The organism is Brachybacterium sp. UMB0905, assembly GCF_002871795.1.
In the GTDB taxonomy this organism is placed as follows: Bacteria; Actinomycetota; Actinomycetes; order Actinomycetales; family Dermabacteraceae; genus Brachybacterium.
Genome location: NZ_PNHL01000014.1, coordinates 1 through 56,377 on the forward strand (window position 1 = coordinate 1; position 56,377 = coordinate 56,377).

General features: G+C 69.2%; 55 protein-coding genes, 1 tRNA gene and 4 pseudogenes (1 of these 60 cut by a window edge). 24 read left to right on the forward strand and 36 right to left on the reverse strand.

Annotation, left to right across the window (positions count from 1 at the left end):
• Together CJ197_RS12270 and CJ197_RS12275 are read left to right on the forward strand one after the other, a co-directional pair.
• The coding region (locus CJ197_RS12270) for a transposase (protein ID WP_146007774.1) at positions 1–269 on the forward strand (269 nt) is incomplete at its 5' end.
• A 2-nt stretch (positions 270–271) separates the two neighbouring features.
• Positions 272–472: pseudogene (locus tag CJ197_RS12275) on the forward strand (integrase core domain-containing protein); the annotation flags it as partial.
• Between the two features lie 321 nt (positions 473–793).
• On the opposite strand, the gene CJ197_RS12285 reads toward CJ197_RS12275, so the two are convergent.
• The gene (locus CJ197_RS12285) at positions 794–2,518 is read right to left on the reverse strand and encodes an ABC transporter ATP-binding protein (protein WP_146007775.1); all 1,725 of its coding nucleotides are present in this window, start codon (positions 2,516–2,518) and stop codon (positions 794–796) included.
• A 707-nt stretch (positions 2,519–3,225) separates the two neighbouring features.
• Here CJ197_RS12285 and CJ197_RS12290 point away from each other — a divergent pair.
• The 4 genes and pseudogenes from CJ197_RS12290 to CJ197_RS15770 all read left to right on the forward strand — a co-directional run.
• Positions 3,226–4,613: pseudogene (locus CJ197_RS12290) on the forward strand (IS1380 family transposase).
• 468 nt (positions 4,614–5,081) lie between these two features.
• Positions 5,082–5,303 (forward strand): AlpA family transcriptional regulator, encoded by a 222-nt coding sequence (locus CJ197_RS12295; RefSeq protein WP_102237040.1) that lies wholly within the window; start codon positions 5,082–5,084, stop codon positions 5,301–5,303.
• Positions 5,304–5,806: 503 nt separating this feature from the next.
• Positions 5,807–6,271 carry a tyrosine-type recombinase/integrase gene (locus CJ197_RS12305; RefSeq protein WP_158239492.1) on the forward strand — a complete coding sequence of 155 codons (465 nt, stop codon included), beginning with the start codon at positions 5,807–5,809 and terminating at the stop codon, positions 6,269–6,271.
• Between the two features lie 111 nt (positions 6,272–6,382).
• Positions 6,383–6,622, forward strand: a pseudogene (locus CJ197_RS15770) (tyrosine-type recombinase/integrase); the annotation flags it as partial.
• Between the two features lie 97 nt (positions 6,623–6,719).
• Here CJ197_RS15770 and CJ197_RS12315 read toward each other — a convergent pair.
• The 7 genes from CJ197_RS12315 to CJ197_RS12340 form a co-directional block, all read right to left on the reverse strand.
• Positions 6,720–6,792, reverse strand: a tRNA-Ala gene (locus CJ197_RS12315).
• Between the two features lie 87 nt (positions 6,793–6,879).
• A complete protein-coding gene (locus CJ197_RS12320) occupies positions 6,880–7,560 on the reverse strand; it encodes an inositol monophosphatase (protein ID WP_233190933.1) in 681 nt (226 codons plus the stop codon).
• Positions 7,508–7,795: an inositol monophosphatase family protein gene (locus CJ197_RS15630; protein WP_233190926.1), complete on the reverse strand. Its 288-nt coding sequence runs from the start codon at positions 7,793–7,795 to the stop codon at positions 7,508–7,510. Before CJ197_RS15630 ends, CJ197_RS12320 begins: the two co-directional genes overlap by 53 nt.
• Positions 7,796–7,852: 57 nt before the next feature.
• The gene (locus CJ197_RS12325) at positions 7,853–9,166 is read right to left on the reverse strand and encodes a D-arabinono-1,4-lactone oxidase (protein WP_102237044.1); all 1,314 of its coding nucleotides are present in this window, start codon (positions 9,164–9,166) and stop codon (positions 7,853–7,855) included.
• Between the two features lie 29 nt (positions 9,167–9,195).
• The gene (locus CJ197_RS12330) at positions 9,196–10,401 is read right to left on the reverse strand and encodes an alanine racemase (RefSeq protein ID WP_102237045.1); all 1,206 of its coding nucleotides are present in this window, start codon (positions 10,399–10,401) and stop codon (positions 9,196–9,198) included.
• A gap of 25 nt (positions 10,402–10,426) precedes the next feature.
• A complete protein-coding gene (locus CJ197_RS12335; RefSeq protein WP_102237046.1) occupies positions 10,427–11,311 on the reverse strand; it encodes a hypothetical protein in 885 nt (294 codons plus the stop codon).
• A 36-nt stretch (positions 11,312–11,347) separates the two neighbouring features.
• Positions 11,348–12,052 carry a GNAT family N-acetyltransferase gene (locus CJ197_RS12340; RefSeq protein ID WP_102237047.1) on the reverse strand — a complete coding sequence of 235 codons (705 nt, stop codon included), beginning with the start codon at positions 12,050–12,052 and terminating at the stop codon, positions 11,348–11,350.
• 74 nt (positions 12,053–12,126) lie between these two features.
• Between CJ197_RS12340 and CJ197_RS12345 the strand changes: the two genes are divergently transcribed.
• Entirely contained in the window at positions 12,127–12,816 is a 690-nt protein-coding gene (locus tag CJ197_RS12345) for a 5-formyltetrahydrofolate cyclo-ligase (RefSeq protein WP_102237048.1), read from the forward strand.
• A 101-nt stretch (positions 12,817–12,917) separates the two neighbouring features.
• A pseudogene (locus CJ197_RS15920) lies at positions 12,918–13,061 on the forward strand (FmdB family zinc ribbon protein); the annotation flags it as partial.
• A gap of 14 nt (positions 13,062–13,075) precedes the next feature.
• On the opposite strand, the gene CJ197_RS15925 reads toward CJ197_RS15920, so the two are convergent.
• Positions 13,076–13,249: a hypothetical protein gene (locus CJ197_RS15925; protein ID WP_369801547.1), complete on the reverse strand. Its 174-nt coding sequence runs from the start codon at positions 13,247–13,249 to the stop codon at positions 13,076–13,078.
• A 106-nt stretch (positions 13,250–13,355) separates the two neighbouring features.
• On the opposite strand from CJ197_RS15925, the gene CJ197_RS12355 reads away from it, so the two are divergent.
• From CJ197_RS12355 to CJ197_RS12365, 3 genes are all read left to right on the forward strand, one after another.
• Positions 13,356–13,988, forward strand: a complete 633-nt coding sequence (locus tag CJ197_RS12355) for an SAF domain-containing protein (RefSeq protein WP_102237050.1) — start codon at positions 13,356–13,358, stop codon at positions 13,986–13,988.
• 58 nt (positions 13,989–14,046) lie between these two features.
• On the forward strand, positions 14,047–14,493 hold the full coding sequence (gene mscL / locus CJ197_RS12360; protein WP_102237051.1) for a large conductance mechanosensitive channel protein MscL: 447 nt from the start codon (positions 14,047–14,049) through the stop codon (positions 14,491–14,493).
• 77 nt (positions 14,494–14,570) lie between these two features.
• Positions 14,571–15,449 carry an A/G-specific adenine glycosylase gene (locus CJ197_RS12365; RefSeq protein ID WP_199173930.1) on the forward strand — a complete coding sequence of 293 codons (879 nt, stop codon included), beginning with the start codon at positions 14,571–14,573 and terminating at the stop codon, positions 15,447–15,449.
• 23 nt (positions 15,450–15,472) lie between these two features.
• Here CJ197_RS12365 and CJ197_RS12370 read toward each other — a convergent pair whose 3' ends face one another.
• The 3 genes from CJ197_RS12370 to CJ197_RS12380 form a co-directional block, all read right to left on the reverse strand.
• Entirely contained in the window at positions 15,473–16,009 is a 537-nt protein-coding gene (locus CJ197_RS12370; RefSeq protein ID WP_199173929.1) for an amino-acid N-acetyltransferase, read from the reverse strand.
• Positions 16,006–16,743 carry a DedA family protein gene (locus CJ197_RS12375; RefSeq protein ID WP_102237052.1) on the reverse strand — a complete coding sequence of 246 codons (738 nt, stop codon included), beginning with the start codon at positions 16,741–16,743 and terminating at the stop codon, positions 16,006–16,008. Before CJ197_RS12375 ends, CJ197_RS12370 begins: the two co-directional genes overlap by 4 nt.
• Before the next feature lie 89 nt (positions 16,744–16,832).
• Positions 16,833–19,424, reverse strand: a complete 2,592-nt coding sequence (locus CJ197_RS12380) for an ATP-dependent Clp protease ATP-binding subunit (RefSeq protein ID WP_102237053.1) — start codon at positions 19,422–19,424, stop codon at positions 16,833–16,835.
• Between the two features lie 215 nt (positions 19,425–19,639).
• Between CJ197_RS12380 and CJ197_RS12385 the strand changes: the two genes are divergently transcribed.
• Positions 19,640–20,335 (forward strand): FadR/GntR family transcriptional regulator, encoded by a 696-nt coding sequence (locus CJ197_RS12385; RefSeq protein ID WP_102237102.1) that lies wholly within the window; start codon positions 19,640–19,642, stop codon positions 20,333–20,335.
• A 44-nt stretch (positions 20,336–20,379) separates the two neighbouring features.
• Here CJ197_RS12385 and CJ197_RS12390 read toward each other — a convergent pair whose 3' ends face one another.
• The 4 genes from CJ197_RS12390 to CJ197_RS12405 are packed head-to-tail and all read right to left on the reverse strand — an operon-like array spanning position 20,380 to position 23,933.
• Positions 20,380–21,279: an amidohydrolase gene (locus CJ197_RS12390; protein ID WP_102237054.1), complete on the reverse strand. Its 900-nt coding sequence runs from the start codon at positions 21,277–21,279 to the stop codon at positions 20,380–20,382.
• A complete protein-coding gene (locus tag CJ197_RS12395; protein ID WP_102237055.1) occupies positions 21,272–22,207 on the reverse strand; it encodes an aldo/keto reductase in 936 nt (311 codons plus the stop codon). Before CJ197_RS12395 ends, CJ197_RS12390 begins: the two co-directional genes overlap by 8 nt.
• Positions 22,204–22,554: an L-rhamnose mutarotase gene (locus tag CJ197_RS12400; RefSeq protein WP_102237056.1), complete on the reverse strand. Its 351-nt coding sequence runs from the start codon at positions 22,552–22,554 to the stop codon at positions 22,204–22,206. The genes CJ197_RS12395 and CJ197_RS12400 overlap by 4 nt, the downstream gene beginning before the upstream one ends.
• 56 nt (positions 22,555–22,610) lie before the next feature.
• Complete coding sequence (locus CJ197_RS12405) at positions 22,611–23,933, reverse strand: enolase C-terminal domain-like protein (protein ID WP_233190928.1); 1,323 nt, start codon at positions 23,931–23,933, stop codon at positions 22,611–22,613.
• 351 nt (positions 23,934–24,284) lie between these two features.
• On the opposite strand from CJ197_RS12405, the gene CJ197_RS12410 reads away from it, so the two are divergent.
• Genes CJ197_RS12410 through CJ197_RS14940 form a run of 3 tightly spaced genes read left to right on the forward strand, consistent with a single transcriptional unit; the run spans position 24,285 to position 28,083 of the window.
• On the forward strand, positions 24,285–25,247 hold the full coding sequence (locus CJ197_RS12410; RefSeq protein ID WP_102237058.1) for a carbohydrate ABC transporter permease: 963 nt from the start codon (positions 24,285–24,287) through the stop codon (positions 25,245–25,247).
• A 4-nt stretch (positions 25,248–25,251) separates the two neighbouring features.
• Positions 25,252–26,262, forward strand: a complete 1,011-nt coding sequence (locus CJ197_RS12415) for a sugar ABC transporter permease (protein WP_102237059.1) — start codon at positions 25,252–25,254, stop codon at positions 26,260–26,262.
• Positions 26,263–26,319: 57 nt separating this feature from the next.
• Complete coding sequence (locus tag CJ197_RS14940) at positions 26,320–28,083, forward strand: twin-arginine translocation signal domain-containing protein (protein ID WP_146007777.1); 1,764 nt, start codon at positions 26,320–26,322, stop codon at positions 28,081–28,083.
• A 460-nt stretch (positions 28,084–28,543) separates the two neighbouring features.
• Here the strand turns inward: CJ197_RS14940 and CJ197_RS15225 are convergent, their stop codons facing one another.
• Positions 28,544–28,714 (reverse strand): hypothetical protein, encoded by a 171-nt coding sequence (locus CJ197_RS15225; protein WP_158239494.1) that lies wholly within the window; start codon positions 28,712–28,714, stop codon positions 28,544–28,546.
• A gap of 48 nt (positions 28,715–28,762) precedes the next feature.
• Positions 28,763–29,953 carry an alpha-L-fucosidase gene (locus tag CJ197_RS12425; protein ID WP_233190929.1) on the reverse strand — a complete coding sequence of 397 codons (1,191 nt, stop codon included), beginning with the start codon at positions 29,951–29,953 and terminating at the stop codon, positions 28,763–28,765.
• 172 nt (positions 29,954–30,125) lie between these two features.
• Between CJ197_RS12425 and CJ197_RS12430 the strand changes: the two genes are divergently transcribed.
• From CJ197_RS12430 to CJ197_RS12455, 6 genes are all read left to right on the forward strand, one after another.
• The gene (locus tag CJ197_RS12430) at positions 30,126–30,815 is read left to right on the forward strand and encodes a DUF624 domain-containing protein (protein WP_102237061.1); all 690 of its coding nucleotides are present in this window, start codon (positions 30,126–30,128) and stop codon (positions 30,813–30,815) included.
• Positions 30,816–30,929: 114 nt separating this feature from the next.
• On the forward strand, positions 30,930–32,411 hold the full coding sequence (locus CJ197_RS12435) for a malate:quinone oxidoreductase (RefSeq protein WP_102237062.1): 1,482 nt from the start codon (positions 30,930–30,932) through the stop codon (positions 32,409–32,411).
• A 53-nt stretch (positions 32,412–32,464) separates the two neighbouring features.
• The gene (locus CJ197_RS12440; protein WP_102237063.1) at positions 32,465–33,259 is read left to right on the forward strand and encodes a (Fe-S)-binding protein; all 795 of its coding nucleotides are present in this window, start codon (positions 32,465–32,467) and stop codon (positions 33,257–33,259) included.
• On the forward strand, positions 33,256–34,863 hold the full coding sequence (locus tag CJ197_RS12445; RefSeq protein ID WP_102237064.1) for a lactate utilization protein B: 1,608 nt from the start codon (positions 33,256–33,258) through the stop codon (positions 34,861–34,863). Before CJ197_RS12440 ends, CJ197_RS12445 begins: the two co-directional genes overlap by 4 nt.
• Entirely contained in the window at positions 34,860–35,675 is an 816-nt protein-coding gene (locus tag CJ197_RS12450; protein ID WP_102237065.1) for an LUD domain-containing protein, read from the forward strand. The genes CJ197_RS12445 and CJ197_RS12450 overlap by 4 nt, the downstream gene beginning before the upstream one ends.
• On the forward strand, positions 35,672–36,610 hold the full coding sequence (locus CJ197_RS12455) for an aldose 1-epimerase family protein (protein WP_102237066.1): 939 nt from the start codon (positions 35,672–35,674) through the stop codon (positions 36,608–36,610). The genes CJ197_RS12450 and CJ197_RS12455 overlap by 4 nt, the downstream gene beginning before the upstream one ends.
• 163 nt (positions 36,611–36,773) lie before the next feature.
• Here the strand turns inward: CJ197_RS12455 and CJ197_RS12460 are convergent, their stop codons facing one another.
• From CJ197_RS12460 to CJ197_RS12530, 15 genes are all read right to left on the reverse strand, one after another.
• Positions 36,774–37,097, reverse strand: coding sequence for an Lsr2 family protein (locus CJ197_RS12460; RefSeq protein ID WP_102237067.1), 324 nt, complete (start codon positions 37,095–37,097; stop codon positions 36,774–36,776).
• 112 nt (positions 37,098–37,209) lie between these two features.
• Positions 37,210–37,395 carry a hypothetical protein gene (locus CJ197_RS12465; RefSeq protein WP_102237068.1) on the reverse strand — a complete coding sequence of 62 codons (186 nt, stop codon included), beginning with the start codon at positions 37,393–37,395 and terminating at the stop codon, positions 37,210–37,212.
• Between the two features lies 1 nt (position 37,396).
• Positions 37,397–38,905, reverse strand: a complete 1,509-nt coding sequence (gene lysS, locus CJ197_RS12470) for a lysine--tRNA ligase (protein ID WP_102237069.1) — start codon at positions 38,903–38,905, stop codon at positions 37,397–37,399.
• 44 nt (positions 38,906–38,949) lie between these two features.
• On the reverse strand, positions 38,950–39,798 hold the full coding sequence (gene panC, locus CJ197_RS12475; RefSeq protein ID WP_102237070.1) for a pantoate--beta-alanine ligase: 849 nt from the start codon (positions 39,796–39,798) through the stop codon (positions 38,950–38,952).
• Complete coding sequence (locus tag CJ197_RS12480) at positions 39,795–40,706, reverse strand: Rossmann-like and DUF2520 domain-containing protein (protein WP_102237071.1); 912 nt, start codon at positions 40,704–40,706, stop codon at positions 39,795–39,797. Before CJ197_RS12480 ends, panC begins: the two co-directional genes overlap by 4 nt.
• Positions 40,703–42,310 (reverse strand): PH domain-containing protein, encoded by a 1,608-nt coding sequence (locus CJ197_RS12485; RefSeq protein WP_102237072.1) that lies wholly within the window; start codon positions 42,308–42,310, stop codon positions 40,703–40,705. The genes CJ197_RS12480 and CJ197_RS12485 overlap by 4 nt, the downstream gene beginning before the upstream one ends.
• Positions 42,307–42,912: a PH domain-containing protein gene (locus tag CJ197_RS12490; protein WP_102237103.1), complete on the reverse strand. Its 606-nt coding sequence runs from the start codon at positions 42,910–42,912 to the stop codon at positions 42,307–42,309. The genes CJ197_RS12485 and CJ197_RS12490 overlap by 4 nt, the downstream gene beginning before the upstream one ends.
• A 136-nt stretch (positions 42,913–43,048) precedes the next feature.
• On the reverse strand, positions 43,049–43,561 hold the full coding sequence (locus CJ197_RS12495) for a DUF3180 domain-containing protein (RefSeq protein WP_102237073.1): 513 nt from the start codon (positions 43,559–43,561) through the stop codon (positions 43,049–43,051).
• Entirely contained in the window at positions 43,558–44,454 is an 897-nt protein-coding gene (folK, locus tag CJ197_RS12500) for a 2-amino-4-hydroxy-6-hydroxymethyldihydropteridine diphosphokinase (protein ID WP_102237074.1), read from the reverse strand. The genes CJ197_RS12495 and folK overlap by 4 nt, the downstream gene beginning before the upstream one ends.
• Positions 44,451–45,305 (reverse strand): dihydropteroate synthase, encoded by an 855-nt coding sequence (gene folP / locus CJ197_RS12505; RefSeq protein WP_102237075.1) that lies wholly within the window; start codon positions 45,303–45,305, stop codon positions 44,451–44,453. Before folP ends, folK begins: the two co-directional genes overlap by 4 nt.
• Positions 45,306–45,328: 23 nt before the next feature.
• Positions 45,329–45,934, reverse strand: coding sequence for a GTP cyclohydrolase I FolE (gene folE, locus CJ197_RS12510; RefSeq protein WP_158239496.1), 606 nt, complete (start codon positions 45,932–45,934; stop codon positions 45,329–45,331).
• Entirely contained in the window at positions 45,931–47,988 is a 2,058-nt protein-coding gene (gene ftsH, locus CJ197_RS12515; RefSeq protein WP_102237077.1) for an ATP-dependent zinc metalloprotease FtsH, read from the reverse strand. Before ftsH ends, folE begins: the two co-directional genes overlap by 4 nt.
• Positions 47,989–47,992: 4 nt before the next feature.
• Positions 47,993–48,547, reverse strand: a complete 555-nt coding sequence (hpt, locus tag CJ197_RS12520; protein WP_102237104.1) for a hypoxanthine phosphoribosyltransferase — start codon at positions 48,545–48,547, stop codon at positions 47,993–47,995.
• A gap of 80 nt (positions 48,548–48,627) precedes the next feature.
• Entirely contained in the window at positions 48,628–49,722 is a 1,095-nt protein-coding gene (gene tilS, locus CJ197_RS12525) for a tRNA lysidine(34) synthetase TilS (protein ID WP_102237078.1), read from the reverse strand.
• The gene (locus CJ197_RS12530) at positions 49,722–51,131 is read right to left on the reverse strand and encodes a D-alanyl-D-alanine carboxypeptidase/D-alanyl-D-alanine-endopeptidase (RefSeq protein ID WP_102237079.1); all 1,410 of its coding nucleotides are present in this window, start codon (positions 51,129–51,131) and stop codon (positions 49,722–49,724) included. Before CJ197_RS12530 ends, tilS begins: the two co-directional genes overlap by 1 nt.
• Positions 51,132–51,198: 67 nt before the next feature.
• Here CJ197_RS12530 and CJ197_RS12535 point away from each other — a divergent pair, with 67 nt between their 5' ends.
• Entirely contained in the window at positions 51,199–51,711 is a 513-nt protein-coding gene (locus CJ197_RS12535) for an inorganic diphosphatase (RefSeq protein ID WP_102237080.1), read from the forward strand.
• Here CJ197_RS12535 and CJ197_RS12540 read toward each other — a convergent pair.
• Positions 51,695–52,438, reverse strand: a complete 744-nt coding sequence (locus CJ197_RS12540) for a hypothetical protein (RefSeq protein ID WP_102237081.1) — start codon at positions 52,436–52,438, stop codon at positions 51,695–51,697. The genes CJ197_RS12535 and CJ197_RS12540 overlap by 17 nt on opposite strands.
• A 142-nt stretch (positions 52,439–52,580) precedes the next feature.
• Complete coding sequence (locus CJ197_RS12545) at positions 52,581–53,261, reverse strand: peptide deformylase (RefSeq protein ID WP_158239497.1); 681 nt, start codon at positions 53,259–53,261, stop codon at positions 52,581–52,583.
• Between the two features lie 313 nt (positions 53,262–53,574).
• Here CJ197_RS12545 and CJ197_RS12550 point away from each other — a divergent pair, with 313 nt between their 5' ends.
• The gene (locus CJ197_RS12550) at positions 53,575–54,660 is read left to right on the forward strand and encodes an ABC transporter ATP-binding protein (RefSeq protein WP_102237083.1); all 1,086 of its coding nucleotides are present in this window, start codon (positions 53,575–53,577) and stop codon (positions 54,658–54,660) included.
• 106 nt (positions 54,661–54,766) lie between these two features.
• Positions 54,767–56,008, forward strand: coding sequence for a DUF4032 domain-containing protein (locus CJ197_RS12555; RefSeq protein ID WP_102237084.1), 1,242 nt, complete (start codon positions 54,767–54,769; stop codon positions 56,006–56,008).
• A gap of 56 nt (positions 56,009–56,064) precedes the next feature.
• Here CJ197_RS12555 and rlmB read toward each other — a convergent pair whose 3' ends face one another.
• Positions 56,065–56,377, reverse strand: the 3' portion of a protein-coding gene (rlmB, locus tag CJ197_RS12560) for a 23S rRNA (guanosine(2251)-2'-O)-methyltransferase RlmB (RefSeq protein ID WP_102237085.1). Its footprint extends 635 nt past the window's final position; only the last 313 of its 948 coding nucleotides appear in the window; its start codon lies off the right edge, out of view; the stop codon is at positions 56,065–56,067.

Genomic DNA, 56,377 nt, shown 5'->3' on the forward strand with positions numbered 1-56,377 from the left:
TGCAGGCAGTGATCGACGACCTCACCGAGGAAGTACCCAAGCAGCTCAAAGAGCTGATCACCCTTGGTTGGACCCTGAAACACCGGGCCGGGGACATGCTGGCCTACTTCGACCACCCCGGCACCAGCAACGGCCCCACGGAGGCGATCAACAGCCGGCTCGAGCACCTCCGCGGCACCGCGCTGGGCTTCCGCAACCTCGCCCACTACGTCATCCGATCGCTGCTGGACACCGGAGGATTCAGAACCGAACTACACCGTCATCTGTGAAGAGCCTGAAAACTTCGGTCGGCACGGTCGGCGATAGCTACGATAACGCGCTGGCCGAGACCGTAAATGGCCTCTACAAGACGGATCTGATCTACTCCAAGCGGATCTGGCGGTCGGTCAGCGAAGTTGAGCTCGCCACGATGGGCTGGGTCCACTGGTGGAACACGTCCCGGCTCCACGAAGCTCTCGGCTACCGAACCCCGCAACCGTCGAAGCGACCTACACTCACCCCACGACGGCCGTGCCCGCGACCGTGTAACCACGGAACGAAACCCAGGACGCTTCATGCTGTTGCGCTCGCGCTCACCGACCTCGAGCCCCTGCTCCAGCGTACAGGCGCAGATGTGCTTCAAATCGCAGGCGCTCCGCGCCGCAGTGCCGCGGCGAGCGAGTCCGCCGATGCGCCGGCAAGGCTCGATCCCCGCAGCCAGGTCCTCGCGCCGCTTCGAGGCGTTCTCCTCGTTGAGGTCGATTTCGTACGCAACCGTCGGGGGAGGCGACCATAGACTGATTATGCTTGAGCGTCACGCAAACTGCTGGCGGAACAGTTCCTTGAACCGCCCCGGAGACGTAACGAGGTCATCGTAGTGCCCCTCTTGGACGAGCCGTCCCTCATGGAGGACATAGATTCTGTCAACTTGCTTCAAGGTCCAAGCCCGATGCGAAACCACACAGGTGATCCTCTCCTTCTTCGACCGAGTCAGTAGCGAGAAGATTTCCTCCTCCGCCTCCGCATCGATCGCCGAAGTGGGCTCATCCAGGATCCAGATCCCAGCGTCGCGTACGACAATGCGGGCGAGCGCGAGCCGCTGCCACTGGCCGCCCGACAGACCGCGCCCACCCCACTGGACGCCGAGCTGGGCATCGAGCCCGCCACTCATCTCCCGGACAAGATCGGCGATCCCCACGAACTCGAGCGCCTCCCATATGCGCGTATCCGGGACATCCTGCTCCGGCGTCCCCAGGAGCACGGAGTCACGAACGGACAGTTGGAACCTTCCGAACTCCTGCGAAAGCGTGCCGATCATCGCGAACCGCTCCGTCTCCGACCTCACCGCCTGATCGACACCGTCGATCAAGACGGAGCCGCTCTGGGCTTGGACTAAACCACAGATAGCCGATACAAGGGTCGTCTTCCCCGCGCCATTAGCTCCGACGATACCGATCATCTCACCCGCCTCGACCTTTACGCTCACGCGATCGAGGGCGGGCTTCGTCGCCCCTGGATAGGTCACCTCGAGATCCCGCACTTCGACAGAACCGATGTCCCGCACTATTCGCTGAGTCTTCGGCTCCCGCTGCTCCTCCGTGAACAGCCGGTAGCCCGCCACCCTCGTGTTAGCTGCCAACACGCGGCCCGCCGCGTTACCCGCATTGCTGGTGGATGCTATCCCGCTGACGATAGCAAGCACGCCGACAGACGCTCCGGCACTCCCGCTGCCAGAAACCGTCAGCATCGCCAAAGCCAGCAGTAGGCAGAGAGCAGTCACGACGCCTGCTGGGAGCTCCACTCCTACGGAACGGAGCCGCAAGCGGCGGAGTACATCCCCCACTGACTCCCATCTGAGCCCGGCATGCTCCGCGACCCGAGTCGACGTGCCAAGCATCGCAAGTTCAACCCCGGTCGCCTCGTACCTAAGTTGGTCGAAGTGGTACTCGGCAATACGCTCATCCTCGCCCACCACACTCCAGACCGGACGCGCGATCTTCGAGACTTTCATGAAAGCCACGATGGAAGGAAACAACGCCAAGACGACGAAAAGCGCCGCGCCCCAGTTGTAGTGCCAGATTGCCAAGCACAGCGACACCGCGGTAATCACAGCTCCGGCAACAGTCATCACGGACTGAGGCATCATCGCGAGAAGAGGGATGGCATTCTTCGCTTCCTGAAGCCTGCGCCCACTCCCCGGGTCCTGTACGTCACCTGCGGTGCGCCATGCGGCCGCCCTCGCAAGCTCACGTTTCGCACCGTATTCTAGGTCGGAATTCAGAATCATCCTCACCGAAGCCCCGACAGAGGAGAGTGCCTGCGCGAGTCCGACAATCCCGGCCGTCGCCGCTAAGTTCCCTATCAAATCTGACCCAGCGCACTCCCGGTTGAGACAATCGACCAGCGAACCGAAAGCGATAGCCTGCATGGCGGGAAGTAGCGCGACAACAACCTCGATTGCCGCACAGCACAACAAGGTTAACGGCGTCACCCGGAGCGACCACGCCATAACCCAAAACGACAGCCCAAACGGTGACACCTCCCGAATATTACGAACGACGCGCCGGAATCGAGCCACGTAGAGCCTCCATCGCTTCCAAGTAGAATCCGCTTGCTGAGAACTTCTTCGCCCAACTAGCGCGTGAACGCATCTCGCCTACTCTCTGCCCCCAGGAGACCGGCCATGTGCGGAAGACGCCGTTCGGCACCTGCTCAGCGTACCAAGCCATCTCAACTCCGTGACGAACGTGGCTGCTACCTCCCCTCACATTATACCTATACCACCCGCCCTCAAGAAAACCCCACCGAGCGCACGTGTTAAGTAGCCGGATGTGCAGATCGTAGTCTTCGCACAAGAATGCCTCTCGCCTCCAACCTCCGATGGAAGTCAATAGTTCGCGGAGAACCATTATCGCTCCTGCGCAAAACGGATTTCCAGAGCCATTAACACGTAAGGGCCTACTATAGTGCCTCTCGAGAACTTCCTCAGGTACTGCCACCTCATATCCCGTCCAGCCAAAATCTACATCATGACGAATCAGGTGCTCGTACTGGCGGTCAAACCTCCCAATCGTCGCCAGGTCATCCGAATCCTGGCGTGCGATATACCGACCCCGAGCATTAGCCTCGGGCTTTCATCGGTGTGGTGTCCGTGGGGTGGGTCGTGATGCGGGAAGGTGCTCCTGACCTGGAAGAATAGGGCTTGTCAAGAGTCCACGTCTTCAAGGTCAAAGGAGCACCTTCACGGTGAAGAGTACCGGGTTGTATCCGCGTGTGCAGGTTGATGTCGCGAGAGTGTCCGCGGTGGGTAGCGCGGGCGGGGTGCTGCTGACCGAGACCGTGCGCGCCACCGGCCTGGATGGGCAGCTTTCCAGAGCGCTGGCGCCATGGCGGCGGCCGCTGGCCAGGCATGACCCCGGGAAGATCCTGCTGGATCTCGCGCTGATGCTCGTGTTGGGTGGTGACTGCCTGGCTGATGTTTCCACGCTGCGGGCAGAGCCCGAGGTGTATGGTCCCGTGGCCTCTGATCCGACGATCTCCCGCCTGCTGAGCGTCCTGGCTGGGGACGTGGATACGGCCGTGCGGGCGATCGGCGCGGCCCGCCGGGCAGCACGGAAGACGGCCTGGGACCTGGCGGGGGAGCACGCCCCGTCCCACGGGGCGTGTGCAGCGGATCCGCTGGTCATCGATCTGGATGCGACGCTGGTGACGGCTCACAGCGACAAAGAGCACGCGGCACCGACGTTCAAGAAGGGCTTCGGGTTCATCCGCTGCTGGCCTTTGCCGACCACGGTCGTGCCGGGGGTGGAGAGATGCTCACCTGCCTGCTGCGGCCCGGCAGTGCCGGCTCCAACACTGCCGCTGACCACGCCACGGTGATCCGCTCGGCCCTGGAGCAGGCCGGAGTCGGTCCCCGACCGGGCAAGAAGGTGCTGATCAGGATCGATGGTGCCGGATCCACGAAGGCCACGCTCCAGGAGCTGACCCGCCGCCGGGTGTCGTACTCGGTGGGATACACCCTGCCGACAAACACTCCGGAGCTCTACCGGGTGATCCCCGAGCACGTGTGGGAGCCCGCCTATGATCCCGATGGCACGCCGTGTGAGGGAGCGGACGTCGCGGAGCTGACCGGCCTGCTGGACCTGACAGGCTGGCCGGAGGGGATGCGGGTGATCGTGCGCCGGGAGCGTCCTCATCCGGGAGTGCAGCTGCGGTTCGATGACGTCGATGGGTATCGGCTGACCGCGTTTGCGACGAACACTACGCGCGGGCAGCTTGCTGATCTCGAGGTCCGGCACCGCCGCCGTGCACGCTGCGAGGACAGGATCCGGATCGCCAAGGACACAGGCCTTGAGAACCTGCCGCTGAGGACTTTCGCGCAAAACCGTATCTGGTGCCAGATCGTGGCACTGGCCAGCGAGATCACGGCCTGGATGGGGCTTTTGGGCCACCCTGATCAGCCAGCCAGGAGGTGGGAGCCCAAACGCCTGCGCCACCGGCTGTTCCAGATCCCGGCGGCATTCGCCCGCCATGCCCGCGCCCGGATCGTGCGCCTGTCACAGCGGACGGCCTGGTCCGGGATTGTCCAGGCCGCCCACGCTCGACTGCGCGCATTGCCCGCCCCCAGCGGATAGACCACCGCGACCCTTGACCGCCCACGACCACAAGGACCCGGCCCCTGGAACCCCGACCACCGCGACGACACGCGGCAAGCCGTCACACCCCCACGCCAGAATCCCCCGATGAACACCGGCAACGACGCCGACCACCCCCGCTCACGAACCCGATGAAACATCGAGGTTAGACCGCTGACGGTAGTCCCAAGCGCCATCGAGCGCGAACGGGATGCTGCGTCGGACAGCGTTCGCTCCGGGGGTCAACTTCACGTCGGCGTCGTGCGCGCGCTGGGTCCTCTCCAGGCGGCCGATGGGCGGACGGGAGTATCGCGGGGCTAAGAGGCCTGCCCTCATATCGGGTCTGATCGCACTGTGGAGTATCTCCCGCCCACTGAAGGAAGTGACGGCGTTCCACTGCGATCGGGCGTCCGTCCGCGAGTTCCGGCCGGAGCCCGCGTTCTGGAAGGACACGGAGGGATCTGCATCATGGATCGCACGACATCTCAGCGGGCGTCGCTGCGCCTGCTCACCACGAACGAGGCCGCCTACGCTCTGGCGCTGTCCCGTCGGACGCTCGAGACGTACCGGCTCCGCGGTACCGGACCCGCCTTCGTGCGCACCGGCAAGTCGCCCCGCGGGGCGGTCCGCTACCGCGAAGCCGACCTCATCGAATGGACTGAGGCTCAGCTCGTGGTGTCGGCGCGGTGACGGCCCACTTTTCGGCATCCGCGCACTCGATGCGTGGCCTGTGGCATCGGTCGCAGTCGACGCCCTGTGACCGCAGGCGAGGGGCGGGATGTCATGTCTGATGTCAGGGAGCGGAAGACCCGTTATCCGGGGATCTACGAGTACGACACCCGCCTGGGAGTGACCCGATACCTATTCCGCATACGGGACAGGGAAGGCAAGTCCATCAAGCGTCGCGGGTTCACGTCTATGGCCCGCGCGCGGGAGGCCCGTTCCGAACTGGAGGCGGAGATTCGATCCGGCAGTTACGCCTCCATGTCCTCTGGGAGGGTGACGGTCGCGTTGTGCTGGGAGCACTATCGAGACTCGAAGTCGACCCGCCTGAAGCCCTCCTCGTTATCTTCGCTGGAGCGATCCTGGGCCTCCTACGTCGAACCGCGATGGGAGGGGTCCAGGTCGCTCAGGTGACGCGACGTGGGATCCAGCGCTGGGTGACCTCTCTGGCGGCGGGTGAGGATGTTCCGATGAGTGAGATGGCGCGCTCCAGGCAGCGGGGCACCCGGTCCGCCACGGTTGTGATCCGTGCGGTCGAGGTCCTTCGAGGGGCTCTCGAGGTGGCCGTCGAGGACCGCCGCATCGCCGCCAACCCGGCGAAAGGTATCGAGCTTCCACGGAAGGGCAGGGGGAAGCGGGGTGCCAATCGGCGCTACCTTTCCCGGGCGGATGTTCGCGCTGCCGCAGGCGTGTGCAGAACCCCTGCCGATCGCTGCTTGTTCCTGGTGCTCGCGCTCGGCGGCCTTCGCTGGGGTGAGGCAGTCGGCCTGCGTGTCGAGGACGTCGACACGGCTCGTGGTCGGCTGCACGTACGCCGGTCCGCGACCTTGGTCGACGGCGTGTGGCACGTGACGGACCCGAAAACGTGGGAGCGGCGTAGCGTCCCGATCCCACGCCATCTCGCAACGGAGCTCGACGCGCTCATCGCTGGCTGATCGGGGGACTCGCTCGCGCTCCCCTCTCCGCGCGATCCTGATGCGTTCCGCACTCTCCCGAGCCATGTTGCTGAAGACGCGCCGGGGAATCCCAGCCGGCTCCAGGCGGCACTCGGACGTGCGGGGATCACGTACCTGTCTCCTCACGATCTTCGGCATACGGCCGCGTCGCTTGCGGTGCAGTCGGGCGCATCAGTCAAGGCAGTCCAGAGGATGCTCGGTCACGAGAGCGCGGCAATGACGCTCGACGTCTACAGCGACCTTTTCGACAGCGATCTGGACGACGTCGCCGCCCGTGCCGACGCCGCGTGGGAGGAGCTGGAGGCGTCACTCGCGGACACGTACACCTGAGCCGTGTGTGTCCACCGCGTGTCCACGGCGTAAACGAAACGACCCCTGATCCGGTGGAACACCAGGTCAGGGGCCATACTCAAAGCGTGATACTCGGTGGAGCTAGGGGGATTCGAACCCCCGACCTTCTCATTGCGAACGAGACGCGCTACCAACTGCGCCATAGCCCCATGTCGCCGGGCGACCTGGCAAGACTAGCACCCGATCAGGGGTGTCGTCGCCTCGCCCGGGCGGTCTTGACGAAGGTCACAGCCTCCTCAGTGCCCGGCTCCCAGCTGCTCACCCTGCCCGCTGGTGCGCAGCTGCTGCAGCTGCTCCATCAGCGCATCGAAGGTCTCCAGGCGCTCCGCGCCGGTGCAGGCCACATAGGCCGGCTGCAGGTAGTCGGGCCGCTCGGCGACCTCCCGTCCGGGCCAGGTACGGATCGACCCGCCGGCCTGGCGCACCAGGTGGAAGCCGGCGGCGACATCCCAGGCGTTGATGTGCCCCAGGCCGGTCGCATCGGCCCAGCCTGCAGCGACATAGGCAAGCTCGAGCGCGGCGCTGCCGTAGTGGCGCACCGCGGAGACGGAGCGCGCGAGTTCCACGGAGGCGGGGCCCGCGAAGTCCGGGGCTTCTCGGCCGATCGACTGGCCGGGGAAGCCGGAGAGGATCATGGCGTCACGCGCCGGGCGGGTGGGCCGCGGCTCGAGCACGCGGCCGTTAAGCATCGCGGGCCCATCGGCCGCGGTAAACACCTGACCCAGGATCGGGGCGTCGATCACCCCGGCCACAAGCTCCTCCCCCACCGTCACGCCGATCGAAATGCAGAACAGCGGCAGACCGGCCGCGAAATTGCTGGTCCCATCGATCGGGTCGACGTAGAAGGAGACCTGCTGGGCGGCGTCACCGGCCTCTGCCGCCGCCTCCCCGGCGGTGTCCTGGGGGGGCCTCGGCAGGGCGCTCCCCGCCTTCCTCGCCGACGATCCGGGCGCTGGGCAGCATGTCCCGCAGCGCGGCGACGATGATGTCCTCCGCAGCCCGGTCATGCTCGGTGGCGATGTCGTGGCTGCTGGTCTTGTATTCGCGGGCGATGTGGTCGCGGTCCAGGGCGCGCAGATACTGGGCGGCCTCATGCGCCGCGGCGGTCGCGATCTCGAGCAGGCGGGTGGGGGCAGGCGCGGTGGTGTTCATCGCGGCCAGGCTATCCCGTGCCCTCACCGTCCGGGGAGGGTGCCTGCGCCTCGGACATCAGCCCAGCAGATGCCGCAGATACGGGGTCATCAGCACCCCGTCGGGGTCTGCCGCCTCCCGCACTGCCCGGAAGTCCTCGAACCGCGGGTACAGCTCCCGCAGCTCCCGTGCCCCCAGCCAGTGCTGCTTGCCCCAGTGGGGGCGGGCAGCGAACGGTGCCAGAGCGCCCTGGACCAGCAGGAGGTACGGCGCAGCCTCTTCCCAGCAGTAGCGGTGGGCGGCGATGTACACGCTCTCGCGCTCGTAGGCGGTGGACAGCCACGCATCATCGGCGGCGACCCGGCGGATCTCCAGCGGGAAGGTGACCCGCACGTTCTCGTCCTCGAAGCGGCGGCGCAGGGCGCCAAAGGCCTCCTCGAAACGGTGCGCGGGGATCGCCCATTCCGATTCGTGGAATCGCACCCGACGGGACGCGGCATACACGCGCGGCGAATCATCCACCACCGTGTCGGTGGAGGCGAAGGCCCGGGAGGCGATCTCAGCGACCGGGCGGCTGAGCGGTGGCAGCAGCGCAGCGCTGCGGCACATCAGCTCGAACACCCCGTTGCCGAGCACCTCGGACTTCATCGTCTCGGCGAGCTTCGACGGGCGCTGCCGCGGTGCCTCCATCCCCCGGCGGCGCATCGTGCGCACCGTTGCCCGCCCGGTGCGGGGGAACCAGAAGAACTCGTGGTGGTCGGCGATCTCGCAGTCCGCCAGGAACGATGCGGCCGTGGCGTCCACCCCCTCGGTGCCCTCCACGAGTTCCAGCCGGTAGGCGGGCACCGCCTGCAGCGTCACCTCGAGGATCACGCCCACCGCGCCGAGGCCCAACCGCGCGGCCTGGAACAGGTCCGGGTCCTGCGTCGGAGACGTGTCCACGATCGACCCGTCGGCCAGGGCCAGCCGCAGCGCCCGCACCATCCCGGCGAAGCCCGTGTAGTAGGCGCCGGTGCCGTGGGTGCCGGTCTGGATGGCCCCGGAGATCGACTGCCGGTCGATATCCCCCATCACCGCGAGCGCGAGACCGTGCGGGGCCAGCAGGTCCCCGATCGCCCACAGGCGCGTGCCACCGCGCAGGGTCACCAGGCCCGTGCTCGGATCGGCGCTGACCAGTCCCTGATAGCCGTCCAGGCTCATGAGCACCCCGTCGGTGCGCACGAGCGGGGAGAAAGAGTGGCCGCCGCCGATCACGCGCAGCGGCACCCCGAGCGCGCGGGCGCGAGCGAGCGCTGCAGTGACCTCGTCCTCGCTGGTGGGGGCGAGGATTTCCTGCGGGGTGAAGCGAGCCGATCCGCTCCAGTTGCGGTGGCTGTGGGTGGTGATGCTCACCGGTACTCCTTCGGGCCGGCGGCGTGATGTCAGAGGAAGAGCTCCCCTTCGCCGCGATACGTGGGGATGGTGCCGAGCAGCTCGTCGCCGTCGACGAGGTGGTAGTGCGTGAAGTGCTCTGCGGGCTCGCCGGCTTTGGCGTGCCGCAGCCACACGGTATCGCCCACCCGCAGGTCTGCGGCTGCCGGTCCCATGACGGGGGTCTGCACCTCCCCGGCGGCCTCCTGCGGGGCGAAGGCGAGTCCGACCGGGTGGGCGATTGTGGGCAGACGGTCCTCCCCCGGCACGCCGGAGGCGATCCAGCCGCCGCCGAGCAGGGTTGCGACCTCGGGGGCGGGGCGCCGTACCACGCTGAGGGCCAGCAGCAGCGCGGGCTGCGGCGTGAAGTCCACGTAGCGGTCGAACAGGCCCGGGCCGATGAGGCCCGATCCGGCGGCGATTTCGGTGACCGCGGCTTCGGCGCGGGTGGATTCGATCGAGCCGGTGCCGCCGCCGTTGATGAATTCGAGGTCCGTCAGCTCCCGCACCGCGGCGACCGCCTCAGCGCGGCGCGCGGCGATATCAGGCCGTGACAGGGCCTTCATGCCGCGCACCGCCATGCCGTAGGGCGTGCGGGCGTTGTCGGTGACCCCGGCGATGTGGCCCTCGTAGGCCATCATTCCCACCAGGAGCAGCTGGGGCCGGGCCACGATCTCGCGGGCCAGCGCAGCGGCCTGCGCGGGTGTGCGCACCGGGGAGCGGAAGGCGCCGAAGCGCACCCCGGGCAGCGGCGCGTAGGACACATCCAGCTCGATGGCCACGCGGATCCGGGAGCCGCCCGGCAGTGGCGCCAGGTCCGCGATCGCCGCGCTGATCAGCTCGAGCTGGGCGACCTCGTCGACCATGAGGGTGATGGCATCCAGCGCAGCGGGGCGGGCGGCGAGCTCGCGCAGGGCGGCGCGCTCCGCCGTCGGGTAGGCGACGACGACGTCATCCATGCCGTGCTCGACGAGCCACAGCGCCTCGGGGAGGCTGTAGGAGAGGATCCCCTGGAACTCGGGGCGGCGCAGCACGCGTTCCAGCAGGCCGCGCACCCGCAGTGACTTGGAGGCCACGCGGATGGGCATGCCCTGTGCGCGGCGCGCGAGGTCCTCGGCGTTGGCGTCGAAGGCATCGAGATCCAGCACTGCCAGAGGCCGCTGGTCTGCGCCCGCCCGGGCGAGCAGACGCTCGATGGTGGCGATGCGGTCGGTCATGGCGGCTTCTTCCGGGCGGTGCTGGTCAAGCGCGACGGCGCTCGAGGATCTCGTCCAGGCGCAGGTCCAGCGCGGCCGGGAGGGACTCGGAGGTGGCTTCGAGCTCCTCGACGTTCTCCGCCTCCAACGGGACGCCGGAGCGGAGCATCGACTGGCGGTGGGCGGCGTGGCGGCTGGCGAGGTCATCGACCTCGCCGCGCAGTGCATAGGTGGGCCGCGGCACGGGGCGCGGAGTCCACTCCCCAGGCCGCTCCACCTGGGCCCGGGCGCGTTCGGCGGTCTGCTCCAGATCAACGCGCTCAGTCGGGGTGTCCGTGGCATCGATGCGAGCCGACGCCCCAGTGGTCCGGGCGGCTGCCTGAGACTCGGCGCGGCGGCGAGCTGTCTCCCGCTCGGCCCGCTCTCGGCGGGCACGCGTGGCAGCGCGCGTAGCAAGGGCCCGACGGCGCAGCTCGGCGCGGCGCAGCCCGATCAGGTAGACCCCCAGCACCGCGAGCCCGGCCAGGGGCGCCCACCACGGGACGGGGCCGAGCACCGCGGCGATGGTCAGACCGATCACGCTGAGCACCAGCACTGCCAGTACGACGCTCAGCAGGCGACGCGAGCGGGCCCGCTCGCCCTCGAGATCCACGCGGATTCCGGGTTCCGCGTCGAAGCGGGGGCGGGCGGTGGGGTCGACGGGACGCAGCATCACGCGGTCCTGGCTCATAGCGGGCCTCATCTCTGCCGGGGAGCGACGGGAGCGCACGGCAGCGGAGAGGTCGCGCGCTTGGGAGGACATCTCGGCCTGCTCCGCGGCGCGGGCACGGCCCATCACCTCACGGCGGCTCGCCGTGCGCGGCAGCGCATAGGCCAGCCACAGCAGCAGGAGGAGGGCGAAGAGCACCGCTCCGAGATTGATCGACTCCACGCGCCCAGAGTAATGACACCGATGTGCTTTCCCTGGTCACAGGCTGGGCGTGTCGGGCGCGATCTCCTTTTCTCGCGGCGAGTCCGTCGGCTTTTCCGCCGCGGCGGCGGCGCGGTGAACGAACTGATTCTGGTGACGCATCTGATTCTTGAGCCGCCGCAGCACGCCGCGACCGTCCAGATCCAGACGGGCATCCTCCGCGGTGAGGGCGAAGACGAGGTGGTCGCGCCAGGCACCGTCGACGTGGATGGCGCTGCGACGTAGACCTTCGGGCCGCAGCTGCAGCTTTTCGACCACGCGCAGGCTCGCAGCGTTCTCCGGGCGGACGGTCACCTCGATGCGGTGCAGTCCCAGCTCGGCGAAGAGATGGTCCATGAGCAGGGCGGCGGCGCGGGGCACCAGGCCCTGTCCGGCGCGCTCGTGGTCGATCCAGTAGCCCAGGGTGGCGCTGCGCAGTGCCCCGTACTGGATGGGGCCGGCGGTGATCTGCCCGGCCAGCTGCCCGTTCACGGTCAGCGCGAGCGGCAGGTGGGTGCCGTCCTTGGCCTGCTGCTCGCCCCAGCGGCGGACGGATCGGAAGTCGGGGATGTGCCCGGGGTGTTCGGGGTCGGTCGCGTCCCACGGCCGCAGCCACTGGGCGTTGCGCGCCCGCAGGCGTTCGTAGGCGCCGCGGTCGCGTCGTCGCAGCGGTCGCAGCACGAGCTCCTCATCGCGCAGGACGAGCGGCCACACATGCACCATCGCGTCATCGTAGACCGGACAGGATCTGCCCCGAGCTCCCTGTGCCGACGCGCGCCCTGTGGCATGGTGCGCTTATGGATACCGACCCCACCGCTCGCACCGACTCCCCGGGCTCCCCCGCCGACCCTGAGCGCGTCGCCGTCAAGCGTGCGCTGCGCACTCAGCTGCGTGCCCGGCGTCGTGAGCTGTACGGCACTACGGAGGGCGCGCGGAGGCGGGAGCGGGAGGGGCAGCAGCTGCTCGAGCATGCCGCCCCGCTGCTCGAGATGATCGCCACGGCCGCAGCGCGCTCCGCGCGGGACGGCAGTGCCCCCGTGCGGGTGTCGGCGTTCCATCCCACCCCGACCGAGGCCGACGTGATGCCGCTTGCGGCCGCCCTGGCGCGCTCGGGTGCCGAAGTGCTGTTCCCCGTCGCCGCGGGTCGCGAGCTGGACTGGGCGGTGTGGGATGGCAGCTCACCGTTCATGGACTCCCCCGGCCGTGGCTTCGGGAAGGAGCCCGAGGGCCCGCGCCGCGGCACAGACGCCCTGTCTCAGGTGAGCCTCATTCTCGCCCCGGCGCTCGCCGTCGATCGCAGCGGGACGCGGCTCGGACATGGCGGCGGATATTACGACCGTGCGCTGCGCCATGCGCCGGAGGAGGTCCGGATCATCGCCGTCATCAACCCTGATGACCTGTTGCCGACGGGGACGCTGCCGCGGGATGCGCACGATGTGCCGGTCCCGGAGGTGCTGACCGCAGCGGGGCTCGAGGCGCTCGGCTGATCTTGCCGAGCGCGCTCCCGCGCACGGCAGGGCCGGGGAGGTCGTAGGATCTGCTCGGCCCGGCCACGGCGGCGGGCTGTGACCCACCCCGGAGGATCCGCGTGCCCACGTACGTTTATGCCTGCAAGAGCTGCGAGCACCGTTTCGAGCAGTACCAGAGCTTCAGCGAGGATTCGCTGACCACGTGCCCCGAGTGCCAGCAGAGCACCCTACGCAAGGTCTTCGACACCGTGGGCATCGTCTTCAAAGGCTCCGGCTTCTACTCCACCGATTCGCAGTCCTCCGCGCCGGGATCGACCGCGGCGAAGAGCCCGAGCAGCGGAGGCTCTGAGGGCTCCGGCTCCGGGGCGTCCGGATCTGACGGTTCGGGGACCCCGTCCTCCACCGGGAGTTCGACGAGCACGAGCAGCTCCGGGAGCTCGACGAGCACCACAGGCGCGAGCGGATCGGCCGCCTGACCTCTCCTCCACAACGGCCCTTTATCCACAATTCGCTTGGGGCCGGGGACGTGCGGGCCGTCGGCGCCTAGCGTCGGGGCCATGCTTTCCCGATTGCGCTCCCAGATTCCGCTGTGGCGACGTGCGCTGCGGCGGCGCCGCCGCACCCTCGCTGCCCTGGCTCTCGCTGTGCTGCTCGCCTCGATCGCCCCCTCCCTGCTGCCGCCATCGACGCACGGCATCACCGTGGCGACCGCTCGTGATGATCTCCCGATCGGCACCGTCCTGGCGCCGGAGGATCTCACGATGGTGCGGGTCGCCGCGCGGCTGGTACCGGTCGGCGCCGTGCAGGAGCCCGCCGATCTGGTCGGCCGAACCGTGACCGTGCCGGTGCCGGCCGGAACCGCGGTGCTCGAACCGATGCTCGAGGACCCTGCCGCCTCTGCCGTGCCTGAGGGATCGGCGCTGGTCGCCGTCCCGGCCCCAGAGGCGCTGACCGCCCATCTGCGACCCGGCACCGCCGTCGCGCTGCAGCTGAGCGATCCCATCACAGGGCAGAGCCGGGAGGTGGAGGGCGTCGTGCTCCAAGCTCCCGCGGCTGCGGCGGACTCACCGCTGCCAGGGAATGCCGCAGGCGGCGGAGCTCCCATGATCGTGCAGGTCAGCCGCGCAGACGTCGGTGAGGTCGCGCACTCATTAACAGCTGGCGGTGTGACGGTGACCGTCATCGGCTAAAGTGCCCCCCGGGCCGCGCCGCGGCCGACCCATCCCCCTCTTCAGTAAGGATGACCCCATGAAGGGCTTCAAGGACTTCGTCATGCAGGGCAACGTCATCGACCTCGCCGTCGGTGTCGTCATCGGTGGCGCGTTCACGGCTCTGATCGGAGCCTTCGTCGACAACCTGATCCAGCCTGTGATCAACGTGTTCGGCGGCACCAACGTGAACGGGCTGTCGTTCAAGATCATTCAGGCCAATGAGGCCACCCGCGTCGATCTGGGCGCGGTGCTCTCGGCCGTGATCGCCTTCCTGATCACCGCTGCGGTGGTCTACTTCGTCTTCGTCCTGCCGATCTCTCAGGCCCGCAAGCTCGACCGTAAGCGTCGCGGCCTGCCGGAGGTCGAGGAGACCCCGGTCTCCGAAGACATCATGCTGCTCACCGAGATCCGCGATGCCCTCACCGGCCGCGGCACCACCCCCGGCACGACCGCGCAGAACCCGCAGAACCCGCCGCAGGTCTGAGCATGACCCCTGGTGCCCCGGCACCGAGCGACCCCGGCGCGGGGCGGGACCGAGAGGTTCCGCCCCGCGCCGTTGTCATGCCCGCCACCCCGGAGGCGGTGCATCATGCGGTCATCACCTGGTTCCAGCAGGCGGGGCGGGATCTGCCGTGGCGCCACCCGGATGCCTCCGCCTGGTCGATTCTCGTCTCCGAGGTGATGCTGCAGCAGACCCCGGTCTCCCGGGTGCTGCCGCGTTGGCAGGAGTGGATGCACCGTTGGCCTGCCCCGGCGGATCTTGCTGCCGCCCCGACCGCGGAGGTGCTGCGAGCCTGGGACCGTCTGGGCTACCCGCGCCGGGCGCTGCGGCTGCAGGAATGCGCCCGCGCGATCGTCCGCGATCACGGTGGTGAGGTGCCGCGCGGCATCGACGCGCTGCGGGCCCTGCCCGGCATCGGCGAGTACACCGCCGCGGCGGTCACCGCCTTCGCCCACCACGGCCGCGCCGTCGTCGCCGACACCAACATTCGACGGGTCCTGGCGCGAGCGGTCACCGGCGCCGCACTGCCGGCCCCGTCGTACACAGCCGCCGAAAGAGAGCTGGCCGCGAGCTGGCTACCGGCGCAGGATGAGATGTCGGTGCGCTGGAACCAGGCGGTGATGGAGCTCGGAGCTCTGGTGTGCACTGCCCGCTCACCGCGCTGCGAAAGCTGTCCGCTCGCCGCGGGCCGCTGCGCCTGGGTCGCGGCCGGCTCCCCCGCGCCCCTCGAGGGCTCACGCCGCACCCAGGCCTTTGAGGGCACGGATCGGCAGCTGCGCGGACAGATCATGGCGCTGCTGCGCAGCGATGAGCACCCCGATGCGACGCGCTTAGCGGCACTGGATCCCGCGGATCCGGAGCGCGTGCGACGCTGCACCGCCTCCCTGGTGGCCGATGGGCTCGCCATCTGGGATCACGAGCACCTGCGGCTGCCCTGAGGCCCGCCGCGCCCTGCGCGCTCTCAGCCGTCGAGGCGCCGCATCATCCGCGTATTGCCCAGGGTGTTGGGCTTGACCCGGGCGAGATCCAGGAACTCGGCGATGCCCTCATCCGGGGAGCGCAGCAGCTGCAGATACAGCTCGGGGCCCAGCTGCTCTCCCATCTCCTCGAAGCCGTGCCGGGAGAAGAAGTCGACCTCGAAGGTCAGGCAGAACACGCGGCTGAGCTCGAGCCCGCGGGCACGCTGCAGCAGCTCCTCGAGCATCCGATGCCCGAGGCCCGTGCCCCGCTGGGACGCATGCACCGCGAGGGTCCGTACCTCGGCGAGGTCCTCCCACATCACGTGCAGGGCGCCGCAGCCCACCACCTCGCCCTCGGGGTCGACGGCCACCAGGAACTCCTGGACGGCTTCGTAGAAGGACACCAGATCCTTGCCCAGCAGGATCCCCTCATGCGCGAGGGGCTCGACGAGGGCGTTGATGCCGCGTACGTCCCGGGGCAGTGCAGGGCGGATCATGATCTCGCGGCGCGCTGTGTCGTCCATCGGAGCGCCGGTCATACCCGCTCCTGATGCGGTTGCGCGTTCACGCTGCTGCTGTCAGATCCGCGCGTACCCGGCTGCTCCGACGCGGCGTCATCCTCCTTTGCCGCCGTCTCGCGACGTTCGGCGCGGCGATCCAGCCACTTGTGCAGGGCCGTCACCAGGCGTTCCACGACCAGCGCGATGATCACCGCCGCGATCAGCGCCACGGTGATGGCCAGCAGGTGATTGTGCTCGAACCAGGAGCCGGCCACCGCGCCGATCACACATGAGTAGACCGCCCACACGAAGGTGGACAGCAGCGAGCGGTGCCAGAACTGGCGGTGCGGATACCGGACCGCCCCGGCCACGAGATTCACCGCCGTGCGGCCGAAAGGGATGTAGCGGGCGGTCATGAGAAACAGCAGGGCGCGGCGCTCCAGTCCTCGCTCGGCGGCCTCTACGGCCCGCCGGCCCTTGCCGTCGCGCAGGAAGCGGAAGCGCCGCCAGCCGATCTTCCGGCCGATGAGGTAACCCAGGTTGTCGCCGGTGAACGCACCGGCCCAGGCGGCGAGGGCCACCAGCCAGATCATCGGCTCCCCGGAGCTGGCCCACAGGGAGGACAGGGTGACGATCGTGGATTCGCTGGGCACCGTGGGGAAGAACCCGTCCAGGGCCGCGAAGAGGTACACGACCAGATGCACCCACCAGGCGTCGGCCACCTGGAGGATCCATTCCTCAAGCACCGAGCTCAGCGATAGCAGCCGGTCCATGTCCTCACCTCCTCGCGCGACGAGTCCGCGCGGACCCGGGCGCCCCATTCTGCGCGGGCAGCGGGGCGGCCCGGGTCAGCAGTCCGGGATCAGCGGGCCCCGGACTCGGCGTCCTCGGCCTCCGGGGCGGTGGGGGCCGCCTCGCCATCGGCGTGGGTGGCGTCCTCCGCGCGGGCCTGGGTCATGGACTGGATATCGATCTCCTCGGAGATCTCGGTCAGCTGGCCGTCCTTGCCGCGGCGGGCGAAGGTGAGCTCGCCCAGCGGCGCCTCCCCCTCGGCGTCCACGACGATCTCATCGCCCACCTGGACCTGGCCGAACAGGATGCGCTCGGAGAGCAGGTCCTCGATGTCCCGCTGGATGGTGCGGCGCAGCGGCCGCGCCCCCAGCACCGGGTCGTAGCCCTTGTCGGCCAGCAGGTTCTGTGCGGCCGGGGTGAGGGTGAGGGACATGTCCTTGTCGTCCAGGCGGTGGGAGAGCTTGGCGATCTCCAGGTCCACGATCTGCACGATCTCGGCGTGGGACAGCTGCGGGAACACCACGATGTCATCCACGCGGTTGAGGAACTCGGGCTTGAAGTGCTGCTTGAGCTCCTCATGCACCTTGGACTTCATCCGCTCGTAGTCGGTGGAGAGGTCCCCACCGGCGGTGAAGCCCATGGACACGCCCTTGGCGATGTCCCGGGTGCCGAGGTTCGTGGTCATGATGATGATGGTGTTCTTGAAGTCCACCAGGCGGCCCTGCGAGTCCGTCAGGCGGCCGTCCTCGAGGATCTGCAGCAGGGAGTTGAAGATGTCCACGTGGGCCTTCTCCACCTCGTCGAACAGCACCACGGAGAATGGCTTGCGGCGCACCTTCTCGGTGAGCTGGCCGCCCTCGTCGTAGCCGACGTAGCCGGGCGGGGAGCCGAACAGACGCGAGGCGGTGTGCTTCTCGCCGAACTCGGACATGTCCAGCTGGATGAGGGCGTCCTCGTCGCCGAACAGGAACTCCGCGAGCGCCTTGGCGAGCTCCGTCTTCCCCACGCCGGTGGGGCCGGCGAAGATGAACGAGCCGCCGGGGCGCTTGGGGTCCTTCAGACCTGCGCGGGTGCGGCGGATCGCCCGGGAGACGGCCTTGATCGCCTCGTCCTGGCCGATGACGCGCTTGTGCAGCTCGTCCTCCATGTGCAGCAGGCGCGAGGACTCCTCCTCGGTGAGCTTCACGATCGGGATGCCGGTGGAGGCGGCGAGGACCTCGGCGATGACCTCTTCGGTCACGGTGGTGACCGCATCGGATTCGCCGTGGCGCCAGGCCTTCTCCTTCTCGTCCCGCTCAGTCTTGAGGGTTTGCTCCTCATCGCGCAGCGAAGCGGCGAGCTCGAAGTTCTGCCCGTCGATCGCCTCTTCCTTCTTCGTACGCGCCTGCTCGATCTTGGCGTCGTACTCCTTGAGCTCCGGCGGCGCGGTGAGGCGACGGATGCGCAGGCGCGCCCCGGCCTCATCGATCAGGTCGATCGCCTTGTCCGGCAGGAAGCGGTCGTTGACGTAGCGGTCGGCGAGGTTCGCAGCGGAGACCAGCGCCCCGTCGGTGATGGTCACCTTGTGGTGCGCCTCGTAGCGGTCCCGCAGGCCCTTGAGGATCTCGATGGTCAGCGCCACGGAGGGCTGCTCCACCTGGATGGGCTGGAAGCGCCGCTCGAGCGCCGCATCCTTCTCGATGTGCTTGCGGTACTCCTCGAGCGTGGTCGCGCCGATGGTCTGCAGCTCACCGCGGGCCAGCATGGGCTTGAGGATGCTGGCGGCGTCGATCGCGCCCTCCGCCGCGCCGGCGCCCACGAGGGTGTGGATCTCATCGATGAACAGGATGATGTCCCCGCGGGTACGGATCTCCTTGAGGACCTTCTTGAGCCGTTCCTCGAAGTCGCCGCGGTAGCGGGAGCCGGCCACGAGGGATCCCAGGTCCAGCGTGTACAGCTGCTTGTCCTTGAGTGTCTCCGGCACGTCCCCGGCCACGATCGACTGGGCCAGGCCCTCGACCACGGCGGACTTGCCCACGCCGGGCTCGCCGATCAGCACCGGGTTGTTCTTGGTGCGGCGGGAGAGCACCTGCATGACCCGCTCGCCCTCCATCTCGCGCCCGATCACCGGGTCGAGCTTGCCGTCGCGGGCGGCCTGCGTGAGGTTGCGGCCGAACTGATCCAGCACGAGCGACCCCGAGGGCTGCCCCTCCGGGGGACCGCCGGCGGTGGCCGGTTCCTTGCCCTGGTAGCCCGAGAGACGCTCGATGACCTCCTGGCGCACGGCCGACGGTTCGGCCTTCAGGCGCGAGAGGACCTTGACCGCGGTGCCCTCGCCCTCACGCAGCAGGCCCAACAGGATGTGCTCGGTGCCGATGTAGTTGTGGCCCAGCTGCAGCGCCTCGCGCAGGGACAGCTCGAGCACCTTCTTGGCGCGCGGGGTGAAGGGGATGTGGCCCGAGGGAGTCTGGTTGCCCTCGCCGATGATGTCGCGGACCTGCTCGCGCACGGCATCGAGGCTCACCCCGAGGGCCTCGAGCGCCTTCGCGCCCACGCCTTCGTTCTCGTGGATCAGGCCCAGCAGGATGTGCTCGGTGCCGATGTAGTTGTGGTTCAGCAGCCTGGCCTCGTCCTGCGCCAGGACGACGACGCGACGGGCCCGGTCGGTGAAGCGTTCGAACATGGTCCTCCCCATCCGTGGTGGTGATGGATCGAGGGTACGCGGCTTTCCCCCGCCAAAGCCCCGGTGTTCGCCGCGGGCGTGACCCGGCGCCCTGCGCGACGCTCCCCTGCCGCCTCTATCTCGCGACACCCGTCCCGGCGCACCGGGGCGGGTGTCGTTTAGCATCGGACCATGGTTGACCGGCGCGGGCGCACCGGGCGGGGAGGAAGGCAATGATGTCGACACCGCATGCTGTGACGGACCGCGCGATCGACGCGATCAAGGAGATGATCGTCAGCGGCGAGCTGGGCCCGGGGGATCGCCTGGTGCCGGAGAAGGAGCTGGCTGAGCGGATCGGGGTGAGCCGCAACTCCCTGCGCGAGGCGGTCAAGGCACTGTCGGTGATCCGGGTGCTGGATGTGCGCCAGGGCGATGGCACCTACGTCACCTCGCTGGCCCCGAGCCTGCTGGTGGAGTCGTTGGCGTTCGTGCTGGATCTGCACCGCGGGTCCGGGGAGGAGCATGTGCTGGAGGTGCGGCGTCTGCTGGAGCCCACCGCGGTGGAGCAGGCCTGCCCGCATCTGGAGGTCGCGGATTTCGAGCAGCTCGAGCAGTTGATGGTGGATCTGAGTGAGCATTCGAGCGTGGAGGAGCTGGTGGAGGCCGATATCGCCTTCCACCAGCTGATCACCTCGCGCTGCCCGAACGCCTACCTGGTCTCGCTGCTGGAGGGCCTGGCTTCGGCGACCGCGCGCGCCCGCGTCTGGCGCGGGCTCACGGAGGGCTCGGCGGTGGAGACCACGCTGGCGGAGCATCGGCGGATCCTGGATGCGCTGCGCGCTGGCCGCGCGGATTTGGCGCGCGTGCATGCGGCGGCGCATATCGGGGCGGTCGAGAGCTGGGTGCTCAAGAACGCTGCGGTGCCCGAGTGATCACGCGGGGCGCGCCCCTCTGAACCCGGGACGCGCCCACCGCATCAGTCCCCCACGCGGCGGTAGATCCGCTCGGCGGTGCCGCGGAGAATCTGCGTCTGCTCGGTGAGCTCAAGCTGCCCGATGAGATCCCGCAGCGCGGTCGTGCCCGCCGCGAGGTCAAAGGGCTGCGGGGCGATCGGCCAGTCACTGCCCCACAGCAGGCGCTCCGGGCCGAAGTGCTCGAGTGCCACGTCGACGGCGCGGCGCAGATCATGCGGGGCCTGCTCGGCGCCGATGCCGCTCGTCGCAAGCCCGGAGAGCTTGGCGACCGTATGCGGCCGGTGGGCGAGATCGCGCAGCTGGCGCTCCCACCGCCCCATCGCCTCACCGTCGCCGAACGGCGGTTTGCCCAGGTGGTCGAGGACGATCACAAGGCCCTCGACGGCGTCTGCCACCTCCGCGGCCTGGACGAGGTGGCGCGGGTAGGCATCGGGCACATCCAGCGGCAGACCCGCCGCGGCGAGCCGGGCTAGGGACTCCCGCACCGCGGGCCGGTCCAGGTACCCGGGATCGGGGTGGTCGTGGATCAGCTGGCGCACCCCCACCACATGGGTAAGGGCCGACGGGTCGGCGAGCAGCTCGGCAAGCTGTGCGGGCCGCTCGAGCGGCAGCCAGGCCACCACGTCGGCCCGCCTGATCGGAGTGTCATCCGCTTCGATGCGCGCCGCCGCGGCCTGCATGGCCTGGGTGTCGGCGAGGGTGTCATCGGCCTGGACGAGCACCGCGCGGGTGACGTCGAGAGCGGTGAGCTGCGGTGCGGCCTCCTCCCAGGTGGCGCTGCGGCGCAGGGCCGCGGGTGCGCCCTCGAGCCAGCCGTAGCCGGGTCCGTCGAGGTTCCACAGGTGCAGATGGGCGTCGGTGGTACCGGTGGCAGGCGGGGCGGCGGGGATGTCTTCACGCATCGATCTGCTCCCACAGCTGCGCGGGAATCGGGCGGCGGGCGCGGGCGATGTTCTGGCGCACCTGCTCGGGAGTGCGCATGCCGAGCACCACGGAGCTGATCGCCGGGTGACGCAGCGGATACTGCACGGCCAGGTCCGGCAGCTCGACGCCATGGGCCCGGGCGAGGTCTGCGAGGGCACGGGCGCGGGCGAGCAGCGGCGCGGAGGCGGCGCTGTACTCGTAGCGGGCGTCGTCACTCACTTCGGCGCGGGCGAGGATCCCGGAGTTGAACACGCTGACGGCAACGACCTGCACGTCGTGCTCGAGGCAGGCGGGCAGCAGCTCGGCGGCGGCGGGCTGTTCGAGCAGGGTGTAGCGGCCGGAGAGCATGATGACGTCGCACAGCCCGGTGCGCACCGCGCGGGTGAGGATGGCCGCGTCCTTCGAGCCGACGCCGACGTGGCTGATCAGCCCCTCTTCCCGCATCGCGGCGAGAGTGGGCAGGGCCTCGGCGAAGGCCTGTTCGGTGGGGCCCTCCTCGGGGTCGTGCAGGTAGAGGATGTCCACGCGCTCGAGTCCCAGGCGCTCGAGGGATTCGGCGTGGCTGCGGCGGATGCCGGTCTCACTCATGTCCCAGGCGCGCACGTGATGGTTCGGCACCGAGAAGTCGTGGGCCATGTCGTCGCCGTCCCCGGGACCGGGCAGCAGCAGACGTCCCACCTTGGTGGACAGCAGGTACTCATCACGCGGGTAGGGCTTGAGGAGCGCCCCGAGTCGCTGTTCGGAGGTACCGATGCCGTAGTGCGGGGCGGTGTCGAACAGCCGGATTCCGCCCTCCCACGCGGTCTCGACGGCGCCACGGGCTTCTGCGTCGGTGGTGACGCGGTAGAGGTTCCCCAGCTGCGCGGCTCCGAAGCCGAGCTGCGGCAGGACGGGCGCCCGGCTCACTGGCCCGCCTCCGGGCCCTGCGGGGCGGGCGGCTGCTCGGGCAGGGACCACACGTGCTCGATGCCATGGTCGTCACCGTCATAGGAGTCAGCGACCTCGAGGAACTGGTTGATGTGCTCCTGCCAGCGCTGATTGGCGGGATCCGCGGCGAGGGCGCGGCGCATGGCGGTGTAGTCCTCGACCTCCACCAGGTGGAACAGGTCGCGGCCGTCGCGCCAGATCCGCCAGGACTGCACGCCGGCGCGGCGCATCGCTGGGTCGAGGTCGGCGGGGATCTGCTGGTGCTCGCGCACGTAGTCGGCTTCGTGGCCGGCGGCGATGCGGGTGTGCAGGGCGATGGTCTCCATCGGGGGTCTCCTCGTGCGTCGCGGTCTCGTGGTCGTGCTCTCGAAGCTGCGGGAGTTCAGGCTGCGGTGCGGTCGGCGGGATCCTGCCACACCGCGCCGTCGGGGAAGAGATGCGCGGTGATCGAGGCGTCGTGCATGCGGGCGCCGGATCCGGGCCGACGGGGCGCCTGGTAGGCGCCGTCCACGATCTCGACGGGGTCCTCGAAGTGCTCGTGGAGATGGTCCACGTACTCGATGACTCGCTCGGACCGCTCCCCGCCGATGGCGGCCGCGTCCAGGAAGGCGTAGTGCTGGACCAGCTCGCACAGCCCCACGCCGCCCGCATGCGGGCACACGGGCACGTCGAACTTCGCGGCGAGCAGCAGAATGGCGAGGTTCTCGCACACCCCGCCCACGCGCGTGGCGTCCAGCTGCAGTACGTCCAGGGCGCCTGCCTGCAGGAACTGCTTGGCGAGGATCGCGTTCTGCATCATCTCGCCGGTGGCGACCGGCACCGGCGCCACGCCCCGACGGATCGCGGCATGGGCGAGGAGATCGTCGGGGCTGGTGGGCTCCTCGATCCAGGCGGGTTCGAACTCGGCCAGGTGCCGCATCCAGGTGATCGCCTCCTCGACGCCCCAGCGCTGGTTCGCGTCAGTCGCGATCGGGTACCCCGGCCCCATCTCCTGGCGGGCGATGCGCATCCTCCGCACATCGTCCTCGAGGTCTGCGCCCACCTTGAGCTTCACCATCCCGAAGCCCTCCGCGCGGGCCTCGTGCAGCAGGCGCCGCAGCTTCTCATCGCTGTAGCCGAGCCACCCCGGCGTGGTGGTGTAGGCGGGAACGCCATGCTCGAGCAGGTGGGCGATGCGTTCGGCTTTGCCGTCCTGGGCGCGCTCGAGAATCTCGAGCGCCTCCTCACGGGTCAGTGCATCGCCGAGGTAGCGGAGGTCCACGAGGTCCACCAGTTCCTTGGGCGACAGCTCGGCCAGCAGCAGCCACAGTGGCTTCCCCTCGCGGCGGGCACGCAGGTCGAACGCGGCGTTGACCACCGCGCCGATGGCCATGTGCATGACGCCCTTGCCGGGCCCCAGCCAGCGCAGCTGCGAATCGCCCATGAGCTCGCGGGAGAAACCTCCGAGGTCCGCGAGCAGCTCCTCGACGTCGCGGCCCACCACGTGACCAGCGAGCGCCTCGATCGCTGCGCACTGCACGTCATTGCCGCGGCCGATGGTGAACACCAGGCCATCGCCGTGGTCGCCGTCGCTCGTGTGCAGCTCCACGTAGGCCGCCGAGTAGTCCGGGTCCGGGTTCATCGCGTCCGATCCGGAGAGGTCTCGCGAGGTGGGGAAGCGGACGTCGCGCACCCGCAGCTCGGTGATGGTGGAGGTGGTGGACACGGGGGCTCCTTGACTCACGGGATCATCGGACAGGTGCAGTGCTCCACTCTGAGCACGAGTCACCGCTCGCAGGACCCACATCGAGTCCTCCGATGTTTCAACCACAGTAGAAGTCGGAGGATTGGAATGCAAGCAGCGCAGCCTGCACGCCGACACCTCCGACGTACGCGCCTCCATCCAGGTCGCAACCGGATCAACGCGCGCCTCAGACGCGCAGTTCAAGGTAGCTATCGCGCTCCCCCCGCTCCCAGCTGTGACGGGATTGTCATCCGATGTCCGGTTGACAGACCTCCGACCATTGCTCACGATGGTCCCACTGTTCCTCGAAGATGAGGCTAGGAAGGGGCTTCCATGTCCATCGCTTCGCGAGCCGAGACCCCGGCGACCGCGGGAAAGAGCGCCGCGCACTCCGCCACCCCCCGGCGGATCCGCGATCCACGCTCGGACCGCGTACTCAACGTCGTCCTCATCGTGCTCCTGACACTGTTCACGCTGACGATCGTCTACCCGTTCATCTACATCATCAGCGCATCGCTCTCGGATCCGCAGGCCGTGTCCTCCGGCGAGATGTGGCTGTGGCCCGTGGGATTCTCCGTCGGTGCTTACGAGGCGGTGCTGGAGTATCCCGACATCACCCGCGGGTTCCTAAACTCCCTGCTGTATTCCGGGTCCGCGATGCTGATCGGCACCTTTGTGACCCTCACTGGCGGCTACGCGCTCTCCCGCGCAGACCTGTGGGGACGCGGACCGGTGACGTTCCTGTTCATCCTCACCATGATGTTCTCCGGCGGCATGATCCCCACCTACCTGGTGGTGCGAGATCTGGGGATGATCAACACGATCTGGGCGATGATCCTGCCCGGCGCGGTGAGCGTCTGGCAGCTGATCGTCACGAGAACCTTCTTCCAGACCACCATCCCGCACGAACTGCTCGAATGCTCCCGCATCGATGGGGCAAGCGACCTGCGCTTCTTCGCGCAGATCGCCGTGCCGCTGAGCAAACCGATCATCGCGGTGAACCTGCTGCTGTACGGCGTGGCGACCTGGAACTCCTACTTCAACGCCCTGATCTACCTCACCGATGACTCGCTGTACCCGCTGCAGCTGGTGATGCGGAACATCCTGCTGGGCAACACCTTCGATCCCAGTCGTGTCCCGGGCATCAGTCCCGAGCAGGTGCTCGAGATGCAGCGCCTGGCCGCCCAGCTGAAGTACGCGCTCATCATCATCGCCTCCGTCCCGCCCCTCATCGCCTACCCGTTCGTGCAGAAGCACTTCGTCAAGGGCATGATGATCGGCTCTCTGAAGGGTTGAGAACATGACCACCACTGACCAGGGAAACTTCGTCGATCAGCTGCGGTTCGATGACGACACCGCAAAGAAGAAGAAGCGGAGTCCCGTCCTCAAGGGACAGCGGAAGGTTCCCCTCGCCCGGCGTCTGGCCTCCAGCTGGCAGCTCTACCTTCTGCTCATACCCGCCGTGGCCTGGGTGATCATCTTTGCCTACTGGCCGATGTACGGGATTCAGATCGCGTTCCGGGACTACACGCCCGTCGGTGGTCTCACCGGTTCCGATTGGGTAGGGCTGAAGCACATCGAGCGCTTCGTCACCAGCTACAACTTCACCCGGCTGCTGTGGAACACGATCGTCCTAGCCTTTTACGAGCTCCTGGTCGGCACCCCGATCCCGATTCTCCTGGCCCTGGCTCTCAACGCGGTCCGGCAGAAGTACTTCTCCCGCGTGGTCCAGCTCATCACGTACGCGCCGAACTTCATCTCCGTTGTCGTCGTAGTCGGCATCATGGTCATGCTGCTGGACCCGCGTACCGGAATCGTCCCCCACTTCATCAGCTTGCTCGGCATCTCTCCGCCGGATTTCCTCACCGACCCCGGGTGGTTCCGCCATACCTACGTGTGGTCCGGCGTCTGGCAGACCGCAGGCTTTAGCGCGATCATTTACCTCGCCGCGCTTTCCTCGGTGCCCCCGGAGCTGCACGAGGCGGCCAAGGTCGACGGCGCCTCGCATCTGCGCCGCATCTGGCATATCGACCTGCCCGCGATCCTGCCGATCGCCGTTGTGCTCATGATCCTCGCGGTCGGCTCGATCATGAGCGTTGGCTTCGAGAAGGTCCTGCTGATGCAGAACCAGCTGAACCTCACCACCTCCCAGGTCATCGATACCTACGTCTACGAGGTGGGTCTAAACAGTCCCATCCCGCAGTACAGCTATGCGACCGCTATCGGACTCTTCCGCAGCGTCATCGCTCTGGTCCTCCTGATCACAGTCAACTATCTGGCCCGTCGCATCACCAAGACGGGGCTGTTCTGACAGCGCTGGCACATCGCCCCACCCAATCCGCACCATCCACAAGGAAGTGAGCCCCTCATGACCACGAAAAACCGTCGTTCCGTCTCCCGACGCGGATTTATAACCCGGGCCGGCGCTGTGGGCGCCGCAGCCGTCGCTCTACCTTCCGTCCTGTCTGCCTGTGGTGGGGACAAGGGGGCAGACCCTGACATCGTCGGCGAGGACGACTACGAGCCTGGCAGTGCCTCTCCCCAGGTCGAGCTGGGCCCGGAGATCGAGGGCGTGAACTACGCCCCTGAATACAAGGGCCCCAAGGCCAGGGAGCTGGAGCCCTTCGGCGACGGCGAGACCGAGTTCACCGTGCTGGGGCGCACCATCCCTGAGCTCGACTACGAGACCAACTACTACGCGAACCTGCTAGAAGAGAAGACCGGGGTCAAGGTCTCCTACCAGCCTGTCCCCCTGGGGGATGACGGCGTGACCACTGTGAACGCCATGCTCTCCGGCGGTGATCTACCGCATGCTCTGATGACCGGGATGGGACTGTTCTCCGTGTCGCAGGTTGCCGTCTACGGCCAGCAGGGGTTGTTCCTACCGCTGGACAAGCTGATCGATGAGCATGCCCCGCACATCCGCGAGATGTTCGAGCTGTTCCCGGACATGCGCACGAACTTCACCGCCCCTGACGGGAAGCTGTACGCGGTCCCCTCGATGAATGACTGCTACCACTGCAAGATCGGGAGCGTGCGCACCTGGTACAACACGACGTGGCTGGATGCCGTCGGTGCTTCTGTCCCTGAGACGCTGGAAGACTTCGATGCCCTGCTGGCCGAATGGAAGAGTTCCTCGAAGGTTCCGGATGCCCCGCTGGTGGTGACCAAGTCGGACACGATGATGAACCTGTTCACGTTCTTCATGGGCGCGTTCACCGAGGCCACCAGCACCCATACGCTGCTGCGCGATGGGAAGATCGTCTGGGGTCCGACGGAGGATGCCTATCGCGAGGGAATGATCTGGATTCAGGAGCAGTTCGCCAAGGGACATTTCTCCAAGGACATCATGTCGCTCACGGCAGAGCAGCTGCAGCGCCTGGGCGATGACCCGGAGGGCCCGCAGCTCGGCGTGGTCTACGGGAACTCGCAAGGTGATTTCGCTTCTTCCGTGGACTTCAAGGATCCGAAGGGCGTCGGCTCGGTGATGAAGCCGCTGCCGCCCATGGAGGGTCCTTCCGGGGTCCGCACCGTCGATTGGGCCTGGAACCAGGTCGGCTCTCCGAACTTCGTGATCACGAATTCCTGTCCCGATCCCGTCCAGATGATCCGCTGGGCGGACTATCAGTTCGAACTGACCCTGACAATTTCGATGGGCCGCGGCGAGCAGGGCAAGGGCTGGGACTTCGCCGACACCGATCTCACGGGGATCGACGGCGAGCAGGCTCTGTACGAGGTGCTGGACGCCGGTGAGGACGTGGCGAACCAGGGCTGGTGGGAATGGGGCCCCTTCTTCAAGTCCCAGGACCAGCGCCATGGCGAGGCGGTCACGCCGGATTCTGGCTCGGTCGAACCGTCGCTCTACGAAGCCGGTGTGGCTTACGATCCGTACCAGATCCCCAAGGACCTGGTGGTGCCCACGATGGCTTACGACATGGAGCAGTCGGCGCAGATCGGTGAGCTGGAGACGAATGTCGTTCAGCACCTCCAGCAGACCTACGCGGCCCTCGCCACCGGCAGTTCAGACATGACCAAGGACGCGGACTGGCAGGCCTACGTGGAGAAGGCCAAGACGGTCGGCGTGGACAGCCTCGTGCAGATCTATCAGGAGGCCTACGACAACCAGGCGTGATCGTCTGGAACGGGACCGGGGCCGGTGATCGCCCGCCGATGGACGATCCCCGGCCCCGCTGTCGGTTCTGATGCTGACAGATGCAGAAGAACAGTCACGATGAACGAAGGGTCGATCATGAACACACCATCGATGACGAGCAGTGCAGCGCGTCCGCGGTCCGCAGAGCCCGCCGCGGTGCGGCCGAGCCGACGCAGCGTCCTGGGTGCCGCAACCGCAAGCCTCCTCCTCGCGCTCACCGGCCGCGTAGCGGCCACGGCCGCCCCGGGGCCGCGCCCCGCAGCAGGATGATCCCCGTCGGCGCTGAGCCGTCCGGACCGGGTCTTCCTGCGCCGTGGACTGCGTCACAGTGCCCGGGTGATGCAGGAGCACATGGGCTCGGCACCCTCACCCGAGCTGTTCCGCTGTTCCGGGTTCACTGACCCCACCTGGTACGACACGCCGTTGTGGCACGAGGAGCTCATGGAGGGTCTGCCGGAGAGCCCGTGGTCAGCCACGCGGAGTCCATCTCGATGGCAGCGAGCCGCTCCCCGACCGGATCCTCACCGGTCACCAGCTCGAGCGCGCCGATGATCTGTTCACCTACTGCTTCGGAGACGAGGAGAACTACTCCGAGCAGCTCGTGAAACACATCGCGCAGCTCGTCCCGCTGCTGCGCGCGGACGTCGCGCCGCGCCGCTCAGGCAGCGTCGGGCCGCTCAGTGGTGGCGCGGTAGGCGATGTCGGCATCGGGCACCGGGGCGCCGGTCGCGTCGTGCACCCGCGCGGCCTCGAGCACGGGGCTGTCGCCCTCAAGCTCAACGCGCAGCTCGGCGGCGCGCACGGGCTGTTCGAGCCGGTGGATGCGGCGCACCCCGATGGTGCCGCCGGAGGCGAGGACGGTGCCGTCCTCATGCAGCACTCGATGCGCGCTCACACGCTGCCCGTCCTCGAGGCGCTCAACGAGCTCGATGTGGTCGAAGGTCTGCTCCCCGCCGAGATCGATGCGGACCGAGTTGCCTTCTTGCCGCACCGTCCCCTCGGTCGGGGACCCGAAGCGAGCCTCGAGCGCAGCAGCGAACTCCGCCACTCGCGCCGCATCCTCCGGGTCGATCCGTCCGCGCGGATCCGGTGGGATGTTCAGCAGCAGGTTCGCGCCCAGGCCGATCGAACGGTCGTGGATGGCGAGCAGGTGCGCGAGGGATTTGGGCTCCTCCCCCTCCTGCCAGAACCAGCCACGGCGCAGCGACACATCGCACTCCGGCGGGAGGTAGCGCGCCTCGGCGGTCTCCAGCACGTCCTCGTCATAGTTGTTGAGGTCAGTGGAGGTGGTCACGTAGTGGACCGGGTCGGCGGCCAGACCGTCCTCATTGCCCACCCAGCGGATGGTGGCCGGCCCCATGTTGAACACCATGGCGCCCGGCTGCAGCTCGTCGATGAGCGCGCCGATCGACTCCCAGTCGTATTCACGGCCCGCGGAGCCAGCGCCGTCGAACCACAGCTCGCACAGCTCTCCGTAGTTCGTGCACAGCTCCCGCAGCTGGCGCAGGTAGAACTCGTCGTACCGCGCAGGATCGTCATACTCGGGGGCGTGGCGGTCCCAGGGCGACAGGTACAGCCCGAGCTTCACCCCGTGCCGACGGGCGGCATCGGCGACCTCGGCGACAAGGTCTCCCTTCCCGTCTCGCCACGGGGAGGAGGCGACGGAGTAGTCCGTGGTGGCGGTGGGCCACAGGCAGAAGCCGTCATGGTGCTTCGCGGTCAGCACGACGTACCGTGCGCCGAGGTCGCGGGCGGTGCGCACCCACTCATCGGCGTCCAGGTCACTGGGATTGAAGCTCGACGCCGGGAGCGTCCCATCGGACCATTCGACCCCGGCGAAGGTGTTCACACCCACATGGAAGAAGACGCCGAGCCCGTCACGTTGCCAAGTGAGCTGCGCGGGCGTCGGACGAAGCGGCGGAAAGTCCATGCGCACCATTTCACCAAAGATCGGGTGTTTAGGGAAGCGGAGGGCCTCATCGTGGGAAGCTCACCGGTGCCCGCGGGCTACGCTGGTCCGCATGCCTTCCCCCGACGCGCGCCCCGGCCCTTCCCAGGTTCCGACGTGGGTGCTGCGCGCCAATGAAGCGATCGACGCGTTGCTCCTCGCCGTCCGTATCCAGCTGACCTGGCTGCTGCTGACCCTGCTGGGTGCGGTGGTGCTGGGCATTGCCCCGGCCACCGCCGCTGCCGGAGATGCGTTCCTCGCCGCCCGGCACGGCGCGCGCGTGCGCGTACTGCCGCTGATGTGGGACAGCTGGAAGCGGGAGTTCGCACCCGCGAACCTGCGCATGCTGCCGCTGCTGATCGTGCAGGCGGGGGCGCTGGCCATGCTGTGGATCATCATGGGCGGCGGCGTGCCCGGCTCGGTTCCCGCCCTGCTGCTGTCTGGGGCTGCGGTGATCAGCGCCGCCTGGTCCACCGTGTCTCTCGCGATCCTCGCCGTCGTGCCGCGCACCCGTCGGCAGGACCTCATCACCTCCTGGAGGCTCGCCCTGCTGCTGCCCGCGATGGTGCCACTGCGGTTCATCGGCCTCATCCTGCTGCTGGTGGCGTGGACAGCGCTGTGCACCGTGGCACCGCCGCTCGCCCTGCTGTTCGGTGCGGCGGTCGCGGTACGGATCGCCGTGTGGCTGCTGAGCCTGCACCTGGAGGTCCTACTCGAGGACCTCGCCGCGACCGCGCGGGCGAATGCCCGCGCGCGCAGCTGAACACCGAACCCACGGTGCAGCCGCGCCCGTGGTCCCGCGGCGGAGGGATACGCTGGTGCACATGACCGCCCGGGGCGTCATGGACGCCCGGTGACGAGCAGCGAACGGAGAGAGATGACCCATCTGGACGTGAGCCGCGCTGATGCGGTGCTGATCGGCGGCGGGATCGCGAGCGCCACCCTCGCCGCGATGCTCACGGAGCTTGAGCCCGACTGGAACGTGGTGGTCCTGGAGCGCCTGGATCAGCTGGGCGCGGAGTCCTCCGATGCCTGGAACAACGCCGGCACCGGCCACAGCGCACTGTGCGAGCTGAACTACACCCCGCAGGACGTGGACGGCTCCGTCAGCCCCGCCAAGGCGATCTCCATCAACGAGCAGTTCCAGGTCTCCCGCCAGTTCTGGGCCCACCTGGTGGAGAACGACCGCATCGGCGATCCCTCCTCCTTCATCCACACCGTGCCGCATATGAGCTTCGTGCACGGCCTGGAGAACGCGGACTACCTGCGACGGCGCCACGAGGCACTGGTGGCGAACCCCCTATTCGACCGCATGGAGTTCACCACCGAGCACGCGCAGCTGGCCGCCTGGGCGCCGCTGGTCAGCGACGGCCGCCCAGTCACCGAGTCGATCGCCGCCACCCGCTCCCCCGACGGCACCGATGTGGACTTCGGGTCGCTCACCCGCGAGATGCTCGCCTTCGCCGAACGCGCTGGTACCACCGTGAAGACCTCCACCGAGGTGGTGGACCTGCGACGCATGGGCTCCGACTGGGGCGTCATGGCCCGCTCCACCTCGAGCGGTGACATGCACGTCGTCCGGGCACCGTTCGTGTTCGTCGGCGCCGGCGGCTACGCCCTGCCGCTGCTGCAGCGCTCCGGGATCGAGGAGATCCGCGGCTTCGGCGGCTTCCCCATCTCCGGGCAGTGGCTGCGATGCACGAACCCTGAGGTAATTGCTCGGCACGACGCGAAGGTGTACGGCAAGGCCGCCGTCGGCGCCCCGCCCATGTCGGTCCCCCACCTGGACACCCGTTATGTGAACGGCGAACGTTCCCTGCTGTTCGGCCCCTACGCCGGCTGGACCCCGAAGTTCCTCAAGACCGGACGCTGGACGGACCTGCTTCAGTCCGTGAAGCCCAGCAACGTCACCCACATGATGGCCGTCGCCCCGCCGAACCTGGACCTCATGGTGTACCTGGGCTCTCAGCTCGCCGCCACGCGGCATCAGCGCTTCACGGCGCTGCTGGAGTACATGCCCTCCGCCGAGGAATCGGACTGGGAGCAGATCACCGCCGGACAGCGGGTGCAGGTGATCGCCCCGGACAAGACCAAGCACGGGGTGCTGCAGTTCGGCACGCAGCTGATCACCGCGGCCGATGGGTCGATCGGCGGGATGCTCGGCGCCTCCCCCGGCGCCTCCACCGCCACCTCCATCATGCTGCGGCTGCTGGAGACGATGTTCCCCGAGCGGATCGAGCGCTGGCGCCCGCAGATCACCCAGATGGTGCCCTCCTGGGGCACAGACCTCTCCGCGGACCGCGAGCTGGCCCATCGCACCCTCGAACACACTGCCGCGGCGCTGGGCCTGGAGCACTGATCGCAGCAACGCCGCCCACCTGAGAGCGCAACCCCCGACTGTGAGGAGCACGGATGCGGATCTCCCTGATGACCACCTGCCTGGTGGATGTGATGGCGCCCGATGTGGCGCGCTCCACCGTGCTGCTGCTGGAGCGGCTCGGCCACGAGGTGGTGTTCGATGAGCGCCAGACCTGCTGCGGGCAGATGCACACCAACTCCGGCTACTACACGGAAGCCGCCCCGGTGGTGCGCTCCTTCGTGGACACCTTCGAGCCGGCCCTCGAAGAGGTCGATGCGATCGTCATGCCCTCGGGGTCCTGCACCGGCTGCGTGCGCGACCAGCACGCCCTCGTGGCCCGCCACGAAGGAGACGCCCAGCTCGAGGAGCGTGCGGCACGGGTCGCGGCGAAGACCTACGAACTCTCCGAGCTGCTCGTGGACGTGCTGAAGGTGACCGACGTGGGGGCGTACTTCCCGCACTCGGTGACCTACCACCCCACCTGCCACTCCATGCGGTTCCTCAAAGTGGGGCCGCGCCCGCTGAAGCTGCTGCGCGCCGTGGAGGGCATCGAGGTGAAGAACCTGCCAAGCTCCGATACCTGCTGCGGCTTCGGCGGCACCTTCTCGGTGAAGAACGACGCCACGAGCGATGCGATGGTCACCGATAAGGCCAGCAACGTCGTGGCCAGCGGCGCAGAGTACGTGGTGGCCGGGGACGCTTCGTGCCTGATGAACATCGGCGGAAAACTGCAACGCACCGGCCATGGCAGCAGCGGGCCGCGTGCCATCCATCTGGCGCAGATCCTCGCCTCCACCCGCGAGCAGCCGTTCGTCCCCGCGGACACCATCCTCGGGAGGGCCTCATGAGCACCGTCGATCTGGGCATTCCGACCTTCCGCCCCCAGCACGCCTCGCCGTCCTCGCATCTGCGGGGCGAGCGCCTGTTCCCCGATGCCGCGCGGGAGGATCTGCAGAACTCGACGCAGCGGGCGAACCTCGCGCACGCCACCGAGACGATCCTCGCCAAGCGCGCCGCCGTGGTGCGCGAGATGCGGGACTGGCAGAAGCTCCGCAGCGCCGGCAGCGCCCTGAAGTGGCAGGTCACCGACCATCTGCCGGAGCTGCTGGAACAGCTGGAGGAGAAGGTCACAGCCGCCGGTGGCGTCGTGCACTGGGCGCGCGACGCCGAGGAAGCCGGAGAGATCGTCACCTCCCTGGTGCTTGAGCGTGGCGCCGCCGAGGTGCTGAAGGTCAAGTCGATGGCCACCCAGGAGATCGCGCTGAACGAGACCCTCGCCGCGGCGGGGATCCGCGCGATCGAATCGGATCTCGCCGAGCTCATCGTGCAGCTCGCTGAGGACACCCCCTCCCACATCCTGGTGCCCGCGATCCACCGCAACCGCGCCGAGATCCGCGAGATCTTCCTGGCGGCCATGCCGGACCTGGATCCCTCGATCACCGATGACCCCGCGGAGCTCGCCGAGGCGGCCCGCCGCTTCCTGCGTGAGAAGTTCCTGGATATGCCCGGCTCGGTGGCGATCTCCGGGGCGAACTTCGCCGTCGCCGAGACCGGGACCCTCGCGGTCGTGGAGTCCGAGGGCAACGGCCGGATGTGCCTGACGCTGCCGCGGACCCTCATCTCCGTGGTGGGGATCGAGAAGATCATCCCCACGTTCGAGGATCTCGAGGTGTTCCTGCAGCTGCTGCCGCGCTCCTCCACCGGCGAGCGGATGAACCCGTACACCACGCTGTTCACCGGCGTGCACGAGGGGGATGGCCCGCAGGAGTTCCACCTGGTGCTGCTGGACAACGGTCGCTCCGCCGTGCTCGCCGATCCCGAGGGCCGCAGCGCCCTGCACTGCATCCGCTGCTCCGCCTGCCTGAACGTGTGCCCCGTGTATTCGCGCACCGGCGGACATGCCTACGGTTCCACCTATCCCGGCCCGATCGGCGCGATCCTCACCCCGCAGATGACCGGAACGATCGGCACCGACGACCCCTCGGCCGCACTCCCCTATGCCTCGAGCCTGTGCGGGGCCTGCTCGGATGTGTGCCCGGTGAAGATCGACTTCCCCTCGATCCTGGTGCATCTGCGGGCCAAGGACGTGGACCGTCGCCGCGCCACCCGCGGCGAATTCCGCTCCCCCTGGGACCGGGCGCTGCAGGGAGCCGGGAAGCTCATGAGCTCCCCGCGCGCCTACGACATCGCGGTCCGTTCCGCCGGGCCGCTGACCGGAATGCTGCCCGGCACGACCATCGGCAGGCTGCCGAAGATCGTGCCGCTCGTGACCGGCTGGACCGACCACCGTGATCTGCCGCAGCCGGGCCCATCATTCCGTAGCTGGTGGAAGAACCGCCCCGCCCCGGCGGCGGCGCAGCAGGCGACAGAGTCGGACGGCTCGACAGGATCCGCGGAGCAGGCGGCGTCGGCAGGGCCGGCGGAGGGCCGCGACAGCGAGGAGCAGGCATGAGCAGCTGGCAGGACCGCCGCCCCACCCGCACCCCCGGGACGAGTGCGAAAGAGGAGATCCTCGGACGGCTGCGCACCGCCCTCGCGGTGCCGCGCCACGATGCGGTGACCGAGGCGGACGATGTGCCGCGCACCTACCAGCGGGCCGATGACCGCCAGGAGGTCTCCACCGATCCCGCGAAGGTCCGCGCTGTGCTCATCGACCGGCTCGAGGACTACACCGCGACCGTCCACCGCACCACACCCGAGCAGGCGGGCGAGACCATCGCCCGCGCCCTGGAGGGGGCGCGCAGCATCGTCGTGCCGGGCGGACTGCCCACGCCGTGGACCGAGCAGCTCACGGCCACGGTCACCACCGACGACGGCACCGCCTCCCCGCGCGAGCTCGACCAGGTCGATGCCGTCCTCACCGGCTGCCACACGGCGATCGCGATCACCGGCACGCTCGTGCTGCGCGCCGATGGGCGCGGCGGCCGCCGCGCGATCACCCTCATCCCGGACCATCACGTGGTCGTGGTCGAGGCTGATCAGGTGGTGCTCGGCGTCCCGAAGGCCATCGAGCGCATGGGGGAGGATCCCACGGCGCCGTGGACGCTGGTCTCCGGCCCCTCGGCCACGAGCGACATCGAGCTCAGCCGCGTCGAGGGCGTGCATGGGCCGCGCCGCCTGGACGTGGTGCTCATCGAGCCCGCCCCGGAGCCGAACCCTGCTGCAGAGCCGGAGCCTGGCGCAGAGCCAAAGCCTGCCGGGAAGAAGCCGCCCGCCCAGAAGAGCACGCCGCACCACCCCACTGCGAAGGAGCAGGACGCATGACCGAACACGAGACCGCCGCGGCACGCTCCCGCGGGAACCTCCTGACCCTCGAGGCCGGGGAGTATCGCGCGGAGATCTCCACGCTCGGCGCCACGGTCGAGTCCCTCACCGTGGGCGGCCGGGATCTGCTGGTGCGCAACCCCGAGACGGGGCCGATGCTGTTCTATCGCGGCGCGGTCATCGCTCCATGGCCCAACCGGATCGGCGATGGCCGGTACACGTGGGACGGTCAGGAGCTGCAGACCCCGATCACCGAGGTGGAGCGCGGCAATGCCCTGCACGGCCTGATCTCCTTCCAGCCTTTCGCCCCTGTGACCCTCGCCGAGGACGAGGTGGTGCTGCGCAGTGAGCTGTATCCCACCACCGGGTATCCCTTCCACCTGCTGCTGACGGTGCACCACGCCCTGGATCCTGAGGCGGGCCTGACCACGTCGGTGACCGCACGGAACATCGGCGCGGCGGATGCCCCCTTTGGCACGTGCCCCCACCCCTACCTGGTCGCCGGCCCCGAAGCGCTCGATACGTGGACCCTGCAGGTCACCGCCGGGCAGGTGCTCGAGGTGACCGCGGATCGTCTGCTGCCCACCGGCACGGCGGACGTCACCCCGGGCAGTGAGTTCGACTTCTCCGCGGGCCGCGTGATCGGCGCCCAGGAGATCGACCACGCCTTCACCGGTCTGGCCCGTGATGCGCAGGGGCTCTGGCGTGTCACCGTCACCGCTCCCGGCGGCACCGGCGTAGAGCTGACGGCCGGGGAGGAGTGCCCGTGGCTGCAGCTGCACACGGCCGATCGACCCGAGCCGGAGCATCATCGTCTGGGTCTGGCCGTGGAGCCGATGACCTGCCCGCCCGATGCCTTCCGCAGCGGCATCGATGTGGTGCGCCTGGCCCCCGGCGGTGAGCACGAGGCGTCCTGGAGCATTCGCGGCTGGTGAGCCCCCAGCGCACGTGCGGCGCTGCGGCGCGTCAGCACTGGGGTGAGTGCTCAGGCCGCCAGCAGCTGCGCAGCGTCTCTGCACAGCAACGGGGTCTTTGCACAGCAACGGGCCCGCACCATCACGCAGATGGTGCGGGCCCGTCACGTTGCGCGGGGCCGGATCAGGCGTGCGCCTCCTCGTAGGCCTTGCGGATGGTGGCGGAGATGCGGCCACGGTCCGGCACCTCGTAGCCGGCGCTGCGTGCCCACTCCCGGATCTTCGCGGACTCACTGCTGCGGGAGGCGGGGGCCGTGCCGCGGGTGCGGCGGCCGCCCACGCGGCGGGCCTGCTGCGCCCAGGTGCCGATCTGCTCGCGGATCTTCTCCGCATTCTCCTCGGACAGATCGATCTCATAGGCGACGCCGTCCAGGCCGAAAGTGACGGTCTGGGCCGCCTTCGTCCCGTCGAGGTCGTCGATCAGTTCCACATAGGTCTTCCGTGCCATGGTTTCCCTCGCCTGTGTTCAATGGGTTCGATGGTGCACGCTCATCGTCGTGCGTCACGGGACAGTATTACGACTGCTGACGGAAAGAGCAAACAACAAACGCGTTCACACGTTACCGAACTGTTCGTGAACCTTCATCCTGGTCCGCTCGCCGCAGATATTCCTGTTCCGCCTCACGTTCGGCCTCGCGTTCCCGCCGATCAGCCCGCAGCAGGGCGCGGATCGCGAACCAGAAGATCAGGCCCACGCCGATCGACGGCAGCAGTGCACCGGCCTCGAACCAGAACCCGGAACCCATCTCAGGCCTCCGGCTTCACCAGCGGGAACAGGATGGTCTCGCGGATCCCCAGACCCGTGATCGCCATGAGCAGGCGATCCACGCCCATTCCCATGCCGCCGGTGGGCGGCAGCGCATATTCCATGGCCTGCAGGAAATCTTCATCCAGGCGCATCGCCTCATCATCGCCCTGCGCGGCCAGGCGGGCCTGCTGCTCGAAGCGCTCGCGTTGGATGACGGGGTCCACGAGCTCGGAGTATCCCGTGCCCAGCTCGAAACCGCGCACATACAGATCCCACTTCTCCACCACGCCGGGCGTGGAACGATGCCCGCGCACGAGGGGGCTCGTCTCGACCGGGAAATCACGCACGAACGTCGGCTCGTGGAGATGATCGCCGACGCGATGCTCGAACAGCTCCTCGACGAGCTTTCCGTGCCCATACTTGGGATGCTCCAGATCCAGATCCAGCGAACGGGCGATCTCGCGCAGCCTCTCCGGTGTGGTCTCGGGCGTGATCTCCTCGCCCAGAGATTCGGAGAGGGAGCCGTACACGGTGATCTTCCGCCACTGGCCGGAGAAGTCGTATTCGCTGCCGTCGGCGAGGGTGACCACCTGGGATCCGGTGGCATGTTCGGCGGCCTCCTGGATCAGCTGCTGGGTGAGATCGCCGATGGTGTTGTAATCGCCGTAGGCCTGGTACGCCTCGAGCATCGCGAACTCGGGCGAATGGGTGGAATCCGCGCCCTCATTGCGGAAGTTGCGGTTGATCTCGAAGACCTTCTCGAGCCCACCCACAGCGGCGCGCTTGAGGAACAGCTCCGGCGCGATCCGCAGATACAGGTCCAGGTCAAAGGCATTCATGTGGGTCACGAAGGGGCGGGCCGCCGCACCGGAGGGGATGACCTGCAGCATCGGGGTCTCCACCTCGATGTACCCGCGTTCGTGGAAGGACTCGCGCAGGGCGTGCATGACCTTGGCGCGGGTGCGGACGGTGTCGCGCGCCTGCTGGCGCACGATGAGGTCCACGTAGCGGTGGCGCACCCGGGACTCCTCGGACAGATCCGCATGCAGCACCGGCAGGGGCCGCACGGCCTTCGCAGCCATCTGCCAGGAGTCCGCGAAGATGCTCAGCTCCCCGCGGCGGGAAGCGCCCACACGGCCGTGGAAGAACACGTGATCGCCGAGGTCGACATCGGCCTTCAGCTGCGCCAGGCGCTCCTCGCCGATCACGGCTTGGGAGGCCATGACCTGCAGGCGCTGACCCTCACCGTCCTGCAGGGTGACGAAGGCGAGCTTGCCGGTGTTGCGGGTGAACACCACGCGGCCGGCCACTCCGGCCTCATCCTCGGTCTCCTGACCGGCCTCGAGGTGGCCGTACTGCGCGCGGACCTCGGCGATGGTGGTGGTGACGGGCACGGAGACGGGGTAGGCCTCCTCGCCGCGGGCCAGCAGGCGCTCCCGCTTGGAGCGGCGGACCGCGACCTGGTCGGAGGTGTCCGTCGGCTCGGGGGCAGGGGTGTTCTCGCTCATGGGGGCGATTGTCTCATCACCTTCTGTCCGATGCCCGGTCGACCTCAGGGTGCTGTCGCCTCCGCCACAGCGGCATCCAGCAGCCGGGTGCCTTCCACGCGGGCGGCCACCATGATGAGCACCTCACCGCGGTGCGCATCCGTGATCTCGCGTAGCGTCGCCGGGTCCACCGCGGCGGCGTAGTCCCAGGTCACCTCCGCCCGGTCGAGGGCATCTGCGAGGACGGCACGGATCGCGCTGGCCGATGGGGCGGCGGCCCGGGCGGCGGTGACCGTGCGGGACAGGGCGAGCGCCTCCTGCTTCCCGCCCTCGCTGAGGTAGATGTTGCGGCTCGAACGGGCCAGGCCCGACGGTTCGCGCTGGATGTCCACGGGCTCGATCCGCACCGGCAGGTGCAGGTCCGCGACCAGGCGCTGGACGAGGGCGAGCTGCTGGGCGTCCTTGCGGCCGAACACGCTCACGTCGGGCCGGGTGAGCTGCAGCAGCTTGGTGACCACGGTGAGCACGCCGTCGAAGTGGCCGGGGCGCTGGGCGCCCTCGAGCACGGTCCCGGCCGGTCCGGCGGTGACCGAGACGGTGGGCGGCAGCACCGGGTACATCTCCTCCACGGCCGGGGCGAAGATAAGGTCGACCAGGCCGTCGACCGCGGCGAGATCCGCGCCGAGGTCGCGCGGGTAGGCGTCGAAGTCCTCATGGGGGCCGAACTGCAGGGGGTTCACGAAGTCCGTGAGGATCACGTGGTCGGCGAGCTCGCGGGCGCGCGCGACGAGGGCGAGGTGCCCGTCGTGCAGGGCCCCCATCGTCATCACGGTGGCGACGCTGCCGCTGAGGGCATCACGCTGTTCGCGCAACTGCGGGATCGTCGTGACCAGGGTGGTGGTGCGCTCGCTCATGGGTTCTCCTGCTCCGGCGGCGGGGTGAGCAGGGCCTGGAGGGCAGCGCGCTGCTCGTCCCGCAGTGTCGCACGGTTCAGCGCGGCCCTCGCGAGGGCCCGATAGGTGTCGGCCGTATCCGCGGCGGTGCCCGGGGTGGCGGTGGCATCGAGGTCCGCGAAGGCCTCGAGGTGGGCGCCGACGGTGCCCGCGTCCCCACGCATCACCGGCCCGGTGAGGGCCCGGGAGCCACGCTGCAGGGAGTTCTCGAGCGCCGCCTCGAGCAGGGGCCGCAGGTACGCGCCGGGGTCCTCGATGCCGATCCGGCGCAGGGATTCGCGGGCCTGGTCGACGAGGACCACGAGGTGGTTGGCGGCGTGGGCGAGTGAGGCGTGGTAGAGGGGGCGGTCACCCTCGGCGAGTATGACGGGCTCTCCCCCGAGCTCGACGACGAGCGCCGCCGCGACGGGCAGCAGCTCCTCGCTCCCGGTGACCGCCATGGGGCAGCCGGTCAGGCGCGGCAGGTCCGCGCGGGTGCCGGTGAAGGTCATGGCGGGGTGGATCGCGAGGGTCGCCGCGCCGGTCCGGGCCAGGGGTGCGAGGACGTCGGCGCCGTGCATGCCGCTGGTGTGCACCACGAGCTGCCCGCCGGGGGCGAGGCCAGCGGCGGCGATCCCGGCGGCCAGGGGCGCGAGCTCATCATCCGGCACGGCGAGCAGCAGCATCTCGCTGCGTTCGACGATCGCGGGCACGTCCAGCAGCGGCACCCCGGGCAGCAGCTCGGCGGCACGCTCGCGGGAGGCATCGGAGACGGCGTAGGCGCCGGTGATCGCGTGCCCCTCCTCGCGCAGGGCCGCGCCGAGCACAGCGCCGACGCGGCCCGCGCCGATCACACCGATGCCGAGCCGCGGGGCGTCCGGGCCGGTCACGGAGCCATCTCCGCAGGCGGGGTCGGCACGGGCGGGCCACCGGCGAGGACCGGGCGCGGCCAGTGCTCACGGTCGCTGTAGCGGCGCAGCGTCGCGGCGTCCCGGCTGAGGGTGGCGTGCAGGGCGAGGACATCCGCGCGCGCGAGGTTCGTGAGCATCGCGCTATCTCCGGCCACCTCGACCGTCAGGTCCAGGACCCCGAATCGCCGGGTCAGCGGCCCGTCACCCACCGAGAGCTGCTGGATGCGCTCGCGCGGGATGATCTGCACGCGCCGGGTGAAGATGCCGGAGCGCAGCAGCAGCGCGCCCGGCAGCAGCACGGCCACCTCGGTGCGCCGTGCGATCCAGTACAGCGGCACCGGGGTGCGCAGTCCGTCGATCTGCCGGGCCGGGGCGGTCAGCAGGTGCTCGAGCGTGGCGAGGTCATCGTCGGTCCCGAGCGGCGCGGCCAGATGCCCGAGGGTGGCCGCGAGCTCCTCGCGGGTGCCGACGGGCAGCACGGGCCGATCGCCGTCCTCTCCGAGCTCGGCCATGCCGGCCACGGTGGCGTTCACGGCAGTCCAGCCCGGGCTGCGCCACAGCAGGGGGCGGTGCAGCTCAAGGCTCTGGATGCGGCCGGGAGCGATGTTGTCCGTGCGGGTGTTCAGCAGGCCGCGGCGCATCCGCAGGCCGCCGTCGGTGCTGCGGGAGACGAAGCCCCATCCGGCCTCGATCCGGCCCAGCACATACTTCGGCACGGCGATCACGACGGGGGCAAGAGGCACGATCACCGCGAAGGAAAAGCCGTCCTGCCAGATCGCGAGGCCAATGGCGAGCAGCACACCGCCCACCCCGGCGAGGATGCCGATCACGAATCCGACATCCCGCAACAGGGCGTGGATGAGGCGCTGTGTGGGCACCTGGGCGATGAGCTCGCCATCGGTCACCCCGTCGTACAGCACCTGGTGCATCCGCGCAGCCACACCGTCCCGGGGAGCTTGTGCGGACTTAGCATCACCAGCATCCGCAGCCGTCTGCTCCTCCCCCGCCTCCGGGTCGTGCGCGGCGCTGCCGGGCGATTCCTCCGGGCTCTGGGCGACCGTGAGGATCTCGCGACGCAGCCGCTCGGCATCGGCCGATCGCACGTACTCGATGTCCAGGTAGGAGTCCCCGGCCCCGGCCACCTCGACGCGCACTTTCGCCAGGCCCAGCAGCCTCGCCAGCAGCGGGCGTTCCACGGAGACCGATTCGATGCGGACCCGCGGCGCGAACTCGCGCGAACGGCTGATCCACCCGGTGTGCAGGGACACGCCCTCGGCATCGACCGCGTAGGTGGTGAACCACCAGGACAGGGTGGAGACAGCGACGGCGATGACAAGCGCCACGGCGAGCACACCGAGGGCGACCAGGGCCCGGGTGAGGGTGAAGTCCTCGAGCAGGCGGGCGATGTTCTGCGCGGTGGCCACCGCGATGGCGCCCACGATGATCTTCCACCCGGTCACGAGCGGGGTGATCGGGTGGGTGCGGTGACGGGGCGCCGACGTGCCGGGCTCGATGCTCGGCGCCTCCGGTGCCTCGGGCGAGGTGTCGGGTGGCGGGGCGGTGACGGGATCGGGGGTGCTCACAGCGCCGCCATCAGCTCGACGCCACGTTCGGACAGCAGGGCGCGCAGCCGCTCAGCCTCCTCGCGCGGCAGGCCGGACACGGTGACCGTGCCGTTGGCGGCCGTGGTGAGCTCAAGGGTCGCCAGGCCATACTTCCGCTCGATCGGGCCTTCGTCGATCTTCACCGACTGCACCCGCCCATACGGGATGGTCTGGACGGTGCGGAACATGATGCCGTCGGCCACGGTGAGGTGGTCCTCATCATCACGGTAGCCGAGGGCCCGCACCCGACGCGGGGTGAACACCAGGGACTGCAGCACGAGCAGCAGCGGCACGAGGCCCAGCGCCCCCAGCCACCACCAGTCGGTGGCGAGCCATCCCCACACGGCCGCGCCGGCCAGGGCGAGGCCGATCGCATACAGCACGAGGGAAGCGAGGTAGCGGGCGGGGATCAGGCGCTCTGACACCGGGCGCAGCTGATCAGCGCCCAAAAGGCCATCGGCCGGGTCCGACAGCGGCGCGGGTGTCACCGCTGATACAGGGGTGCTCTCCGCCGCTGCGGGGGTGCTCTCCGCCGCTGCGGGGGTGTGCTCCGCCGCGGGACAGGTGGGGGAATCGGTCATGGCATCCATCGTGGCATCCATCGGCGCCGATGCCCTACGACATGCGGCGTTTCGACCTCCGGCGAAAGTCGATGTCTTCCGGGCACCAGGTCTTCCGTGGCACCAGCGGCGGGAGCGTCGCGCGGCATGTGTGCGCTCAGCCGCCGGCCTCCACGCCGTCCTCGGGCTGGGCCTGCCCGTCATCGGGCGGCAGCTGGCCCCAGCGCTCCACGATCACGCCGAGCACGGCGAGAATGATCCCCGCCAGAGCCGCCGCCGCGGTGGGCAGAATCCCGCGCACCGGGTCGCCCACGCCGGTAAGCAGCAGAAACAGCGCCTGGCCGGTGAAGATCCCGCCCATCACCGAGCCGGTGTAGGCGCAGGCGCGGGCCAGCAGCACGGTGCGGAAAGCCGTGGGCAGGTCGATCTGGTGGCGCCGGGGCTGCAGAGAGGGATGCTCACGCCGCTCGGCGCTTTCGAGCATGTACCGCCGCAACGGCAGCCCGTAGCCCAGCAGCACCGCGGCGAGGGTGAGCAGCACGGCGCTGGTGAGCCAGCCGGAGATCGGCAGGGTGTGGCCCCGCCGCAGCACCGTATCCAGCATCTGCGCACCGAAACCGGTGCTGAGCACGAAGATCAGCACGAGGATGGGGATGCTGAGGGGCTTCACGGTCGCGCGAACCCCTCAATCTCGGGGCCGGGCGCGAGGTCGGCGCGGTCCGCTGCCTGCGCGAGCAGCGCGCCGATCGGCCCGTGCCCGGGCAGCTCGTCCTCGGGCCGGGCGGCATGCCACGGGCCGAGCACGAAGGCACGCTCGTGGGCGCGCGGATGCGGGATCGTCAGCTCCGGATCGTCGCTGCGCCAGGTCCCGTAGGTGATGACGTCCACATCCAGGGTGCGCGGGCCCCAGCGGATGCTCCGCTCACGCTGGGCGGCCTGCTCGATGCGGTGCGCGAGCTCCAGCAGCTCCCAGGGCCCGATGAGGGTGCGCACCCCGATCACGGCGTTCAGGAACTCGCCCTGATCCGCGGGGCCGCCGACCGGGGCGGTGCGCAGCACCGGGGAGGTCCAGGCGATGTCGATCCCTTCCGCGGCGTGCAGCTGCTCGAGAGCGGCGCGCAGGTGCTCCTCGCGGTCCCCCAGGTTGGTGCCGAGGGCTAGCACGGCCTCTTCCGGGGCGGCCTCCCGCTCGATGCTGAGGGTGACGTCCTGCACCGGCAGGCCGACGGGGGCGGCGCTCTTGTGCAGCCGCAGCGCGAGGTGGCGCACGAGCGGATGGCCGACGTCCTGCAGGATCCTGCGGGCGATCCGGTCGGCGAGGGTCTCCAGCAGGGCGACCGGCTCCCCGGAGAGCTCCTCCTGCACGGCGCGGGCCACGTCGGCGTAGTTCACGGTGCGGGTGAGATCATCCCCGGCGGCGGCGGGCGCAGTGTCCAGCCCCAGGGTGACATCGGCGCTGAAGGTCTGGCCGAGGGCGGTCTCCTGGGCGAGCACGCCGTGGTGCCCCCAGGCCCGGATACCGGTGACCTCGATGCGGTCCAGGCGGCGGCGCGGGCTGATCATCGCCCGCGGCTCCGGCGCAGCCTGTCCCCCACCGTGACGGCGGCGAGGCTCGGCGGCACGGCGTGCACGCGCACCGCCCAGGCTCCGCGCTCGGCGCTGTAGGCGCTAATCGCGGCGGTGGCCTGGTCGCGGTCCACCCCGAGGGCGCCGACGAAGCGTTTGCGGGAGGCGCCGATGAGAATCGGCAGGCCGTGCTCGGCGATCTGCTCCCACTGCGACAGCACCGCCCAGTTCTGCTCGGCGGTCTTGGAGAAGCCCAGGCCCGGGTCCGCCACCAGGAAACGATCTTCCACGCCGGCCTCGCGCAGATCCGCGAGGCGCTCGGCGAGCTCCGCGGCGACCTCGGCGGCGACGTCGTCGTAGACGGCCAGGTCGTTCATGACGTCGCTGTGGCCGCGCCAGTGCATGGCGATGAACACCGGTGGGGTGCCCAGATGGGTGCGCAGCCGTGCGGCTTCGCGGCCCATATCCGCATCGGCGCGTCCAGCGGAGACGTCGTTGACGATCAGCGCTCCGGCGGCGACGGACTCCGCTGCGACGCTCGCGCGCATCGTGTCCACGCTGATCACCGCGCCTTCGGCGGCGAGCTCGCGCACCACGGGGATGACGCGGCGCAGCTCCTCGGCCTCATCCACCCGGGGTGCCCCGGGGCGGGTGGACTCCCCGCCCACATCGATGATCTTCGCGCCCTCGGTGAGGAGGCGTCGGCCGTGGGCGAGGGCGTCGGGCAGCTCGTGATGCTGGCCGCCGTCAGAGAAGGAGTCCGGGGTGACGTTCAGCACGCCCATCACGAGCGTCTCGTCGGCGGGGAGGTGGGAGGGCAGCCCGTCGGGGCGTCGCAGCTGGCTCATCGTCATCGCGCCATCGCTTCCGGTCAGTGTCCGCGGATCAGGGCGAGCGCCTCGGCGCGAGTGCTGGTCTCGCGCAGCATCCCGCGCACCGCGCTGGTGATGGTGCGGGCGCCCGCGGCTCGCACCCCACGCATGGACATGCACATGTGCTCGGCCTCGACGACGACGATGCTGCCGGCGGCGCCGAGCTCCGTGGTGAGGGCATCGGCCACCTGGGAGGTCAGGCGCTCCTGGACCTGCGGGCGGCGTGCGAAGCCCTGGACGAGGCGGGCGAGCTTGGACAGGCCCGTCACGCCGCCGCTGCCGGGGATGTAGCCCACATGGGCGGTGCCGAAGAAGGGCAGCAGGTGGTGCTCGCACATGGAGAAGAACTGGATGTCCCGCACCAGCACGAGCTCCTGGTGGTCGATGTCGAACGTGGTGCGCAGCACCTCGCTGGGCTCGATCGCGAGCCCGCCGAACACCTCGGCGTACATGCGGGCCACCCGGGCGGGGGTGTCCTTCAGGCCGTCGCGGTCCGGGTCCTCCCCGATCGCCGCGAGGATCTCCCGCACCGCCGCCTCGATCCGGGCGTGATCCACCGTCGGCAGCGACGGCTCGCCGGTCATTCCCGCGCTGGTCTCGCTCATCCCTGCGGCGCCCCGGGGATCTGGGGGCCGTCCCCACCCGGGTGCGGCAGCTCGGGCGGACCCGGGGTCAGCGGCTCGCCGGCGTCGGAGGCCTCCGGTTCGCCGCTCGGGCCGCCCACGCTGGGGGCGGCGAGGGCCGGGCGCTCCGTGCTCGAGGCCCACACATCCCGCGGCGGCTGCTTGCGCACGTCACGGAAGATCTCGGCGAGCTCCTTCTCATTCAGGGTCTCCTTCTCGAGCAGCTCCTCCACCAGGCGGTCCAGCACGTCGCGGTTGCGTTCGATGACAGTCCAGGCCTCGTCCAGGGCATCGTCCAGGAGCTTGCGGACCTCCTGGTCCACGAGGCTCGCGGTCTCCGCGCCGTACTTGGGGCTCTGGCCCTGCTGCATGCCGACGAACACCTCGTCCTGGTCGCCGTTCAGCGCGACCTGGCCCACCCGGGCGCTCATGCCCAGCTGCATGACCATCGTGCGGGCGATCTTGGTGGCGTTCTGCAGGTCCGAGGACGGCCCGGTGGTGACATCGTGGAAGATGCTCTCCTCCACGGCGTAGCCGCCCATGGCGTAGGCCAGGCGATCCAGCAGCTCATTGCGGGACTGGTAGTTGCGGTCCTGGGTGGGGACCACCATCGTGTAGCCGCCGGCGCGGCCGCGCGGCAGGATCGTCACCTTGGTGACGGGCGCGGAGTGGTTCAGCGCCGCCGCCACGAGCGCATGCCCGCCCTCGTGGTACGCGGTCATCTGCCGCTCTCGCTCGGTCATGACCTTCGAGTACCGCTGCGGACCCATGGACACGCGGTCGATCGCCTCATCCAGGGCGCGGTTGTCGATGATCTGGTTGCCGGAGCGGGCGGTCAGCAGCGCCGCCTCGTTGAGGACGTTGGCGAGATCAGCACCGGACATGCCGATGGTGCGCTTGGCGACGTGCTCGAGGTCGACGTCGTGCGCGAGGGGTTTGCCCTTGGCGTGCACCTGCAGGATGTGCAGGCGGCCGTTGAGGTCCGGGGCCTCCACGGCGATCTGCCGGTCGAAGCGGCCCGGGCGCAGCAGCGCCGGATCCAGGATGTCCACGCGGTTGGTGGCGGCGATGAGGATGACGTTCTGGTTCTCGTCGAACCCGTCCATCTCCACGAGCATCTGGTTCAGGGTCTGCTCGCGCTCATCGTGCCCGCCGCCCATGCCGGCACCGCGGTGGCGGCCCACCGCGTCGATCTCGTCGATGAAGATGATCGCCGGGGCGTTCTCCTTGGCGGTGTTGAACAGGTCGCGCACGCGACTCGCGCCCACGCCCACGAACATCTCCACGAAGTCGGAGCCGGAGATCGAGTAGAACGGCACATTCGCCTCACCGGCCACGGCGCGCGCGAGCAGGGTCTTGCCGGTGCCGGGCGGGCCGTACAGCAGCACGCCCTTGGGGATCTTCGCGCCGACTGCCTGGTAGCGCTCGGGGCTGACGAGGAACTGCTTGATCTCGTCGAGCTCCTCGACGGCCTCTTCGGCGCCGGCGACGTCCTCGAAGGTGACCTTCGGGGCTTCCTTGTTGAACAGCTTGGCCTTGGACTTGCCGAACTGCATGGCGCGTCCGCCGCCCTGCGCGTTCATGATGAGGAACCAGAACAGGCCGATGAACAGCAGCAGCGGCAGGAAGCTCAGCAGCAGCGTGGACCACCAGGCGCTGGTGGAGATTTCGTCGGTGTAGCCTTTCTCGGGCGCGGCGTCCTCAACGGCCTGCACCACCTGTTCGGCGCGGGCGTCGACGTAGGCGAAGGTGACCTGCTTGCCCTTCTTCTCCTCGCCGTCCGTGAACTCCTCGGTCAGGACGAGGTCCACCCGCTGCTGGTTGCCACCGATGATCTTGGCCTGCTCGACGGTGTCCCCGGCCAGCAGCTCGAGTCCCTGCTCGGTGTCGATGCGCTCGTAGCCGTCGCGGCCCAGGACGGAGAACAGCAGCATGCCCAGCAGCAGCGCGACCACCACCCACAGGGCGATCGAGCCGGGCCGGCGCTTCTTCGTGCCGCCGCGCTGCTTGGAGGTGTTCTGGGAAGAATCTGCCACGTGATCAGTCCTGGTACACGGAGCGTGCGAGGACGCCCACGTAGGGAAGGTTGCGGTAACGCTCGGCGTAGTCCAGCCCGTAGCCGATGACGAATTCGTTGGGGATGTCGAAGCCGACGTATTTCACGTCGATCTGGACCCGGGCGGCCTCGGGCTTGCGCAGCATCGTCGCGATCTCAACGCTGCGCGGTCCGCGCGAGCGCAGATTGGACAGCAGCCACTTGAGGGTCAGGCCGGAGTCGATGATGTCCTCGACGATCAGCACATCCCGGTCGGTGATGTCCCCCGAGAGGTCCTTGAGGATCCGCACTACCCCGGAGGACTTGGTGCCCGAGCCGTAGGAGGACACGGCCATCCAGTCCATCTCGACGGCGAGGTCGATCTCGCGGGCGAGGTCCGCCATCACCATGACAGCGCCCTTGAGCACACCCACCAGAATCGGGGGGTTCTCGGCATAGTCGGCGGTGATCTGCGCACCCATCTCCGTGAGCCGGTCGCGGATCTGCTGCGAGTCCAGCAGGACCCGTTCGACGTCGGGGTGGATGTGCGTCTCAGGCACGCGGATCTCCTCCAGGTACATCGGGTCCAGGACCGTCGGGGCTCTCGCCGCGGGATCATGCTCCCTGGTCGGGACGGCAGTCAGTCGGACTGACGGCGCCACACCAGCAGGCCGTCGCGGCGAGCGACCTCGATCCTACCCGGAACGCTTACAGCATCCTGACCGTGCCAGGTGACCACCAGCGCATCGATCTCCAGCACGTGCCGTCTCAGCAGGGATTTCGTGGAGCCCTGTGGCGCCGTGGGGCGGATTGCGCGCTCGGCGGAACGCGTGGCATCGCGCACCACACGGGTGCGCAGCGGTGTGGGGACCGCGGCGAGGGCGTGCACGTCCAGGGCCAGCACATCCCCCGTCTCGTGCAGTTCACCGGTGTCGCGGCGCAGGGCCGTGAGCAGCTCGGCGGCCTCGGCGTCGAGGTGGTCGACGTCCGGGCGGACGAGGTCAGCGGTGCGTGCGAGGTTCTCATCGATCTGGTCCCCGAGCACGTCCCGCAGCTGCGGCAGCAGCTCGTGGCGCACGCGGGCGCGCAGCAGTGTGCGGTCCGCGTTCATGGGGTCCTCCCACCAGGTGAGGTCGTGCAGGCGGCAGATCTCTTCGGTGTCGGCACGGCGCAGGGCGGTGCGCTCATCGCGTCCGGTACCGAGGAACGGCCGCAGCAGTGCTCCGCGGCGGCGCGGGATTCCGGCCAGCGCCCGCGGACCGGCACCGCGCGCAAGACCCATGAGCACCTGCTCGGCCTGGTCATCGAGAGTGTGGCCGAGCAGGACGGCGAGCGCCCCACGGTCGGCCCGCAGCTGCTCGAGGGCGTCGTGGCGGGCGGTGCGGGCGGCGTTCTCCACACCGCCAGGAGCCTCTGCGTCGACGTGGACGCGCAGCACGTGCGCGAGGCAGCCGAGCTGTTCGGTGGTGGTGCGGGCCTGTTCGGCGATGCGCGCGGAGTCGTCCTGCAGGCCGTGGTCGACGATCGCAGCCTCGGTCTGCAGGCCCAGTCGCTCCCCCACCCAGGCGGTGGTCACCAGCAGAGCCAGGGAATCGGCGCCACCGGAGAGGCCCACGAGGAGCCGCGGGGATAGGTCGCCGACGGCGGTCGCATCGGCGAGGTCCTCGATCCGCACGGTCACCGCTGCGCGCACCGCGGTGCGGGCGCGGGCGACCACAGGGGGTGGTCCGGCCATCAGTCCACCTGCACGAGCTCGGCGGCCACCGCGTCGACGGCGGCGCGCGCGTCATCGGCGTCCGCCCCGTCGAAGCCGTGCACCACGATGGAATAGCCGACGGTCCTGCCGTCGGGCAGCACTGCCACCCCGGCGAGCGTGGCTGCGCCCCCGAGGTATCCGGTCTTGCCGCGCACCAGCCCGTCGGCGTCTGACGTATCTCCGCGGTCGAAGCGGTCCGCGAGGGTGCCGCTCAGCCCGGCGATCGGCACGTCGTAGAGGATCTGCTCGAGCACGGGGGCGCTGCCGGAGGCGACCTGGGCGAGCACCGCGGACAGCAGCGCGGGCGGGACGCGGTTGCTGCGCGAGAGGCCGGAGCCATCGTGGATCTCGAGGGTGTCCAAGGAGGTCTGGTCCACGCCGAGCTCGGCGCCGAGCTCACGGATCTCCGCCTCCACCGCGGCGGCCGCACCTTCGGGTGTGGTGGGTTCATCGCGGGCCAGCGCCACGAGGTGGGCGAGCAGTTCGGCGGTGGTGTTGTCGGAGACCAGCAGGGTGTGGCGCACCAGCTCGGACAGCGGCTCGGAGGCCACCTCGACGCTCGGGGCGTCCTGGGGTGCCTCTCCCTTCGTGACGTCACCGGCGACCTCGAGGTCCTCCGCGGCCACAAGCTCGGCGAAGCGCTCGGCGGCATCCCGTGCAGGGTCCAGGGACTTGCGGCCGTAGGGCTCGGCATCCAGGCGGCCGGAGTCGAGGGCGAGAGAGGCGGTGGGCGCCACCCAGCCTCCGGCCGGCCCGTTGTCCCCCCAGGCCGGGTTCGCGCCGCCGGTGAGGTAGCTGTCGTCGTACCGCACCTGCACCGTCGTGAGGTCGGCGTCCTTCGCGAGCGTGGCGGCCTGGGAAGCCAGCTTCTTCACGTCTTTCTCGCTGAGGGTCATATCCCCGCCGCCCACGAGGGTGATGGTGTCGCCGTCGAGCGTGGCGCGCGTGACCAGGACCTCATCGCCGCTGTACTGGCGCAGGACTGCAGCAGCGGTGAGCAGCTTGAGGGTGGAGGCGGGCACATGCGCGCTCTCGGCGTCGCGGGCGGCGAGCACCTCACCGGTCTCAGCATCGACCACGCTGAAGGCAAGACCGCCGTCCACCACGGGCAGCGTCGCCTTCGCCTCCATGCGTTCCTGCAGACTCTCCGCCTCAGCGGGCGCAGAGGCGGGCGGCACCCCGGGCACGGCGTCGGGGACAGGGATGCGCTTCCAGTCCTCGGAGACGGCGCGCGGACCGGAGGTGGGACCCTCCTCCTCGCGGGTGAGAGTGAGCACACCGGGAAAGGCGTCGGTGAGGTCCCCCAGCACGTAGAAGGAGACGGGGACGGCGGCGCACATCACCATTGCGGTGGTGCGCCAGATCCTCTCGCGTGCGGCCCTGGCCATGACCCCACGATAGGGTGTCCCGGTCAGTGTCAGTGGCCCAGCGGGCCGGAGCAATGGAGCCTCTGTCGTGGAATTCGACGTGACCATCGAGATCCCTCGCGGGAATCGCAACAAGTATGAGGTGGACCACCACAACGGGCGCATTCGCCTGGATCGGATGCTGTTCACCGCCACCCGCTACCCGGATGACTACGGGTTCATCGAGGGGACCCTCGGTGAGGACGGGGACCCCCTGGACTGCCTGGTACTGCTGGAGGAGCCGACGTTCCCCGGCTGCCTGATCCGCTGCCGGGCGCTGGGCATGTTCCGCATGCGGGATGAGTCCGGCGGTGACGACAAGATCATCGCGGTGCCGGTGGGTGACCGGCGGCAGGTACGGCGGCAGGAGCTGACCGACGTCTCCGAGTACCACCGCCTGGAGATCCAGCACTTCTTCGAGGTGTACAAGGACCTCGAGCCGGGCAAGAGCGTCGAGGGCGCCCACTGGGAGGGCCGCACGGACGCGGAGGCGGAGATCCGTCGCTCCTACCAGCGTGCGGTGGGCACCGAGCACGCCAACGAGTTCACGCAGGAGGATTGATCCCGCGTCCTCCAGCGGACTGGGCGGACTGGGAGAAGATCTCGTGCAGCGCCTCCACCACGGAGCGTGCCACCGCGCGGGCTGCCAGTCCGCCCAGGACCGCGCCGATCCCGAAGGGCAGCAGGCGGGTGACCCACACCCGGCCGGTGCGGGCCAGGATCCGACGGCGGATGTACTTGCCCACCTGACGGCTGATCAGACCAGGCACGATTCCGCCCCCGCCCAACACGGCGTTCCACTGCAGCCCCTGCTTGCCCAGCGCCTTGGCGATGATCTCGGTGCCGCGCTCACCGCTGAGCACGGCCATCAGCACCAGGCGCCGTGACTGCTCATCGCTCATGTCCACGCCGTGGATCTCGGCGGCCGCGAGGGTCAGAAAGGCGCTCGTCTGCGCGAAGGTCAGTCCCTCGCCGAGGGTGAGTCCGAAGGCCGCCACGGTGCCCAGCCCCGGCAGTGCCGCAACACCTCCCGCTCCGGCGCCGACGGTGGTGGTCAGCGCGACGAACCGTCCGGTGAGCAGCTCGAGCAGCTGACGCTCGGTGGCCTCCGGACGCTCGGCGCGCAGGCGCTCGACGTAGCCGCGCGCGAGCGGAGCCTGGGCCTGCAGGACACGGTCCAGGAGGTCGATCCAGGGCTCGTCGGCCAGCTCCACCTCGCCCGCAGCAGCGGGAGCCAGGCCCGGCGCCGGCATCTGCGGGTCCATGCTGGGGTTCTGCTCGTCTGCCACCGTCGGTCCTCCTGCTGTCTCGCGTTCGCGGTCCCGCGACCGCGGGACCAGGGCAACGCTACCCTGCCCGGGCCCTGGGGCGGTGCCACGCAGCGCCGTCCGGCACCGTGCCGCCCGGCGGGCTGTGCAGGCCGGTGGGCGGTCAGTCCGCGAGGATGACCTCGCCCTCCCCCAGGCGCGTCACCCCTCCCTGAAGGCCCAGGCGCCGCACGGCATCGGGCAGGGACGCGTAGCGGCCCGCATAGCCCGCGGCGACGAAGGAGCGGGGCACCGCGCGGTCGTGACACAGGGTGCCGTGCAGGTGGTCCGTCTCGTGCTGGAGGATCCGCGCGGTCCAGCCCACATGCTCCTCCTCCACCTCCCGCAGGGTTCCGTCGGCCAGCAGTTCGGTGGCGGACAGGCGCACGCGGCGGGAGCGCGGCACGATCGACTGCCAGCCATCCACGGACAAGCAGCCCTCGAAGGCGAAGACGCGTTCGCTGCCCAGCAGCTCCACCGCCGGGTCCAGCAGCACGCGCAGCGGCAGTGGGTCGCGCTCGAGCAGCTGATCATCGGGATCGTCCGGATCCGCGAAAGGATCCTCGACGACCACCAGGCGCAGCGGCAGGCCGATCTGCGGGGCGGCGAGCCCCACACCGGGAGCCTTGCGCATCGTGACCACCATCGCCGCGACCAGCTCGCTCAGCAGCGATGCCTCCAGGCGGCCATGAGCGCGCAGCGCCTGGCGGCGCAGAGCCGGGTGCCCGGCCTGCACGATCCGCAGCGGTTCGTCGGTGCCCGCGCGGCGGGTGAGGATCTTCTCGGTCAGCTCGGTGATGTCCACCGCGCCAGTATTCCGCACCGCCCGCCGCATCAACGGCCTACCTCATCCGCTGCCCTCCCGCACGGCCGCTCGCGCCCGCTGCCCTCCTACCCTTCTGCCCTTCTGCTCTTCTGTCCGTCTGTCCTCCTTCTGCCCCTTCCGCCCGCCTGTCCTCTGCCCACGTGTCGGGCACGTCACGTCGGAGTCGAGACATGGTCTAGAGTGGTACCCACCGGTGCGATGGCGCACCCCCTCGCGGAGGCCAGCCGGACCCGGTGACCATCACTTCACGACGGACCGTCCGGCACGTACCTGCCGGTGAAGGAGAATCCCCATGGCAACAGTCACCTATGACCACGCCAGCCGCATCTACCCGGGCCAGGAGTGGCCCGCGGTCAACGAGCTGAACATCGAAGTGGGCGACGGCGAGTTCCTCGTCCTGGTCGGCCCCTCCGGCTCTGGTAAGTCCACCGCCCTGCGCATGCTCGCCGGTCTCGAGGAGATCGACGCGGGCCGCATCCTGATCGGCGAGCGCGACGTCACCGACGTGCCGCCGAAGGATCGTGACATCGCCATGGTGTTCCAGAACTACGCGCTGTACCCGCACATGACGGTGGCCGACAACATGGGCTTCGCCCTGAAGATCGCCGGCACCCCGAAGGCGGAGATCCGTCAGCGCGTCGAGGATGCCGCCGCGATTCTCGACCTCACCGAGTACCTGGACCGCAAGCCGAAGGCACTCTCCGGTGGTCAGCGTCAGCGTGTAGCCATGGGCCGCGCGATCGTGCGCTCCCCGCAGGTGTTCCTCATGGATGAGCCGCTGTCCAACCTGGATGCGAAGCTGCGTGTGTCCACCCGTACCCAGATCGCCTCCCTCCAGCGCCGCCTGGGCGTCACCACCGTGTACGTGACCCACGACCAGACCGAGGCCATGACGATGGGTGACCGCGTGGCGGTGCTCGACCGCGGCGTGCTGCAGCAGATCGACACCCCGCGCCGCATGTACGACCACCCCAACAACGTGTTCGTCGCCGGCTTCATCGGCTCGCCCGCCATGAACCTCGTGGAGGAGCAGCTGACCGATCAGGGCGCCCGCTTCGGCGACGCGATCCTCCCGGTGGACCGCACGACCCTCTCGGGCACCGATGAGAAGACCGTCACCGTGGGTGTGCGCCCCGAGGATCTGGACATCGCCACCGACGGCCAGGGCATCCCGGTCGAGGTGGACGTGGTCGAGGAGCTCGGCGCCGACGCCTTCATCTACGGCCGCCGCGCTGGCGCCGAGGAGACGGACAAGCCGTTCATCGCGCGCGTCGACGGCCGCCGTCCTCCCCAGAAGGGTGAGACGGTGCACTTCCGCCCCAAGGAGAACCACGTGCACCTGTTCGACACGAAGACCGGTGAGCGTCTGGGCGACTGACCCACCCCGCACCGCAGCGCGACGGGCGTCCGGCCGAGAGCCGGGCGCCCGTCGCCCGTCCGGGCCGCTGGCGCGCCCCACGGTCGATAGGGAGGACAATGGAGCCATGGCACCTCTGGAGATCACCGCGGCCCGGCCCGATCCGGCCCTGCTGGACCTGCCGTGGGAGCAGCCGCTGGAGCAGTGGCCGGAGGAGATCCTGGCCGCTCTGCCGCGCGGCATCTCGCGGCATGTGGTGCGCTTCGTGCGCGTCTCCGGCCGCGTCCTGGCTCTGAAGGAGATCAACCATGATCTGGCCCGCCGCGAGTACGACATGCTTCGGGTGCTGCGGCGCATGGGCGAGCCGTGCGTCGAGCCCTTCGCGGTGATCTCCGGGCGTGTGACACCCGCCGGGGAGCCGCTGGATGCGGTGCTGATCACGCGCCATCTGCAGTTCTCCCTCCCCTATCGGGCGGTGTTCAGCCAGGTCTCGCAGGAGGAGACCGCGCAGCGGCTGCTGGACGCGCTCACCGTGCTGCTGGTGCGTCTGCACCTGGCCGGTTTCTACTGGGGGGATGTGTCGCTGTCCAACACGCTGTTCCGCCGCGACGCCGGGGCGTTCGCCGCATACCTGGTGGATGTGGAGACCGGGACGCTGCATGAGGAGCTGACCGACGGGCAGCGCCGCTACGACCTGGATCTGGCGCGCACCAACATCATCGGCGAGCTGATGGATCTGCAGGCCGGGGAGATGCTCGACCCCGAAGTGGATCCCGTCGAGGTGGGCGATGAGTTGGTGGACCGCTATACCGAGCTGTGGGACACCCTCACAGCGCGCGAACGGTTCTCCGCCGATGAGCGCTGGCGGGTCTCAGCCCGCATCGAGAAGCTCAACGAGCTCGGCTTCGACGTGGGCGAGCTGGAGATCACCACGGACCTGTCGGGCACCTCCCTGTCGATCATGCCCAAGGTGGTCGATGCGGGGCACCATGCCCGGCGTCTGATGCGCCTGACCGGCATCGATGCGCAGGAGAACCAGGCGCGGCGGCTGCTGAACGATCTGGACCAGTACCGGGCGGCCACCGAGCAGCAGGCCGAGGACGAGGAGTTCGTGGCCCACGAGTGGCTCAAGCAGCAGTACGAGCCGGTGGTGCGGGCAATCCCCCGGTCCATGCGCTCCAAGCTCGAGCCGCCGGAGTTCTACCACGAGGTGCTCGAGCACAAGTGGTTCCTGTCCGAACGGGGCGGGCAGGATGTGAGCCTGGATGACACGGTGCGGGATTACATCCTCACCGTCCTCAGCCACCGCCCCGATGAGAAATCCCTCGTGACGACGGAGACCTCGGCTCTCCCGATCCTCGACAGCTGAGCGGCACAGGCCGTCGCGCTGCGCGGCAAGCAGCGTCGGCACCTCCTGGGTGCGGCTCAGCGCAGGCCGCGATGCTCCCGCACCCCGGAGACCTCATACAGGGCGATCGCCGCAGCGACGGAGGCGTTCAGCGACTCGGCGCGTCCGGCCATCGGCACGGACACCACCTGGTCGCTGATCTCGCGGGCGAGTCGGCTGAGTCCCTTGCCCTCCGCGCCGACCACGAGGGTGACCGGCTCGGTGCCGAGCTCCAGATCCCGCGTGGTGACATCCCCGTCGGCGTCCAGTCCCAGAACGAACACACCCTGGGACTTCAGGGACGTCAGGGCCCGGTTGAGGTTCGTGACCTGGGCGACGCGCACGCGACCG

Coding starts and splice junctions, on each gene's coding strand:
- CJ197_RS12295 (WP_102237040.1), top strand. CDS start 5,082: ATGGATCGCACGACATCTCAGCGGGCGTCGCTGCGCCTGCTCACCACG.
- CJ197_RS12305 (WP_158239492.1), top strand. CDS start 5,807: ATGAGTGAGATGGCGCGCTCCAGGCAGCGGGGCACCCGGTCCGCCACG.
- CJ197_RS15630 (WP_233190926.1), bottom strand. CDS start 7,795: ATGAACACCACCGCGCCTGCCCCCACCCGCCTGCTCGAGATCGCGACC.
- CJ197_RS12330 (WP_102237045.1), bottom strand. CDS start 10,401: ATGACCGACCGCATCGCCACCATCGAGCGTCTGCTCGCCCGGGCGGGC.
- CJ197_RS12340 (WP_102237047.1), bottom strand. CDS start 12,052: ATGGTGCATGTGTGGCCGCTCGTCCTGCGCGATGAGGAGCTCGTGCTG.
- CJ197_RS12345 (WP_102237048.1), top strand. CDS start 12,127: ATGGATACCGACCCCACCGCTCGCACCGACTCCCCGGGCTCCCCCGCC.
- CJ197_RS12355 (WP_102237050.1), top strand. CDS start 13,356: ATGCTTTCCCGATTGCGCTCCCAGATTCCGCTGTGGCGACGTGCGCTG.
- mscL (WP_102237051.1), top strand. CDS start 14,047: ATGAAGGGCTTCAAGGACTTCGTCATGCAGGGCAACGTCATCGACCTC.
- CJ197_RS12365 (WP_199173930.1), top strand. CDS start 14,571: ATGCCCGCCACCCCGGAGGCGGTGCATCATGCGGTCATCACCTGGTTC.
- CJ197_RS12370 (WP_199173929.1), bottom strand. CDS start 16,009: ATGACCGGCGCTCCGATGGACGACACAGCGCGCCGCGAGATCATGATC.
- CJ197_RS12375 (WP_102237052.1), bottom strand. CDS start 16,743: ATGGACCGGCTGCTATCGCTGAGCTCGGTGCTTGAGGAATGGATCCTC.
- CJ197_RS12380 (WP_102237053.1), bottom strand. CDS start 19,424: ATGTTCGAACGCTTCACCGACCGGGCCCGTCGCGTCGTCGTCCTGGCG.
- CJ197_RS12385 (WP_102237102.1), top strand. CDS start 19,640: ATGTCGACACCGCATGCTGTGACGGACCGCGCGATCGACGCGATCAAG.
- CJ197_RS12390 (WP_102237054.1), bottom strand. CDS start 21,279: ATGCGTGAAGACATCCCCGCCGCCCCGCCTGCCACCGGTACCACCGAC.
- CJ197_RS12400 (WP_102237056.1), bottom strand. CDS start 22,554: ATGGAGACCATCGCCCTGCACACCCGCATCGCCGCCGGCCACGAAGCC.
- CJ197_RS12410 (WP_102237058.1), top strand. CDS start 24,285: ATGTCCATCGCTTCGCGAGCCGAGACCCCGGCGACCGCGGGAAAGAGC.
- CJ197_RS12415 (WP_102237059.1), top strand. CDS start 25,252: ATGACCACCACTGACCAGGGAAACTTCGTCGATCAGCTGCGGTTCGAT.
- CJ197_RS14940 (WP_146007777.1), top strand. CDS start 26,320: ATGACCACGAAAAACCGTCGTTCCGTCTCCCGACGCGGATTTATAACC.
- CJ197_RS12430 (WP_102237061.1), top strand. CDS start 30,126: ATGCCTTCCCCCGACGCGCGCCCCGGCCCTTCCCAGGTTCCGACGTGG.
- CJ197_RS12435 (WP_102237062.1), top strand. CDS start 30,930: ATGACCCATCTGGACGTGAGCCGCGCTGATGCGGTGCTGATCGGCGGC.
- CJ197_RS12440 (WP_102237063.1), top strand. CDS start 32,465: ATGCGGATCTCCCTGATGACCACCTGCCTGGTGGATGTGATGGCGCCC.
- CJ197_RS12445 (WP_102237064.1), top strand. CDS start 33,256: ATGAGCACCGTCGATCTGGGCATTCCGACCTTCCGCCCCCAGCACGCC.
- CJ197_RS12450 (WP_102237065.1), top strand. CDS start 34,860: ATGAGCAGCTGGCAGGACCGCCGCCCCACCCGCACCCCCGGGACGAGT.
- CJ197_RS12455 (WP_102237066.1), top strand. CDS start 35,672: ATGACCGAACACGAGACCGCCGCGGCACGCTCCCGCGGGAACCTCCTG.
- CJ197_RS12460 (WP_102237067.1), bottom strand. CDS start 37,097: ATGGCACGGAAGACCTATGTGGAACTGATCGACGACCTCGACGGGACG.
- CJ197_RS12465 (WP_102237068.1), bottom strand. CDS start 37,395: ATGGGTTCCGGGTTCTGGTTCGAGGCCGGTGCACTGCTGCCGTCGATC.
- lysS (WP_102237069.1), bottom strand. CDS start 38,905: ATGAGCGAGAACACCCCTGCCCCCGAGCCGACGGACACCTCCGACCAG.
- panC (WP_102237070.1), bottom strand. CDS start 39,798: ATGAGCGAGCGCACCACCACCCTGGTCACGACGATCCCGCAGTTGCGC.
- CJ197_RS12490 (WP_102237103.1), bottom strand. CDS start 42,912: ATGACCGATTCCCCCACCTGTCCCGCGGCGGAGCACACCCCCGCAGCG.
- folK (WP_102237074.1), bottom strand. CDS start 44,454: ATGATCAGCCCGCGCCGCCGCCTGGACCGCATCGAGGTCACCGGTATC.
- folP (WP_102237075.1), bottom strand. CDS start 45,305: ATGAGCCAGCTGCGACGCCCCGACGGGCTGCCCTCCCACCTCCCCGCC.
- folE (WP_158239496.1), bottom strand. CDS start 45,934: ATGAGCGAGACCAGCGCGGGAATGACCGGCGAGCCGTCGCTGCCGACG.
- tilS (WP_102237078.1), bottom strand. CDS start 49,722: ATGGCCGGACCACCCCCTGTGGTCGCCCGCGCCCGCACCGCGGTGCGC.
- CJ197_RS12530 (WP_102237079.1), bottom strand. CDS start 51,131: ATGGCCAGGGCCGCACGCGAGAGGATCTGGCGCACCACCGCAATGGTG.
- CJ197_RS12550 (WP_102237083.1), top strand. CDS start 53,575: ATGGCAACAGTCACCTATGACCACGCCAGCCGCATCTACCCGGGCCAG.
- CJ197_RS12555 (WP_102237084.1), top strand. CDS start 54,767: ATGGCACCTCTGGAGATCACCGCGGCCCGGCCCGATCCGGCCCTGCTG.